Genomic DNA, 56,381 nt, shown 5'->3' with positions numbered 1-56,381 from the left:
GTTGTTGAGGGAAGGCGTCTGGTTGAGTGCTTTATCGAGGGGCCGCGGCGTATGGGTCCCGGCCTTCGCCGGGACGACATAAGAGTTTATTGCTCGACGCCTTAACTCAATCCACCTTCTCGTCGGCGTAGACGCCCCACAGCCGCTGCTGTTCGATCCAGCCGTCAAATCCGTTGCCGATCACGCGGCACCAGCCGGCGGCGCATTTCTTGACTTGGGCGACGACGCCGGCCTGCAGGCGCGCGGCGACCGCGCTGGACGGATCGGCGCGATCGTAGAGTGGCGCGAGTTCGTCCTTGGTCTTCATGGTGACGACGGCGGTGCGGCGGCCCGACAGCAGGGAGTGATAGACCCAGCCCTCGGCGCCTTCGGAATCGCGCACCCGGCGCCAGTTCTCGAATTCAGCGGTTATTTCGACCGGCAGGCCGGAGCGGGTGTAGACCCAGGCGACGTCATTGTCCTTGGTCGGACCGGCTCTGACATTCACATGATCGGATTTGAGGCTGACATAACGCGGCAGCGGGAGGCCGCTGGTGGTAGAGCCCGCTTCCTTGGCTGAAAAACCTGTGCTGACCGACGCACCCAGCATGCACCCTGCCAGCACTGCCATCGAACAGAAACGCCCCAACGCCATCAACTCGTCTCCTCCCGAAAACCTCAACTCGAATTCTTCGAGTTGAAACAATCCACTCAACGCCCGAAACCCAAGACCCTTAAGCCCAAGACCCTTAGACTTGAGTCCCCCATTGCCCGCCTTGGTCGCAACTCGGATTGTCGTTCCCGAGGGGTTCTTGTCTTGGCCCGGCCTTCTGCTAGAGAGGACGGAACGCTTGAGAACCAGAACGGCCGAATTTCCCTGATTACCTTGACCCTTCCCTTGGCAACCCCGAGGTAAGGATCGGGGAACCCAGGGGAGCGCTAAGGAAACCCAAGGAAACGACCAGGTAGCCGTTCGAACCGCGCAGCGAGTGCAGTGTCGAACAACCAGGTTAATGAGGCCTCAACGGCGAAGCTTCTGACTCGTCAAAGGTTGGGCGAGCCATTGCCTCATGAGAGCAGGACATGTCGGTTAAGAAAAAGCCTCTCGTCGTCGTCACCCGCAAACTCCCGGACTCGATCGAGACCCGGATGCGCGAACTGTTTGACGCGCGGTTAAATCTCGACGATACGCCGATGACGCCGGAACAGATCGCCGAGGCGGTCCGTACCGCCGACGTGCTGGTGCCGACCGTGACCGACCTGGTCAACGAGGAAATCCTCAAGCAGCCCGACTGCAAGCTGCGGATGATCGCCAATTTCGGCAATGGCGTCGACAATATCGACGTCACGGCGGCGCATGCGCGCGGCATCACCGTGACCAACACGCCGAAGGTTTTGACCGAAGACACCGCCGACATGACCATGGCACTGATTCTCGCGGTGCCGCGGCGGCTGATCGAGGGCGCCTCTATCCTCACCGACGGCAAGAACTGGCCGGGCTGGTCGCCGACCTGGATGCTCGGTCATCGCATCGGCGGCAAACGCCTCGGCATCATCGGCATGGGCCGCATCGGCCAGGCAGTGGCGCGCCGGGCGCGCGCCTTCGGCCTGCAGATCCACTATCACAACCGCCGCCCCGTCGCGCCCATGATCGCCGACGAATTGGGCGCGACCTATTGGGAAAGCCTCGACCAGATGCTGGCGCGGATGGACATCATCTCGGTGAACTGTCCGCACACCCCGGCGACATTCCACCTGCTGTCGGCGCGGCGCTTAAAACTGATCCGGAAAGAGGCCTATATCGTCAACACCGCGCGCGGCGAGGTGATCGACGAGGATACGCTGATCAAGCTGATCGAAGGTGGCGAGATCGGCGGCGCCGCCCTCGACGTCTATGAGCATGAGCCCGCCGTCAATCCAAAACTGGTTCGGCTGGCCAGGGCCGGCAAGGTCACGCTGCTGCCGCACATGGGCTCGGCCACGATCGAGGGCCGCGTCGAGATGGGCGAGAAGGTGATCATCAATATCAGGACCTTCCTCGACAACCACAAGCCGCCGGACCGCGTGCTGCCCAGCATGCTGTGAACCAACACAGCGAGGATGATGTGAGGGAAGCCCACGCATCCCTGCTGAACCGTCTCGCCGCCACCATCGTCGCACGGCATCCCACGCGGATTATCCGCGTCGCGATCGATGGTGTCGATGGCGCGGGCAAGACCACGCTGGCGGATGTGCTGGCGCCGCTCGTGGCAGCACAAAGCCGCCCGACGATCCGCGCCTCCGTCGACGATTTCCATCATCCCCGCGCCGTCCGTTATGCGCGGGGGCGGTACTCGCCGGATGGCTTTTATCTCGACTCATACGACTACGATTCATTTCGGACGTTGTTGCTCGATCCCTTGAGCCCCGGCGGCTCCGGTCGATACGTCGCAAGGCGTTTTGATCTCGACAACGACCGGCCGTTCGAGCCGGTCACGCAGCAAGCGTCGCCAACCGCCGCGCTGATCGTTGACGGCATCTTCCTGCACCGCCCCGAGCTTCGGGCCTATTGGGATCTCTCGATATTTCTGAAGGTCGACTTCAATGTTTCCGTGCCGCGCGGCGCGCAGCGCGGTGCGGATTTTGGCGCGTCCGATCCGGCTTCGCCGTCTAGCCAGCGCTATGTCGGCGGCCAGCAGCGATATCTGAGCGAGTGCGACCCGGAACAACGCGCCGCGATCGTAATCGGCTACAACGACCTGCGCGAGCCGCAGATATTGAAGTGGCCACCGGCTTAGCCCGTCGCCTGCTCGCCCGGACACGCCGTTTCAGCCTGTCACTTGGGGAACAGCGCTGTGGTCCGGTCTCAGGCATTCTCCAAATCACAGGAAACGAACGCGGTTGTCGCGCTCACCTGCCAAATGGAGAACTGCCATGAATACCCAGAATGCTCAGATCGATGTGCTTTCCGACGAAGAACTCACCGCCGTCTCGGGTGGCAAGGACCGGGTTCAAGTGACCAAGGAGCAGTATGAACAGATCCTCGAGGTCAAGTTCATGTTCGCCAGCCTGAAGAAGTAAGTCCGTAAGTCCGAATGCACTGAGCGGATTACCAAGACGCAGTCCTCCGCCTTGGAAAATACGAGTACGGCGGATCAGGCCTCATGGCCGGTCCGCCGGACTTGTAAAATACGTGACTCCCTCGCGCGGAAGCTACGCCGTCTTTTCTTTACGTCTCTCGCGCTTGCGCCATTCCCCGACAAACGAGACGAACGCGCCTAGCGCCGGCGGCGGCTGGCGGCGGCTCGGGTAGTACAGAAACGGTCCGGGAAACGGCGCGCACCAGTCGTCGAGCACGCTGACCAGCGCACCAGATTTGATGCCAAAGCGTACATAACCTTCAAACGTCAACCAGAAGCCGATCCCATCATGGACGGCGCGCAGCGCGAGGCCGAGATAGGTCGCGATCAGTTTTGCTGGCGGCGAAACCACCACGACACGCCCCGCCTTCTCGAATTCCCAATCCAGCATGGCGCCGCTGCCGAAGCGGGTGCGTATGCAGGCGTGATCGAGCAGGTCCTTTGGCTGCATCGGCTTGCCGTGCCGCGCCACATATTCCTTCGACGCCACCACCGCGTAGCGTTGCGGCGCCCCGAGCGAAACCGCAATCATGTCCTGCGCCAGATGCTCGCCGTAGCGCACGCCGGCGTCGAAACCGCCGGCGACGATATCGACGAATGCACTCTCGCCAACGATCTCCAGTTCAACTTGCGGATATTTTGCGAGGAACGGCGCGACCATCGGCGCCAGCACCAGATCGATCGCCGGCGGCGGCGCATTGATCCGCAAGCGCCCCGACGGCACGCCGCGCAGACCGCGCACCTGATCCAGCGCGTCGCCGACATCCGACATCGCCGGCCCGACCCGGGCCAGCAGCAGCTCGCCGGCTTCGGTTAGCGCAACACTGCGGGTGGTGCGGTTCATCAGGCGGACGCCAAGCCGCTCCTCCATGTCGCGTAGCCGCTGGCTGAGACTCGAGACGGAGACGCGCTGCTCGATCGCAGCGCGCCGGAAATTCCTGGTGCGCGCCACGGCGACGAACGCATCGAGATCGCGGAGGTCAAAATCCTGCATTGTTCGGTATACTGAACAAGCTATTAAGTATTGTCCAGCTTATCGCTGTAATCGCGATCGGCCATACCAGCCTCGTCAACCCGGCGCGGGAATCCCCGCCGCCAATACGAGGAGCACCACCATGGAACACCGCAAACTCGGCAAAACCGGCCCCGACGTCGCCACCATCGGACTCGGCTGCATGGGCATGTCGGACTTTTATGGTCCGGCCGACAGGGGCGAGAGCATCGCGACCATCCACGCCGCGCTCGACGCCGGCATCACCCTGATCGACACCGGTGATTTCTATGGCATGGGCCACAATGAAATGCTGATCCGCGAAGCGCTCGCCGGCCGCAACCGCGACGATGTGCAGATCAGCGTCAAGTTCGGCGCGCTACGCGATCCGGCGCGTGGCTTCATCGGCATCGACTGCCGCCCCGCAGCGGTGAAGAATTTCATCGCCTATTCGCTGCAGCGGCTCGGCGTCGATCACATCGACATCTACCGGCCGGCGCGGCTCGATCCGGCGGTGCCGATCGAAGACACGATCGGCGCGATCGCCGACATGATCAAGGCCGGCTATGTCAGGCATATCGGCCTGTCCGAGGTCGGCTCCGACACCATCCGCCGCGCCCATGCCGTGTATCCGATCGCCGATCTGCAGATCGAATATTCGCTGATCTCGCGCGGCATCGAGGCCGACATCCTGCCGACCTGCCGCGAACTCGGTATCGGCATCACGGCTTATGGCGTGCTGTCGCGCGGCCTGATCAGCGGACACTGGTCGAAAGATAAGTCCGGCGCGCAGGACTTCCGGCAGATGACCCCACGCTTCCAGGGCGCCAATCTCGACGCCAATCTGGCGTTGGTCGAGCCGCTGCGCGCGGTCGCCGCCGAACTCGGCGTATCGGTGGCGCAGGTCGCGATTTCCTGGGTCGCGGCGCAAGGCAATGACATCGTGCCGCTGGTCGGCGCCCGCCGCCGCGACCGCCTGACGGAGGCGCTCGGCGCGCTCGATGTGAGGCTTTCCGCGGCGCATCTGGACAAGCTCGCGAAGGCATTCCCGCCGGATGCAGCCGCCGGCACGCGTTATGCGGCGGAGCAAATGGCGCATCTGGACAGCGAGAAGAAGCGGGCCTGAACGCAACCGCACGAGTTCCTCGCGCCCCCACTCGCCGGCGCGCGAGGGTTCCGTGAGCAAAATCACGGTAACTCATCCAACCTGTCCCTAGCCTCCTGTAGCAGCCGAAGCGGATGGCCCCTTCGTCTCGCGACAGGAGAAGACAGATGAAGAAGTCCGACATTAACGCAGTCGAGCCTGCGAAGCCCGCGCTCGAAGCACCGGTTCAGCTCACCCCGGAACAGCTTGAAATCGTCGCAGCCGGTTTCAGGGCTGCGATCAACCGCGGATCGCTGGGCGATATCATCAAGGATATCACCATCTTCGGCAGATTTCCGACGCCGACGATGCCGGTACCCACAAAGACGGTTCTATTCTGAGTCGATCAAGAGACGAGATGGCGTTCGGCGCGTCGTGCGTCGGACGCCATCCCGGACGCCTTTTCATTTCAGGATAGACGCAGCTCACCCGGCACGCGCAGCGAGATAGAGGGATTCATGTCCAAGGATTTAAAGAAGCAGATCGACTGCCCGAGTTCGCAGGCGACCGACGAGGGCGCCCGAATCTTTGGCGTAATCACCGGTACGCCGGAGCAGCACCGGGTCGGATATCTCACCGAGACCGTGCCAATCTCCGAGCAGGTCCTTGCCCTTGCGGGAGATGCCAAGCCCACGGAACTGTTCCGCATCGCGGCACCCTGCGCGGGCGCCAGCGGCGGCTGCAAGCATTTCAAGGGCAACACCTGCAGTCTGGCCAAAAGGATCGTTGAAGGCGTCCCGGCTGTCGTGAACGCGCTTCCCGCCTGCGAGATTCGCCCCACCTGCCGCTGGTTCCGTCAGGAAGGCAAAGAGGCCTGCTTCCGTTGCCCGCAGGTCATGACGGACAAATCAAACGCGTCTGACTACGAGAAGCAGATTGCCGACATCGACTGACGGCGGATGCCGCCAGTCCTCACCGGTGCGCACTTAGATCAGTGATCGTGGGCGCATCACCATTGAGCGGGTTGGCCGGATCGCGCCGGTAGCGCAGGGTTTCGAACCGCATCGCGCGGGCGTCCACCATCACCAGCCGTCCGACCAGGCTGTCGCCGAAGCCGACGATCTCGCGAATCGCCTCCAGCGCCATCATCGATCCCAGCATGCCCGCGAGCGCGCCCATCACGCCGGCCTCGGCGCAGGCCGGCACCGTGCCCGGCGGCGGCGCCTCTGGAAACAGACAGCGATAGGTCGGATTGAACTCGCCGTCAGCGCCCCGTTCATGAGCCCGGATCGTGGTCAGCGACCCGTCGAACTGGCCGAGCGCCGCCGTGATCAGCGGCTTGGCCGCGAGGAAGCAGGCGTCGGAAACAAGATAGCGGGTTTCGAAATTATCTGACCCGTCGAGCACCAGATCATAACCGCCGATCAGCGACATCGCGTTGCCAGCATCGAGGCGCACCGCATGCGCCTCGAAGTTGACATGCGGGTTGAGCGCGTCGATCTGCTGCGCGGCACTATCGACCTTGCGCTTGCCGATATCGGGCGTCGTGTGGATGATCTGGCGCTGCAGGTTGGACAGCGAGACAATATCGTCGTCGACCACGCCGAGCGTGCCGATGCCGGCGGCGGCGAGATACATCAGGACCGGGGCGCCGAGACCGCCGGCGCCGATCACCAGCACGGACGCCTCCTTCAGGGCGGTCTGGCCGGGGCCGCCGACCTCGCGCAGCACGATGTGGCGGGCATAGCGTTCGAGTTCGTCGGCGGTCAGCATCGTCGATCTATTCCCATGCGCCGTTCCGTGAACCGGAGCGCGGTTGTTGCTGACCAAGCAGATGTGCTTAATTGACCCGAGGTCAATGATCGCTCCAATATTCCCTCCCGATTCCCTCAGTCTTCCTTGGGATTTGTCATGAGATCGGTGTTTTCAGCAACATTGATGGTCTCGGCCGCCATTTTCGCGAGCTTGGGATCGTCAGCTCAGGCCCAGTTGACGCCGCCGTCGACGGCCGGCGCCAAGCCGAAGCCGGTCACGACGGTGCCGATCCGGCCCGCGCTGCAAAAGCCCGAGGAGACCGCCAACGCGATGTCGCAGGCCGAACGACTGGCGCTGCAATCCGACCTCGCCTGGGTTGGCCAGTACAATGGCGCGATCACCGGCGATGTCAGCGAGCGCATGGTCAAGGCGATCAAGGAATTCCAGAAGAGCCGCGGGGCCAAGGAGACCGGCGTGCTCAATCCGCAGGAGCGCGGCAGCCTCGCCGACACCGCCAGGAAGCGACAGGAAAATGTCGGCTGGAAGATCGTCACCGATCCCCTCACCGGCGTGCGGCTCGGCATTCCCTCCAAGCTGGTGCCGCAGCAGGCCAGCGATGCCAACGGCACCAAATGGACGTCACCGACCGGAACCATTCAGATTCAACTGGCGCGGCGCAAGGAAGCGACCCCCACCACGGCCAAGCTCGCCGAGCTGGAAAAGAAGGAAGCCCAGCGCAAGATCGATTACACGGTGGTGAAGCCGGACTTCTTCGTGCTGTCCGGCCTGCAAGGCCTGAAGAAGTTCTATGTGCGCGGCACCTTCAAGGGCGATGAGGTCCGCATCCTCACCATCCTCTACGACCAGGCCACGGAAAACACCGTGGAGCCAGTGGTGATCGCGATGTCGAGCGCGTTCAACGCGTTTCCAACCGGCCCGCAGGTCGCAGCCCCCCCGCCGCGCAAGACCGTGGAATATGGCACCGGCGTCGTGGTCAGCGACGACGGCGCGATCATCGCCGACCGCCAGATCACCGACGGCTGCGTCGCGGTCACGATCGCCGGCTTCGGCAATGCCGACCGTGTGGCCGAGGACAAGGAGCACGATCTCGCTTTGCTGCGCATCTATGGCGCGCGCGGACTGAAGCCGCTCAATCTCGCCAACGCCGCCTCGAAGACGGCGCTCGACCTGACCGGCATTGCCGATCCACAGAACCAGGGCGGCGGCGGTGCCGTCAGCAGCGTCAAGGCCTCGGTCGCGCAACTTGGCGGCAGCAGCGACGTAGCGTTGTCGCCGCCGCCCGCGCTCGGCTTTTCCGGCGCGGCCGCGCTCGACGGCGACGGCAAATTCGCCGGAATCGCGCTGCTGAAGCCGGTGGTCGTCGCAGGGCCGGCGAACGGCGCCGCACAGGCGGTGCTGGTGACATCAGATGCCGTGCGCGATTTCCTCAAGGCCAATGGCGTCACCGGCGCCAGCGGATCACCGGACGCAAAAGCATCCGTGGTGCGCGTGATCTGCGTGAGGAAGTAAACCTAATTTACGCCAGCCCGAACCTCACACCGGCGCGCGCGAGGCCGCCCGCGATGCCGATCGGTGTGCCGTCGGCTCGCCAGCAGGCTGCGCCCGACATCCGGCCGTCGTCATGAAACTGGATTGCGTTCATGCCACCGGCCACCGTCGGCACCGCCTGCACTCGGTGACCCATGGCTGTGAGTTTGGCGCGAACGCTTTCCGGCACCGCCGATTCCACCTCAAGCGCATTGCCCTCGGTCCAGACCCGCGGCGCCTCGACGGCTTCCTGCAGGCTCATGCCATGGTCGATCAGATTGATCAGCGCCTGCATCGCGCTCGGAAAGATCCGCTTTCCGCCGGGCAGGCCGAGCGCATAGACCAGCTTGCCGTCGCGCAGTGCCATCATTGGCGACATCGAGGTGGTGACGCGCTTGCCCGGCGCCAGCGACAGCGCATGACCGGGCCGGGGATCGTAGAGGTTCATGTAATTGTTCGGCACGGCGCCAAGACCGGGGATCATGATCTTGGCGCCGAACAGATTGTTGATGGTCTGCGTGGTCGCGACCACGTTGCCACACGCATCCGCCGCCGTCATATGCGTGGTGTGCGCGCCTTCGAGCTGCGCGACACGGGCGCTCCATGGCTGCGCGCGGTCCGCATCGACCGCGCGGCGGCGCTCCGCGGCATAGGCCTTCGACGTCAGCCGTTCCACCGGTACGTTGACGAAATCCGGATCGCCGCTCGCCGCTGCGCGGTCGGCGAATGCGATCTTCAGCACTTCGGCGAGGTAGTGGATCGTTTCCGCCGAGCCGAACCCAAGTCGGGCGATATCGTAGCCTTCGAGAATGTTGAGCATCTGCGCGATGTGCACGCCGGAGGCCGCGGGCGGCGGTGGTCCCATAATTTGCCAGCCGCGATAGTCGGCGCGGATTGGCTGGCGCTCGACGGTCCTGTAGGTGGTGAGGTCTTCACGGCTGATGAAGCCGCCGTTCGCCTTCATGTAATCGACCAGGATATCGCCGAGCGGCCCCTGATACAGCGCCGCTGCGCCATGCTGCGAAATGTACGTCAGCGTTTCCGCATATTCCGATTGCACCACCCGCTCGCCGGGTTTCAGCGGCGTCCCCTTCGGCAGAAAAACCGCCGAAATCGCCTTGTCCTTCAGCATCTCAGCCGCGCTGTCGCTGATGCATTCGTGCAGATAGGGCGTCGCGGCATAGCCCCGCGCGGCGTGCTTGATTGCCGGCTGCATCACATCGGCAAGGCTCATGGTGCCGAATCGTTGCAGCGTCTCGCACCAGGCCTTCAGCGAGCCCGGCGTTGCGACCGCTTTCGGGCCGTTGAGGTTTTCGCTGCCGACGGTATCGAACACGTCATGCGCCGAACCCGGCTTTGATCTGTAGGTGTCGGGACGAACCGAAAGCGGCACGGAACTCTGGCCATCGATGAAGCGATGGCTGCCATCCGCAAGCCTGATATGCGCCATGCCGCCGCCGATGATGCCGACCATCATCGGCTCGACCACCGTCAGCGTGAACAGCGTCGCAATCGCCGCATCGATGGCGTTGCCGCCGGCCGCCAGCATCTCGGCTCCCGCGCTCGAGGCCAGCGGATGATTGCTCACCACCATGCCGCGGCTGGAAGTCGCCGGCTGCTTCTGACATTGAAAAGTGGTGGCCGCGCGATCCCGCCAGTTAGTCATGGTGTTTCCTGTTTCTTTGTTGTTGTACGGCAGGGGCGCGTGGCGCGTTTTACTTCTGGCATTTCGGGCACCAGAAGGTCGAGCGGCCGTTCTGGACGAAGCGCCGCACGATGCCGCCGCAGCGCGCGGTCTGGCATTTCTCGCCTTCGCGGTCATAGACCTGGAACGAGTGCTGGAAATAACCGAGCTCGCCTGAGGTCTGGCGATGGTCGCTGATCGAGGAACCACCGGCCTTGATCGCCTGGTTCAAGACATCGTGGATCGAGCCGACCAGGCGCTTGGCGTGTTCGGTCGGTTCGGCCTTCTTCGTCGCCAGGGTCGCCGCGAGCCGGCGCGGCGACAGATGGGCGCGATAGAGCGCTTCGCAGACATAGATGTTGCCAAGTCCCGCCACCACGCGCTGGTCGAGCAAAGCGGCCTTCAGGCTGGTCTTCTTGTTGTGGCAGGATTGCGCCAGCATCAACGCGTCAAATTCATTGCCGAGCGGTTCGGGACCGAGCCCTTTCAGCAGCGGCTCATCCTCCAGCGCGTTGCGGGCGATAATCTTCATGTAACCGAAGCGGCGCGGGTCGTTGAACACGACAGAGGCGCCCGATGACATGTGGAACACGACATGATCATGGGCGCGGTCTTCGCTGCGCGGGAGATGGAATTGGCCAAGTGTATTCTTGCTGCCGCCGTTTTCCAGCACGCGAAACGAGCCGGACATGCCCAGGTGCATCAGCAGCACGTCGCCCGAGGTCAGGTCCGCCATCAGATATTTGGCGCGGCGGCCAAGGCCGGTCACGGTCTGGCCCTCCAGCCGCGCGATAAAGTCTTTTTGAAAGGGAAACCGCAGATCTTTCCGCCGGGCTTCCGCCTTGACGATTTTGGCCCCCTCCATGGCGGGTTGCAGGCCGCGGCGGACGGTCTCAACTTCGGGTAATTCAGGCATGCAGGTATTCACCTTATGAAGGTGACGTGATAGCGCCATTGCGGCGGGCGCGCTATGGTCAGGCCATGGAGATAAGTTGATGGATCGGCCGGACCAAACGACGCATTTTGGCTTCAGGGACGTCCCCCTTGGGGACAAGCAGACGCTGGTGAACGACGTGTTTCACAGCGTGGCGTCGCGCTATGATTTGATGAACGATCTGATGTCGGCGGGCCTGCACCGGGCCTGGAAAGGCATCATGATCAACAAGCTCAATCCGCCGAAGGGCGATGCGCCGTTCGCGCTGCTGGATGTTGCCGGCGGCACCGGCGACATCGCGTTCCGCGCCGCCAAGGCGGCAGGCACGGGCTTCCACGCCACGGTCTGCGACATCAATACCGAGATGCTCGGCGTCGGCCGCAACCGTGCATTGGCGCGGCATCTCGACCAGCAGGTTTCGTTCGTCGAGGGCAATGCCGAGGCGCTGGAATTTCCGGATCGCACGTTCGACGCCTATACGATCGCGTTCGGCATCCGCAACGTGCCGCGGATCGATGCCGCGCTGAAGGAAGCCTATCGCGTGCTCAGACCCGGCAGCAGATTCCTGTGCCTGGAATTCTCCACCGTCGATGTGCCCGGGCTCGACCGGCTCTATGACTTTTTCTCGTTCAAGGTGATCCCGCCGCTCGGCCGCGCCGTGACCGGCGACGCCGAGTCCTACCAATACCTCGTTGAATCGATCCGGAAATTTCCGAGACCCAACGCCTTTGCCGAGATGATCAGCGCCGCCGGCTTTTCGCGGGTGAAATGGGAAAGCCTGTCCGGCGGTATCGTGGCGCTGCATTCGGGCTGGCGTTTGTGATTTCTGCGGCGACCCACATCGCGCGGCTCGTCCGCGCCGGCTTTGTGTTCGCACGCGAGGGCGTGTTCGGCGTGGTCGATCCGAGCCTGGTGCCGCCACCCGGGCAACTTGCGCTCAAACTGGCGCGGATCATCGAGCGGCCCGGCGCCAAATCCGGCCCGCGGCTGTCGCGGGCGCTGACCCGGCTTGGTCCCGCCTATCTCAAGCTCGGACAATTTCTCGCAACACGGCCCGACGTGGTCGGCGTCGCGATGGCGCGCGACCTGGAAGCCTTGCAAGACCGGCTGCCGCCGTTTTCACAGATCGAGGCCGAGGCCGTCATTGCGACATCGCTGGAACGCCCTGTGGCGCAGGCGTTTGCGAGCCTCGGGCCGTCGGTCGCCGCAGCTTCGATCGCGCAGGTGCATCGCGGCGAAGTCGCACGCGATGGCGTTCGTAAATCGGTCGCTGTCAAGGTGCTACGCCCCAATGTCGCCATGCGTTTTCGCCGCGACCTCGCTGATTTCTTCTTTGTCGCGCACAATGCCGAAGCGCATTCGGCTGAAGCGCGCCGGCTGCGGCTGATCGAGGTCATCAACACGATGTCGCGTTCGGTCGCGATGGAGATGGACTTGCGGCTGGAAGCGGCCGCGATGTCCGAGATGGCGGAAAATACGCGCGACGATCCGGATTTCCGCGTGCCGGCCGTGGATTGGGACCGCACCACCCACAACGTGCTGACGATGGAGTGGATCGACGGCATCGCGCTCAACGACCACGCGCGCCTCGCACAAGCGCAGGTCGACCTGCCCGATCTCGGGCGCAAGGTGATCCAGAGTTTCCTGCGCCACGCGCTGCGCGACGGCTTCTTCCATGCCGACATGCACCCCGGTAATCTGTTCCTGGATGACACCGGCCGGCTGGTCGCCGTCGATTTCGGCATCATGGGCCGGCTTGGCCCGAAGGAGCGGCGCTTCCTCGCCGAAATTCTTCTGGGCTTCATCACACGCGACTATCGCCGCGTCGCCGAGGTGCATTTCGAGGCCGGCTATGTGCCGGGCCATCACTCGGTGGAGAATTTCGCGCAGGCGATCCGCGCCATCGGCGAGCCGATCCACAACCGCATCGCCGAAGACATCTCGATGGCGAAGCTCCTGACCTTGCTGCTCGAGGTCACCGGGCTGTTCGACATGCAGACCCGCCCCGAACTGATCCTGCTGCAAAAGACCATGGTGGTGGTCGAAGGGGTGGCGCGCGGTTTCGATCCCAAGCTCGATATCTGGACGGTCGCCGATCCCGTGGTGCGCGAATGGATCGAGCGCAATCTCGGACCCATAGGCCGCATCCAGGGCGCGGTGTCCGGCGCGGGCGATCTTGGCCGCGTGCTGACGGGCCTGCCGGCCATCGCCACGCGCTCGGTGGCGGTGCTGGAGCAACTGGAGAAGATGACCCGGGAGGGCGTCACGCTGTCGCCGGAGACGATTGCGGCGCTGGGCAGGGCCGAGGGGCGCAAGAGCCGCTGGCGCACCGTGGCGCTCTGGATCATCGCGGCGACCTTCATCGGGATTCTAGTGGCCGTCCGGCAAATATGATTGCAATGCATGCATCCTATGCTAGCATTGACATCATGCCTGCCTGGAGCGACCCATGGCCAGCCTCACCATCCGAAAGCTCGACGACGCCGTAAAGGCCTATTTGCGGCTGCGATCCGCCGGCAACGGCCGTTCCGTGGAAGAGGAAGTCCGGGTCATCCTGGGCGAACTCATCCAGGGCCGCCCCGATTTTCCCGGCTCGCCGTCTGCCTCCATGGCGTCGCCTGCGGAAGCCTCCGCGCGCGCGCCGGCGATCGCCGATGCGGCCAATCAGGCCAGCGTCACGCTGATCATCGGTGGCGGCATCGCCGCCTTCAAATCGCTCGAACTGATCCGGCGGCTGAAGGAGCGGCGCATCGAGGTGCGCTGCGTGCTGACCAAGGCGGCGCAGCAATTCGTCACGCCGCTGTCGGCGAGCGCGCTGTCGCATGAGCGCGTCTATACCGACCTGTTCGACCCCGGCAGCGAATTCGACGCCGGTCACATCCGCCTGGCGCGTGAATGCGATCTGATCGTGGTCGCACCGGCGACGGCCGACCTGATGGCGAAGATGGCGCATGGCCATGCCGACGATCTCGCCAGCGCTATCCTGCTGGCTGCCGACAAGCCGATCCTGCTGGCGCCGGCGATGAACCCCTTGATGTGGAACAACGCCGCCACCCGCCGTAACGTGCTGCAGCTGCGGCGCGACGGGGTCACCATGATCGGCCCCAATGCCGGCGAGATGGCCGAAACCAACGAGGCCGGCGTCGGACGGATGTCCGAGGCCGTGGAAATTGCCGCTGCCGCCGTAGACATCCTGCGCCCGCCGCGCCCGCGTCCGCTATTGGGAAAACGCGTGCTGATAACAGCGGGCCCGACCCATGAGCCGATCGATCCGGTGCGCTATATCGCCAACCGCTCGTCGGGCAAGCAGGGGTTTGCGATCGCCGCCGCGGCGCAGGCCGCGGGCGCCGACGTGACGCTGGTGTCCGGCCCGGTAGACTTGCGCGATCCCGCAGGCGTGACGGTGATCCGGGTCGAATCGGCGCGCGACATGCTGCATCGGGTCGAGGCCGCATTGCCGGCGGATATCGCGATCTTCGCCGCTGCCGTGGCCGACTGGCGCGTCGCCAATGAGGGCGAGCAGAAATTGAAGAAGACATCGGCCGGCATGCCGCCGCTGCAGCTGGTCGAAAATCCCGACATCCTGGCTACGATTTCAAAAATGAAGGACAAGCGGCCGCCGCTGGTGATCGGCTTCGCCGCCGAGACCGAGCATCTGATCGAAAACGCAAAGGCCAAGATCGCGCGCAAAGGCTGCGACTGGATCGTCGCCAATGACGTGTCGCCGGCAACCGGCGTGATGGGCGGCGACCGCAACACCGTGCACCTGCTGCAGCGCGCCGGCAAAGAAATCGGCGCCGGTAACATTGCAGTGGACAATATTGAAGTGGACTCCTGGCCGGTCATGACGAAAGAACAGGTCGCGACCGAACTGGTGGCGCGGATCGCAAAATCACTGGAGAAGAATTCGTGAGCGCATCGGTCAAGGTCGACATCATGCAATTGCCGCACGCCGAGGGCCTCGCGCTGCCGGCCTATCAGAGCGCGGACGCCGCGGGGCTGGATCTGCTGGCGGCGGTGCCGGCGGAAACGCCGCTGATCCTCACCCCGGGCAAATATGCGATGGTGCCCACCGGCCTTGCCATCGCATTGCCCAGGGGATTTGAGGCGCAGGTGCGGCCGCGCTCGGGGCTGGCGGCAAAGCACGGCGTCACCGTCCTCAATACGCCCGGCACGGTGGATGCGGATTATCGCGGCGAGATCAACGTGATCCTGATCAACCATGGCGAGGCGCCGTTCCCGATCCGGCGCGGCGAACGCATCGCGCAGATGGTGATCGCGCCGGTCACGCAGGCGCAACTGGTCCAGGTCGAGACGCTATCGACCACCGACCGCGGCGCTGGCGGATTTGGATCGACCGGACGCTGAGCGCGAGCGTTATCCGCCCATTTTTGCACAGCCAGATTCACGTTCACGGTCTGGACTCTTACCCACGGAGTCACGTTGGGGATACTCTCACTCGATTCGTGCACGGCGGGGGTTAGCGCCGGGCCTGAAGTCGTGCGTTCTGGGGCAAATCATGTCGGGCGTAGTCGCGGCGATGCGTCGAAACCTGCTGTCGTGCACCTCACTGGCACGTCACGGCATGATTGCGCTCGCCTCTGCTTTATCCATCGTATCGGAACCGGCCTTGGCCGGCGATTTGCCGCTCTCCGAGGTGATTTCGGCCTGGCTCGACCTCAATCAGCAGGAATTCGCGGTACTGACCACGGCATTGTCGCTGCTCGGCTTTACCGTCGTGGCGGCGATCCTGCTGATGCGCACCCGCGTCAAGGCGACCCGCACCGAGGTCCGCCTGCGCCAGGACATCGCCGATCTGCAGGTGCAGGCCGACCGCTTGCGGGCGCTGCTGTTCGCCGAGCCGCAAGTTCTGATCTCCTGGGCCGCAGGCGACAGCCGGCCCCAGATCAGCGGTGACACCGCGCTGTTGATCTCGCAGGAAGCGTTGCAAAATTCACCGCAGCGGATCCTCGCCTTTGGAACCTGGTTGCCCCCGGAACCGGCGCTGCAGATGGACCATGCCGTCGATGCGTTGCGCGAGGCCGGGGAAGGCTTTCTGCTCAACCTCTCGACCTCGAACGGCCGCGCGATCGAGGCGATGGGCCGCGCCATCGGTGGCCAAGCCGTTGTTCGGATTCGCGAACTTGGCGGGTTGCGCCGCGAACTCGCCGAATCCAACCTGCGCTACAAGACGCTGCAGGAAGAGACCGAGCTGCTGCGTGACTTCGCCGCGGCTGCGCCCTGGCCGATCTGGGCCAAGAGCCCCGAGGGCAATCTGCGCTACGCCAATACGGCCTATGTGCGAGCGACCGAAGGAACCAGCGTCGCCGATGTCGTCCGTCGCAACCTCGAACTTTTGGAAACCGACCAGCGCACCGACATGAGCCGGACCTTGAACGACAGTTCCAGCTTCAGCGCGCGGCTGCCGATCGTCGTCAGCGGCGAACGACGGATCTATGACGTGCAGGCCTTGAAGCTTGGCGGCGGCAGCGCCGGCATCGCGATCGACGCCAGCGAGGCGACCCAGCTGCGCGCCGCGCTGCAGCGGATGGTGGAGGCGCATCGCCGTACCCTCGACCAATTGTCGTCGGGGGTTGCGGTATTCGACGCCCAGCGCCGGCTCGCCTTCTACAACGAATCCTACCGCCGGCTGTGGGGCCTCGATCAGACCTTCCTCGACGGCCAGCCCGACGATTCCAGTGTGCTCGACCGGCTGCGCGCCACGCGCAAACTCCCGGAGCAGCCGGACTTCCGGGCCTGGAAAGCCAAGCTGCACGAGGCCTATCGCGCGGTCGAGCCGGAGACCTACACCTGGTTCCTGCCCGACGGCCGCGCGGTCAGCGTCGTCACCACGCCGAACCTCGAAGGCGGCGTCACCTATTTGTTCGACAATGTCACCGAAAGCCTCGATCTGGCGCGGCGGTTCGACGGGCTGACGAGGGTGCAGCACGAGACGCTCAGCAATCTCGCCGAAGCGGTCGCGGTGTTCGGCAGCAATGGCCGGGTGGAACTGTTCAATCCCGCTTTCGCCAAGATCTGGAAGCTGTCGGAAGAGCAGCTGCGCGAGCAGCCCCACATCGAGACCGTGGAAACCTGGTGCAAGCCGCTGTTCGATGACGCCCTGACCTGGCGCGCATTGCGCGAGGCGATTACCGCGATCGGCAACCGGGCGCAGGTGGCGCTGAAGCTCGAGCGCAAGGACGGCAGCGTGCTGACCTGCATGACCATGCCGCTGCCGGACGGCGCCACCATGCTGACCTTCCAGGACATCACCGACACCGAGAATGTCGAGCGCGCGCTGCGCGAACGCAACGAGGCGCTCGAGACCGCCGACCAGATGAAGGTCGATTTCGTCCACCACGTGTCCTACGAGCTGCGCGCCCCGCTCACCACCATCATCGGCTTCGCGCACTTCCTGAGCGATCCCTCGACCGGTCCGCTGACGCCAAAGCAGGCCGAGTATCTCGACTACGTCACCAAATCCACCAACGCGCTGCTGGCGCTGACCAACAACATCCTCGATCTCGCCACCATCGACGCCGGCGCCATGAAGCTCGAGCTCGGCCCGGTCAACATCGCCAAAGCCATCGAGCAGGCCAGAGAAGGCATTCAGGACCGGCTCGCCACCGACCGCATCGAACTCAGGGTCGACATCGATCCCAGCATCGGCGACTTCACCGGCGACGAACGCCGCGTGGTGCAGGTGCTCTATAATCTGCTCGCCAATGCCGTCGGCTTCTCGCCGCATGATGCAACCGTCAGCATCAGCGCGCGGCGCAACGAGCATCGCGTCATCTTCACCGTCACAGATTCCGGTCCGGGTATCCCGCCCGACGTCAAGGACAAGGTGTTCGACTGGTTCGAGAGCCATTCCAACGGCTCGCGGCACCGCGGCGCAGGGCTTGGTCTGTCGCTGGTGCGCTCCTTTGTCGAACTGCACGGCGGCAAGGTGCGGGTCGATTCGGAGCTCGGCAAGGGCACGACGGTCACGTGCGACTTTCCGATCGACCAGAACGCCCACCGCAACGCCGCCGAATGACCGTATCAGCGACATTCTCGGTGGCGCTCGCGAACGAGACCGCGACCGCGCAACTGATGGCCGATCTTGCGTTGCTGGTTGGCCCGGGCGATGTGATCACGCTGTCGGGCGATCTCGGCGCCGGCAAGACATCCGCGGCGCGGGCGATGATCCGCTACCTCGCCAGCGACGAGACGCTGGAAGTGCCGAGCCCGACATTCACGCTGGCGCAAAGCTATGACCAGCCGTTTCCGATCGTTCATGCCGATCTCTATCGCATCAACGATGCGAGCGAGTTGGAGGAAATCGGCCTGTCGCCGCTGCCTGAGGGCGCGCTGGCGCTGATCGAATGGCCGGAGCGCGCAGCCGACGCGCTGCCGGACGACCGCATCGACATCGCCTTCAGCCATCGTCCCGCGCTCGGATCCAGCGCGCGCGCCGCCGAGTTTACCGGCTATGGCAAGGCGGCGGCGCAGGTCGAAAGGCTCAAGGCGCTGCGCCAGTTCCTCGATACCTCAGGCTTTATGGGAGCGCAGCGCGAGCGCATGCCGGGCGATGCCTCGACGCGCTCCTATGCGCGACTGCATCTGGACGGCACCGCCATCCTGATGAATTCGCCGAAGCGGCCGGACGGCCCGGCGATCTATGACGGAAAGTCCTATAGCGCCGCCGTGCATCTGGCCGAAGACGTCAAGCCGTTCGTCGCCATCGCCAACGGCTTGCGCGAACGCGGCTTCTCGGCGCCGGCTATCCGCCATCAGGACCTCGATGCCGGTTTCCTGATCACCGAGGATTTCGGCCACGCCGGCATCGTCGAAGGCGATCCGCCGCAGCCGATCGTGGAGCGCTACGAGGCCGCGACCGACATGCTGGCGGCGCTGCATCGCGAGCCGCTGCCGGACATCCTGCTGCTGACCTTGCAATCGACCCACGCCATTCCCGTATTCGACACCGAAGCGTGGCTGGTCGAGATGGGGCTGATGCTCGAATGGTACATGCCCGATCGCGGCGTCGAGCCAAGCCAGAAGCTGCGCGACGAATTCGTCGCGATGTGGCGGGACCTCTTGAAGAAACCGTCGGCCGCGCCACGAACCTGGGTGATCCGGGACTTCCATTCCCCCAACATCATCTGGCTCGATGATCGTTCCGGAATCCTGCGGGTCGGCATCATCGATTTCCAGGACGCCGTACTGGGACCTGCCGCCTATGACCTGGTGTCGCTGCTGCAGGACGCGCGGATCGACGTGCCCGAGGCGCTTGAGCTGACGCTGCTGACCCGCTACATCAAGGCGCGCCGCGCCGCCGACAGCAATTTCGATCCGGCCAGCTTCGCCGAGCTCTACGCCATCATGTCGGCGCAGCGGAATACCCGCCTGCTCGGCACGTTCGCGCGGCTCAACGGGCGCGACGGCAAGCCGCAATATCTGCGCCATCAGCCGCGGATCTGGACCTATCTTACTCGTTCATTGGCCCACCCGGCTTTGGCCGGCTTTCGCGAATGGTACGCCGCCAACGTGCCGCCGCCGGTCGCCTGATTTACCACTTGTTAGCCAACCCGGCTCTAATCTGGCGAAGCCTATGCTCCGTGCGTGCGAGCGGCTGCTTCAAATCCGGGAATACGGCGATGGCGACATCAGAACGGCGCAAGGGAGATCGCGTCACATTCGAGCGCGGTTATCCGGCGCATATGATGGGCATCGACGGCACCTGGCGGCGCGAATGCGTGATGGAAGACGTCTCCGAGACCGGCGCCAAGCTGACGGTGGAAGGCTCCGTCGAGGGTCTGCACCTGAAGGAATTCTTCCTGCTGCTGTCGTCCACGGGACTGGCCTACCGCCGCTGCGAACTGGCCTGGGTCAATGGCGACCAGATCGGCGTCAATTTCCTGAAGCAGGGCGACAAGAAGAAAAAGGCGGCCGGCAAGCGCGGCGCGGAGACCGCCGAAGCATGAGTCCCGCCGCGCCAGCGTCGTCTTACGGCCGTCATCTGCAATGACTATGGCCTCACAGTCGCTGGATCAGCCGAATCACCGTGATATGATCCGAAGCGCTGATCCGTTTCGAGAAATTCCATAAATGTCCGTCACGCCAAAGAAAGCCATGGTCCTCGCCGCCGGTCTCGGCCTGCGGATGCGCCCGTTGACCGATCACATGCCAAAGCCGCTGGTGCGCGTGATGGGCCAGCCGCTGCTCGATCACGTGCTGGACAAGCTGGCTGCCGCCGGCGTCAGCGAAGCCGTGGTCAACGTGCATTACCTGCCCGACCAGATCATCGAGCACACCGCCTCCCGGACCCGCCCCCGCATTACCATCTCCGATGAACGCGATCAGGTGCTCGGCACCGGCGGCGCCGTCGTGAAGGCCCTGCCCTTGCTCGGCAACGAGCCGTTCTTCCATCTCAACGCCGACACCATGTGGATCGACGGCGTGCGGCCCAATCTGACGCGGCTGGCCGAGACCTTCGATCCCGCGCGCATGGATATACTGCTGTTGATGGCGCCGACCACCAGCAGCATCGGTTACAGCGGCCGCGGCGATTACTCGATGCTGCCGGACGGCGCGCTGCGCAAGCGGCGTGAACATCAGGTGGTACCGTTCGTCTACGCCGGCGCCGCGATCATGTCGCCGTCGCTGTTTGCAGGTGCGCCCGCGGGCGAGTTCTCGCTGACGAAATTGTTCGACCAGGCCAATGAGCAGGAGCGGCTCTTCGGCCTGCGGCTCGACGGCGTCTGGATGCATGTCGGAACCCCCGACGCGGTGCAGGCCGCGGAAGAGGCGTATCTGGAGAGCGTGGCGTAACTCACCCTCGTCGTCCCGGCGAAGGCCGGGACCCATAACCACAAGCTTTTGTGGTTATGCGAGGCGGTCGCATCCACTTTCGGCAAATCGATAGGCCGCGGCGTATGGTCCCGGCCTTCGCCGGGACGACGTGGAGAGTTGGTCACCAGCACACCCATGACCATTGAGCCATCACTCCCTATATTGCGCTGACCTCGAATCAGGCAGCCCATGCGCGTTTTCAGCGTTCCCGTATCCGTGCCGCTTCTGCGCACCGTCATATCGGCGTTGGTCGACGGCCGGCTCGTCGATGGATTCGAGGCGCGCCACAATCCGCTGAACCTGGCGCAGGCGACGCTCTATCTGCCGACCCGGCGCGCCGGCCGGATGGCGCGGGAAATCTTCCTCGACGAGATGAAGACGGATGCTGCGATCCTGCCGCGCATCGTAGCGCTCGGCGATATCGACGAGGACGAACTAGCGTTCGCCGAAGGCTCCGAACAATTCGGCGGCGTGGCGCCGCTCGACATTCCGCCGCGGCTCGGCGAACTCGAGCGGCGGCTGACGCTGGCCCATCTGGTGGCGGCGTGGGCCAAAACGCCGGTCTCCGCGCCGCTGGTGATCGGCGGCCCGGCCTCGACGCTGGCACTGGCGGGCGATCTGGCGCGATTGATGGACGACATGGTCACCCGCGGCGTCGACTGGAATGCGCTCGACAAACTGGTGCCGGACCAGCTCGATCGATACTGGCAGCATTCGCTGGAATTCCTGCGCATCGCGCGCAAGGCGTGGCCGCAGCATTTGCACGAAATCGGACGGATCGAACCGGCGGCGCGACGCGACCTTCTGATCGACGCCGAAGCCGCGCGCCTGACTGCGCACCACAAGGGCCCGGTGATCGCGGCCGGTTCGACCGGATCGATGCCCGCGACCGCAAAATTCCTGAACGTTGTCGCCAGGCTCAAACAGGGCGCGGTGGTGCTGCCGGGGTTAGATACCGATCTCGATGACGCGGCCTGGCAGACCATCGGTGGCGTGCGCGACGCGCAGGGCAAATTCTCCACGCCGCCGGCCTCGAACCATCCGCAATTCGCCATGCAAGGGCTCTTGAACCGGTTCGGTATCAAGCGCCGCGACGTCGAGATTTTGGGCACGCCCGCGCCTGATGGCCGCGACGTGCTGGTTTCCGAGACGATGCGGCCATCGACCGCAACCGAGCAATGGCATGACCGGCTGGAGCAGCCGGATATTGCCGCAAGGATTTCGGGCGGCATGAAAAACCTCGCGGTGGTCGCCGCGCCCAATCCGGAGATGGAGGCGCTGGCGATCGCAGTGGCGATGCGCGAAGCGCGGCATCTGGGCAAATCGGCCGCGCTGGTGACGCCGGACCGTGCGCTGGCGCGGCGGGTGATGGCCGCACTCGGCCGCTGGAACCTCGAATTCGACGATTCCAGCGGCGATGCGCTGATGGACACGTCCGCCGGCATCTTTGCCCGGCTGGTGGCAGAGACGGCGGCCAAGGGGCTGGAGCCACCGACCTTGCTGGCGCTGATGAAGCATCCGCTGTTTCGGCTGGGCGACGCGCATGCGCTGAAGCATGCCATCGAGGTGCTGGAACTGGCGCTGCTGCGCGGCACACGGCCGCCAGCGGGCAGCGGCGGGCTGGCGCGGGACTTTGACCGTTTTCGCACCGAACTCAGGAAGCTCAGGGGTAGCGAGACATCCTCGCTCCACGCTTCCGAGCAACGCGCCAAATTGCGCGACGAAGATCTCGACCAGGCGCAAGCGCTCATTGCTGCTCTCCAGAAAGCGTTGTCACCGCTGGAAAGCATGGCGTCATCGAGAACGTACGATTTCGCTGAACTGGCGCATCGCCACCGTGAGGTGCTGATCGCCCTGTCTTCCGATCAGAACGGCATCGTCATCGTGTTCGAGGGCGCCCAGGGATCGGCGCTGGCCTCGGCTTTTGACGATCTCCTGGACGAGCAGAAGCCCAGCGGGCTGATGGTGCAGCTCGGCGATTATCCCGAATTGTTCCAGACCGCCTTCGCCGACCGCATGGTGCGGCGGCCGGAATCGGCGAGCGCGCATCTGCACATCTACGGCCAGCTCGAAGCCCGATTGACCGAATCCGATCGCGTCGTTCTGGGCGGGCTGGTCGAAGGCGTCTGGCCGCCGTCACCGCGGATCGATCCGTGGTTGAGCCGGCCGATGCGGCATGAACTCGGCCTCGACCTGCCGGAGCGGCGCATCGGGCTATCGGCGCATGACTTCGCGCAACTGCTCGGCCACACCGACGTGATCCTGACCCATTCGGCGAAAGTCGGCGGCGCGCCGGCGGTGGCCTCGCGCTTCCTGCACCGCCTGGAGGCCGTCGCCGGCGAACAACGCTGGAAGCAAGCCACACGAGCCGGTGAGGATTACGTCCGCTTCGCCGCCGAACTCGACCGGCCGGCCAAGATTGAGCCGATCCCGCAGCCTGCGCCAAAGCCGCCGCGTGAGACACGCCCATTGAAATTGTCAGTGACGGCGATCGAGGACTGGCTGCGCGATCCCTACACGATCTATGCAAAGTATATTTTGCGGCTCGACCCGCTCGATCCCGTCGACATGCCGCTGTCAGCGGCTGATCGCGGCTCGGCGATCCATGAGGCGCTCGGCGAATTCACCAAGACCTTCGCCGATGCGCTGCCTCCCCAACCTGCGCTCGCGCTACGCGGCATCGGCGAGAAATTCTTTGCGCCGCTGATGGAGCGCCCCGAGGCGCGGGCGCTGTGGTGGCCGCGCTTTCAGCGCATCGCCGCATGGTTCGCGGAATGGGAACTGGCGCGGCGCGATCACATCGCGAGGATCGATGCCGAGATCCGGGGAGAGATCGGGATCCCGCTCGAAAACGCGCGAACTTTCATCCTCTCCGCCCGCGCCGATCGCATCGAGCAGCGCCAGGACGGTCGCTTCGCGATCCTCGACTACAAGACCGGACAGCCGCCGACGGGAAAGCAGGTGCGCATGGGGCTGTCGCCGCAGCTCACGCTCGAAGCCGCGATCCTGCGCGAAGGCGGCTTCAAGGATATCGGTGCCGATTCGTCCGTTGCCGAACTCGCCTATGTCAGGATCAGCGGCAACAATCCGCCGGGCGAGCACCGTTCGCTGGAGCTGAAGATCAGGAACAACGACACGCCGCAGCCGCCGGACGAGGCGGCGGATTATGCGCGGCTGGAGCTGGAAAAACTGATCCGCAAATTCGAGGACGAGAACCAGGCCTACACCTCGTTGAACCTGTCGATGTGGTCGAACCGCTACGGCGCCTATGACGATCTCGCCCGGATCAAGGAATGGTCCGCAGCCGGTGGATTGGGGATCGAGGAATGGTGAAGGCTCCCCGCGCAATTCCCCCCAATGTGCGCGACACCCAGGCGCGCGCGTCCGATCCGGCGGCGTCCTCGTTCGTGTCGGCCAATGCCGGCTCGGGCAAGACGCATGTGCTGGTGCAGCGCGTGATCCGGCTGCTGCTTGGCGGCGTGGCGCCGGAGAAAATCCTCTGCATCACTTTTACAAAAGCCGCCGCCGCCAATATGGCCGAGCGGGTGTTCTCGACGCTCGGCCATTGGGTGACGCTCGACGATGCTTCGCTGGATGCCGCGATCAGGGAAGCGGGAATTGCGAATCCCAATGGAAAATTGCGAAAGTCGGCGCGGCAGCTCTTTGCTTGCGCGCTGGAGACGCCGGGCGGACTGAAAGTGCAGACCATCCACGCGCTGTGCACGCGGCTGCTGCAGCAGTTCCCGTTCGAGGCCAACGTGCCGGCGCGTTTCGCCGTGCTCGACGACCGCGACCAGAACGAGATGATGGAGCGCGCCAACCTCGCGGTGCTGCTGGAGGCCTCGCACAATCCTGAAAGCGCGACGGGGCGCGCGCTGATGACGGCGATGGCGAGCGCGGCCGACGTTACTTTCAAGGATGTCGTGCGCGAGGCGTGCCTCAGCCGCGATCATTTCATGGCGTGGACGGATCTTGCCGGCAGCGCGCAGGCCGCCGCCGCACAGGTCAACGCGGCGCTTGGCATCGTTCCTGGTGACGGGATCGATGCCGTCGAGCGCGAGATCATCGATGGCCCGAACCTGCCGCGATCGCGCTGGGAAGAGATCGCGACGATCCTGGACACCGGCAGCAAAACCGACCAGGGACAAGCGACGCAGTTTCGCGGGGCGCTGGCTTTTTCCGGCGCGGCGCAGGTGGACGAGTATCTGTCCGTATTCCTCACCGACACCGAGCGCACGCTCCGCAAATCGGTAGTGACAAAGAATTTCGTGCGAGACAATCCGGCCGTTGGCCGTCTGTTCGAATCCGAAATCGTTCGCATCACTCCACTGATCGAGCGCCGTCGCGCCATAATTGCCCGCGACCGCACCGAGGCGCTGCTGCATATCGCAACCGCGGCGGCCGCGAATTACCGCCGCGAGAAGCTGGAACGCGGCCTGCTGGATTATGACGACCTGATCGACAAGACGCTGGCGATGCTCGATCGCGTTTCCTCCGGCTGGGTACACTACAAGCTCGACCGCGGCGTCGATCATGTGCTGATCGACGAGGCGCAGGACACCAGTCCGCGGCAATGGGACATCGTCGCGCACATCATTTCCGAATTTACTTCCGGCGCCGGGGCGCGCGACGGCGTGACGCGCACCGTGTTCGCGGTCGGCGACGAAAAGCAGTCGATCTTTTCGTTCCAGGGCGCAGCTCCCCGCGAATTCGACCTGCGCCGCCGGGCATTGAAGAAGAAATTCGAGGATGCCGGGCTGAAATTCGACCCGGTCTCGTTCAACTATTCATTCCGTTCGGGACCGGCGATCCTGCACTCTGTCGACCACGTCTTTCGCGAGCAGGACATCTACCGCAGCATCCATGCGGTCGATAATGGCTACCCGATCCACTATTCGCTCGAAGACGCAGGTCCCAGCCTGATCGATCTCTGGGAGCTGGCTGTCGCCGACGACAAGCAGGACCTTGAGGGTTGGCGCGCGCCGTTCGACGGCGTCTCGGTAACCAGCCCCGAGGTGAAGCTGGCCCGCCGGATTCAGGCCGAGATCAAATCGCTGGTCGAGAGCGGCACCATGACCGGCAGCAGCGGCAGCCGCCGCCCGCTGCGCTATGGCGACATGCTGGTGCTGGTGCGGCGTCGCGGCAACGCGTTCGATGCGGTGATCCAGGCGCTGAAACACGCCAACGTTCCCGTTGCGGGCGCCGACCGGCTGAAGCTGACCGAGCACATCGCGGTCATCGACCTCATGAACCTCGCCGATGCGCTGCTGCTGCCGCAGGACGATCTGGCGTTAGCCGTGGCGCTGAAAAGCCCGCTGTTCGGCCTTAACGATGATGATCTGTTCAAGCTGGCGTGGCAGCGCAGGGGATCGCTGCGCCACGCATTGTCAGCGCAGGCGGCGGCGGACGAGCGGTTCACGAGGGCACTGAAGCGGCTCGAACAATGCGAACGCCGCTTCGTGAGCGAAACGCCGTTCGCGTTCTATGCCTGGCTGCTCGGCGGCGATGGCGGCCGTGCGCGCATCCTGCGCAGGCTCGGCCATGAAGCCAATGACGCGCTCGATGAATTTTTGGAACTGGCGGTGAACTATGAGCGCAAGGCACCGGCCTCGCTGCAGGGGTTCATGGCGTGGCTGCGCGCGGCCGATACCGAGGTGAAGCGCGACATGGAAATCTCGCGCGACGAAGTCCGCGTCATGACCGTGCATGGCGCCAAGGGACTTGAGGCCTCCGTCGTGTTCCTGGTCGACACCACGACATCGCCTGCGGATACCCAGCGGTTGAAGCTGATCCATCTGCCGCAGGGCAATGCTGGCCCGCATGCGCCCGGCATCGTGGTCTGGGCCGGACGGAAGGCCGAAGACCCTTCGGCCATCGTCAATGCGCGCGCGGCGATGATCGGCGATACCGAGGATGAATACCGCCGCCTGCTCTATGTCGCGATGACGCGCGCCGCCGACCGGTTGATCGTTGGCGGCTGCATGCCCGGCAACATGAATTCCGTGCGCAAATTCTCCTGGTACGATCTGATCACCAAGGGCCTCGCCACTTCCGAGCTGCAACTCCAGGAAATCCAGACACCGAACGGCGTCGTGAAGCGTTATGCGCGGCCCGATGATGTTGCGCCCGCGGATGGCCCGGCGGCTGAACCTTCGCGCCAAACGCCGACCGAGCTGCCATCCTGGCTGCAGCAACCGGCGCCATCAGAGGCGGCCGCCGAAAGCCTGCTGCGCCCGTCCGATCCCGCTGACGACGACAGCCATCCGGTCCGGTCAGGCGAATCGATCCTCGCCCGCGCCAGGGCGCTCAAGCGCGGCACGCTGGTGCACCGGTTGCTGCAGTCGCTGCCCGATATCGCCGCCGAGCGCCGCCGCGAGGCCGCGCTGTCGTACCTCGCCCGCAACGCCGATGGTTGGACCGAGGACGAACGGCTCACGCTGGCGGAAAAAGCGCTCGCGCTGATCGCGGATGCGCGCTTTGCGCACGCCTTTGCGCCGGGCAGCCAGGCCGAGGTCTCGATCGTGGGCCGGCTCGACCGGCCCGGGCTGCGGCCGGCGCTGGTTTCCGGTCAGATTGACCGGCTGGTGGTGACGGAACGGGAGGTCTTGATCGTCGATTACAAGACCAACCACGCCCCGCCCAAGCTGGCTGCCGAGGCTCCCCGGGGCTATGTCCGCCAGCTCGCGCTCTACCGGGCGGTGCTGGCCAAACTTTATCCCCAGCTACCGGTCCGGGCCGCGCTGCTTTGGACCGAAACGCCTGATTTGATGGAGATTTCCGCCCCCGCGCTGGACGCGGCGCTGACATCCTATCATCTCGACGTGACCGCGCTTGACCCGGCAAGATCGCGTTCATAGGTTTGCCCATATCCTGACGGGCGCGATTCTCATCCGCGCCGCTGTTTCCAACCGAACGAGGTATTCCCATGGCCGTTGGCAAGGTTTCTGACGCCGATTTCGAAGCCGAAGTGCTCAACGCGACCGGGCCGGTGGTCGTGGATTTCTGGGCAGAATGGTGCGGCCCCTGCCGCATGATCGCGCCTGCGCTCGACGAGATTTCCGGCGCGATGGGTGACAAGGTCAAGATCGTGAAGCTGAACGTCGACGAGAGCCCGAAGACGGCCTCGAAATACGGCGTGATGTCGATCCCGACCCTGATGATCTTCAAGGGCGGCGAGATGGCCTCCCGCCAGGTCGGCGCCGCGCCGAAGGCGAAGCTGCAGCAGTGGATCACTGCCGCGGTCTGATCGGTTTCGATTTAACTATTTTTCCGAAGCGGCCGGCTCATCGCCGGCCGTTTGCGTTGAGGTGATGGCATGTCTTGCGTTTGAAGGGCGCCATTGCCCTCCGCGCACCCGACCGCTACCGCCATCCCCGCGCGCCATGGTGCCCGCTGAAGCTGCTCAAATGAAGCTGGCTTCGCCCCGGCATCGAAAGATATATGCCCGAATTTCACGATATTGACGCAGCGCACGCGCGCATAGCCGACGCGATATAGGAACTCGCGCGACAAGCCTCCGTTGAAGGAACAGTTGCTACTTCAGGAGGCATTTATGACGAACCCCAAATCGACCGCCCAGATTGCAGGGCACCCTATTCATCCCATGCTCATTCCATTTCCGGTCGCCTGTTTCGTTCTGGCTTTTGTTTCGGACGTGGCGTTCTGGAGAACTTCGAACGACTTCTGGGCGTCAGCTTCGCTCTGGCTGCTCGGCGTCGGCCTGATCATGGCGGTGCTTGCCGCCATCGTCGGCGTAATCGATCTGATGGGAGACGATCGCATCCGCAATCTCAACGACGCATGGCTGCACGCCGGCGGCAACGTGGTGGCGGTATTGATCGAGCTCTACAACTGGTATTCCCGCTACGAGCAGGGCACATCGGCCATTGTCCCGACGGGGGTGGTCCTGTCCTTCATCGTCGTGTTGATTCTGCTGTTCACGGGATGGAAGGGTTGGGAAATGGTCTATCGCGAGCACGTCGGCGTGTCCGACGAAGTCGGCCCAACGCAGACGACAAGATTGACCTAACGGATCCACCCCGTCGCCAGCGCGCTGGCCAGCTCAAACTGGCCGTTCTGCCGCGCCAGCGCCGCCATTGCCTCATGGTCGTAGGGCACATGGCGAAACGTCGCGCGCCACGATCCGTCAACCAGTTCGAGGATCGCGTAGCGCGCATCCGGCGTGCCGGCTTCGATCACATGCGGGAACGGATGGGTGTCGCGATAGCCGGGCGAGCCGACGCTGCCGGGATTGACGATTCTGCGCCCATCGCCAAGCCGGACGGTGCGCGCGACATGGGTGTGGGCGCAGAGGATCAGCGGCTGCGTGATTCCTTCGGCTTGCTTCTCGATCGCATCGAGCGAGGCCATGCAAACGGTGCCGTCGGCAAGCACGGTCTCCAGCCAATAGACCTCGTCATGCACCGGCGTCGCGTGGCAGAGAAACACCTGGTCGCAATAGACGCGCGTCGGCGGCAGCGCGCGCAGCCAATCGAGATGCGACTTGTCTAGTTGCGCATGGGCCGGCCGGTCCCAGGAACCCATCTTCTCCAGCGGCCGGTCTATCAGGTATCGGTCATGATTGCCGAGCACGTGCACGGCATCGAGCGCGATCAAGGCATCCATCGTGCGCCGCGCGTCGAGCGGGCCGCTCGCCATGTCGCCGAGATTGACGATCTCTTTGATACCCTGCGCGCGGATGTCGGCGATGACAGCTTCCAGCGCGAGATAATTTCCGTGCACATCGGCAATCGCGGCAAAGCGCATGGTCTTTCCAGTCCAGTCGAGGTCTACGTGCCCCGGATCGGCCCCGGCTCTGCGGAGCGGCGTTACACGCTGCACCGCGGTCCGGGACACGAGGGGTTATGCAGGCGGCGTGCCATTACGCGCCAGCACGTGGCCCGCGAGGTAGAGCGATCCGGTGATCAGGATGCGTGGCGGCACTTCGTAAGCAAGTTTCGACAGCGCCTGAAGCGCGGCTTCGACGCTGGCGGCGTTCTCCACGCGCATGCCCAGGGCGCGGGCGGCATCCGCCAGCCGGTCCGGCGGCATCGACGCCGCCATGGCCATCGAGCTCGCATCGTCGCGACCGGGGATTGGCACCGCCATGATATGGCGCGTCAGCCCGGCGAAATTGGCGAGGAACGCGTCGGCGTCCTTGTTGGCCATCATGCCTGTTATGACGACCAGCGGACGCGACACCCTCTCCTCCAGATCGCCCAGCGCGGCTGCGGCGACGCGCCCGCCTTCGGCATTGTGCCCGCCATCGAGCCAGATCTCGCAGCCCTGCGGGCCCTGCTCGACCAGCGCACCGGAAACCAGCCGCTGCATCCGCGCCGGCCATTCGGCGTTGACGATGCCGGCCTCGAAATGGGGCATGCCGATCTTGAAGGCGTCGAGCGCACGCAAGGTCGCGATCGCAAGCCCGGCATTGTCGAACTGATGCCGGCCGAACAGTTTTGGCGCCACCAGATCCATCAGGCCGCGATCGTCCTGATAGACCAGCCGGCCGCGCTCGACGCTGACATGCCATTGCTGGCCGGCCGCATGCAGCGGCGCGCGCATGCGGCGCGCCTGCGCCTCGATCACATCAAGCGCTTCCGGCGCCTGCTCGGCACAAATCACCGGCGCATTGCGCTTGATGATGGCGGCTTTCTCACCGGCAATCTCGGTCAGCGAATTACCGAGGAATTCCGTATGATCCATGCTGACCGGCGCTATCACGCACGCGAGCGGCGCGTCGATCACATTGGTGGCGTCCAGCCGTCCGCCGAGGCCGACTTCCAGCAGCACGACATCGGCCGGATGCTGTGCAAACAGACAAAACGCCGTCGCGGTCTCGATCTCGAAAATCGTGATCGGATCGCCCGCGTTGGCGCGCTCGCAATGCCCGAGCACGGCGCACAATTCATCGTCATCGACCAGCACGCCACCACCGCTGCGGCCAAGACGAAAACATTCGTTGAGCCGCACCAGATAGGGCGAGGTATAGACGTGGACGCGCAGGCCGGCGGCTTCCAGGATCGCGCGCAGATAGGCAATGGTGGAACCCTTGCCGTTGGTGCCGGCGACGTGGATCACCGGTGGCAGCTTGCTTTCAGGGTGGTCGAGCCGCGCCAGCAGGGCCTGCATGCGATCGAGGCTGAGATCGATGCGGCTGGGATGGAGCGCCGACAGCTGCGCGATCAATTCGTCGAGCGAGGGCTGCGGTCTGGCGGCGGGTGCGTTCACGCGTGCGGTGCGGCCGGCACCGCTTCGGGCGCCGAGACGATCTGGGCCGGGTCGGTGACCTGCGGCACAGCTTTCGACGCAACATCAGGCGCCGGCGACTTCGTCAGCAACCGGCACAGCCGCGCCAGGGTGGGGCGCATTTCGTGGCGGTGCACCACCATGTCGACCATGCCATGGTCGCGCAGATATTCGGCGCGCTGGAAACCTTCCGGCAGTTTCTCGCGGATGGTCTGTTCGATGACGCGCGCGCCGGCGAATCCGATCAGCGCGCCGGGCTCGGCGATCTGCACGTCGCCCAGCATGGCGTAGGACGCGGTGACACCGCCGGTGGTCGGGTTGGTCAGCACGACGATGTAGGGCAGTTTTGCTTCGCGCAGCATCTGCACGCCGACGGTGGTGCGCGGCATCTGCATCAGCGACAAAATACCTTCCTGCATCCGCGCGCCGCCGGAGGCCGCGAACACGATGAACGGCGATTTCTTTTCGACCGCGAGCTCGAGCCCACGCACGATCGCTTCGCCTGCGGCCATGCCGAGCGAACCGCCCATGAAATCGAAATCCTGCACGGCCACGACGACGCCGGCGCCTTCGAGCTTGCCGTAGCCGACCTTGATGGCGTCGTTCAATCCGGTCTTGGCGCGGGCATCCTTGATGCGGTCGGCATATTTACGCTCGTCGCGAAACTTCAGCGGATCGGCGGTCACGTCAGGCAGCGCGATGTCGTACCAGGTCTCGTTGTCGAAGATCGACTTCAGCCGCGCCACCGCGCCCATGCGCATGTGATAGTTCGAGCCGGGAATGACGAACTGGTTGGCCTCGACGTCCTTGTAGAACACGAGCTGCCCGGAATCCGGGCACTTGATCCACAGATTCTCCGGCGTCTCGCGGCGCAGGATGCTGCGGATCTTCGGCCGGACGACGTTGGTGAGCCAATTCATGTTTCGCTCCGAAATGCGGTTGGACGCATCGACTTTATATTCTGACGCGTTTTCTTCACGCGAACCGGAAGTCCACTTCGCTCGAAAACGCTACGCTCGAATATATGGCGGCCCGGGTTCAGCCCGGCAAGCCGCATATAACGCCTAGTTGCACGCAATTATGGCTTATTCCGCAGCCTGTTTGGCTCCCCGGACGCCCTGCGCCAGGGCGGTAACGAGATCGGCAACGGCGGCGACCGATTTACCGGTTGCCCGCCCCTCGGCGTCGAGAGTGCCGCGCAAAGCATCGACCAGCGCGGTGCCGACCACCGCTCCGTTGGCCCGCTCGGCGATTGCACGTGCGGCATCCGGGGTGCGAATGCCGAAGCCGACGCAAACCGGCAGCCTGGTGTGCCGCTTGATCCGGGCCACCGCTTCCCCCACCACGTTGGAATCCGCACTCGCGCTGCCGGTGATGCCCGTGATCGAGACGTAATAGACGAAGCCGGAGGTGTTCGCGAGCACCGCCGGCAGCCGTTTGTCGTCGGTGGTCGGCGTCGCGAGACGAATGAAATTAAGACCGGCCTTCATCGCCGGCAGGCATAGCTCGTCGTCTTCTTCCGGCGGCAGGTCGACAATGATCAGACCATCGACGCCGGCGGTCTTTGCGTCGGCGAGAAACTTGTCGACGCCATAGACGTAGATCGGATTGTAGTATCCCATCAGCACCAGCGGCGTGACGTCATCGTCCTTACGAAAGTCACGCACCATCCCCAGCGTCTTCTTCAGGGTCATGCCGGCCTTCAGCGCGCGCAGTCCCGCCGCCTGGATCGACGGCCCATCTGCCATCGGATCGGTAAAGGGCACGCCGAGCTCGATGATGTCAGCGCCCGCCTTCGGCAGCGCCTTGATGATCTCGAGCGAGGTCGTCGGATCGGGATCGCCCGCCATCACGTAGGTAACGAAGGCCGAGCGGCCTTGCTTGGCGAGCTCGGTAAACCGCGCGTCGATACGGGTACTCACTTCTTCTCACCCTTCAAGATTTCGGCGACCTGCGGGATGTCCTTGTCGCCGCGGCCCGAGAGATTGACGACCATCAAGTGATCCCTCGACCGCTTCGGCGCGAGTTCCACGACCTTGGCGATGGCGTGTGCCGATTCCAGCGCGGGGATGATGCCTTCCAGCCGCGACAGCAATTGGAACGCGGCGAGCGCCTCGTCGTCGGTGGCGCTGAGATAGGTGACCCGGCCGTTTTCATAGAGCCAGGAATGCTCCGGCCCGATGCCGGGATAATCCAGTCCCGCCGAGATCGAATGCGCGTCCTGGATCTGGCCGTCATCGTCCATCAACAAATAGGTGCGGTTGCCATGCAGCACGCCGGCCCGGCCGCCGGCGATCGAGGCCGCATGCAGCTGGGTCAGGCCATGGCCCGCGGCCTCGACGCCGAAAATCTCGACCGAGGGATCGTCGAGGAACGGATGAAACAGCCCCATCGCATTGGAGCCGCCGCCGATGCAGGCGACCAGCGAATCCGGCAGCCGGCCCTCGGCCTCCTGCATCTGCTCGCGGGTTTCGTCGCCGATCACGCACTGGAAATCGCGCACCATCATCGGATAGGGATGCGGCCCCGCGATCGTGCCGATGCAGTAGAACGTGTTGTGCACGTTGGTGACCCAGTCGCGCAGCGCCTCGTTCATCGCGTCCTTCAACGTGCGCGTCCCTGATTGGACCGGGATCACCTTGGCGCCGAGCATTTCCATGCGGAACACGTTGGGCGCCTGACGCGCGACGTCGACCGCGCCCATATAGACGATGCATTCCAGCCCGAACCGCGCACACAGCGTCGCAGTAGCGACGCCGTGCTGGCCCGCGCCAGTCTCGGCGATGATGCGCTTCTTGCCCATCCGGCGCGCGACCATGATCTGGCCGAGCACGTTGTTGACCTTGTGCGAGCCGGTGTGGTTGAGCTCCTCGCGCTTGAAATAGACTTTTGCGCCGCCGAGATGCTCGGTTAGGCGCTCGGCGAAGTACAGCGGCGACGGCCGGCCGACATAGTGCTTGAGAAAGCCCTTCATTTCCGCAGCGAACGACGGATCGGCCTTGGCCGCGGCGTAGGCCTTCTCCAGATCCAGGATCAGCGGCATCAGCGTTTCGGCGACAAAACGTCCGCCGAAGTTGCCGAAATGCCCGCGCTCGTCGGGGCCGGTGCGGAAGGAGTTTGGCAGGGAGTTTGGCTGACCTGGATTCATCGGACCATCAATTCTTCGGTGGCGCGCGCGGCGCGGATAAAATCGCGGATCAAGTCGGGATCCTTGACGCCGGGCGAACGCTCAACACCCGAGGACACATCGACGCCGCCCGCGCGCGTGACGCGAACGGCTTCGGCAATGTTGGCGGCGTGAAGCCCGCCCGAGACCATGAACGGCAGTTCGAGATCGAGCTTCTCAAGCAGGTGCCAGTCGAACACGGCCCCTAACCCGCCAGGGCGGGTGGCTTCCTTCGGCGCACGGGCATCAAACAGGATGCGGTCGGCGACCGCAGCATAGCCCGCGAGCGGCACCAGATCGGCCGTGGTCTCGACCGGTAGCGCCTTCATCAGCGGCAGACCGAATTTCGCCTTGATGTCGCGCAGCCGCGCGGTGGTTTCCTTGCCGTGCAATTGCAACATGTCCGGCCGGAGAGTCTCGACGATATTCTCGAGCGTCGCGTCGTCGGCATCGACCGTGAGCGCCACCTTGACGGCGCGGCCCTTGGCCTGCTTGCCGAGTTCCCGTGCGCTCTCAAGGCCGAGGTGGCGCGGCGACGGGGGGAAGAACACGAACCCGACCATATCAGCGCCGGCCCCGAGCGCGACGTCGAGCGTCTCGCGCGTGGACAGGCCGCAAATTTTGACGAGCAGGGACATGGTCTCTCGGGCGCGGCTTTCAAGCCGCCAAGCGCGGGTTGGAACGGGGCTGTTTGGGCGGGTTCTACAACGTCGCGCCCTGCTTGTCTCGCCCGGCGGCCCCGTAAATGCCGCGCGGCGCCGGTGCGGCAAGCTGCGGCACGCCGCCCCGGGAGACCGCCGCCGCGGCGCGCAGATCGGCTATTTCCGACCGCGCCCGCCGGGCCTCGGCCTCGTGCTGGCGTGCGGCGCGGCGCCAGCGGCGCTGGCGGAACCAGGTCGCCATGCCGCCCGCCGCGACCCCCAAGATTGCTACCACAATGATCACGACGAACAGCGGCATCGACACCGCGACCGCCGGATTGACGGAATCGAACGGATCGAACGATACCGTCACCGAATGACGGTTGGCGACCGCAAAGACGATGAAGATGACACCTAGGGGAATGACGACCAGCGCCGAGAAGAATTTTCGCATGACCATCTCTCGCAGTGCGGACTCTCGAAGCAGCTGATATCGGCGGGCACGTGTCCCGCAACGCGGCACCCGATCGTCAGAACCCGGTGGGGTCCTTTACGTGACGCGCTTCTTCACGCGAACCGGGGTCCACTTCGCCTGAAAACGCTATGGTTACGCGCCGGCCTCGGGCGAACCGCCCTCGCGGTTCAGCCGCTCACGCATTTCCTTGCCCGTCTTGAAAAACGGGACGCTCTTCTGATCGACCGGCACATGCGCGCCGGTGCGCGGATTGCGTCCTGCGCGGGCTGGACGATGCTTGACCGAGAACGCGCCGAAACCGCGGAGCTCGACACGGTCGCCGCGCGCCAGGGCAGCGACGATCTCATCGAGAATCGCGTTCACAATGTTCTCCACATCCCGCTGATAAAGATGCGGGTTGTGCTCGGCGATGCGCTGAACAAGTTCGGATTTGATCATCGAGACTGGGGTCCACTGTCGTGCGGACTTCCATTTCCGTGAAAATGCCTTGAACTGTCAAGACGCTAAATCGATTTAGAGCGACGCGAAATGACGTGACAAATGGCCCGGAAAGGGATTGTCGCAACACCCGCAATGCGGGAGGACCGCGCCAAACCTCGCCTGCGCGGCTTCAATTAGAGGCCGCGGGCCGCCACAGTGCCAGCATACCGTCCAGTGCCAGCTGGTCGACAGCTCCTGTGACACCAGCCTGCTCGACCTGACGCGCGATCACGCTCAGGCCGAGTGCATCGAAGCTGACGGACGCGACTGCGCGCAGGAAAGTCATGTCGCCGAACCGCGGGGTCAGCTTGAAATCGCGCACCGGCAGATCGCTCTTGATCTTCTTCTCGGCGACCAGCCATGCCACCGCGGTTTTCTCGTCGCCGAGCTGATCGACCAGCTTCAGCTCGACCGCCTGGCGGCCGGTGAACACGCGTCCGTCCGCGACTTTTTCGAGCAACGCCTCGTCCATGCCGCGCCGCGCCTTCACGAGACCGCGGAACCAGGCGTAAGAGTCCTTCACCAGCGCGTCGAGCGCCGCCCGCGCCTCGGGGCTGGTTGGCTCAAAGCCGTTCGGTGCCGCCTTGAGCGGCGAGGATTTCACTTCCTCGACCTTGACGCCGACGGTCTTCATCAACTCGGTGAAATTCGGAAATTGAAACAGTACGCCGATCGAGCCGACCAATGAACTCTGCTGGGCGATGATGTGATCGGCCGCAAGCGCCCCGATGTAACCGCCCGAGGCGGCCAACCCTTCGACCACCACGACCAGCGGCTTCTTGGCCTTCAGCCGCGTCAGCGCATCGTAAAGCTGCTCGGAGCCGGCGGTGGTGCCACCCGGCGAATTGATGTGCACGATGACGGCGGCGGCCGACGATTTCTCCAGCCGCTCCAGCGCCTCGACGCGTTGCTGATCACTGCGAATGAGGCCCTCGATATTGACGCGGGCAATCGAGCCGGACACCGCCAGCTGGGAGCGGCCGGCGGGTGTCGCGAGCACACCGACGACAACGACCGCGGCAAGCACGACCACGGCCGCCACCAGGCGCCAGAAAGTCAGCTTGCGGCGTATCCTGCGGCGATCGACGATCACGTCCGAATCGAGCGACATCGAAATTCTCCTGAGGTCAGCAGCGCGTTTTGCCTTCGCAGCGTCACCAGCACGTTATCCAATTACATCAATTGCGATGCAATATGAAGAAAACAAGGCCCGGTTTGTCGTCCCGGCGAAGGCCGGGACCCATAACCACCGATCTCGATTGTCGCACCTGGCTGGAGCTCCAGCTTTCGTACCACACCATCCTTTGGCTATGGGTCCCGGCTCAAGGCCGGGACGACAGCGGTGAGACAAAAAAGGCCCCGGTCGAAACCGGGGCCTTGGTCTTTGCGAACAGGGAAGCTGTGCTTACTTGTCGCGGTTCTTGAGCGCGGTGCCGAGAATGTCGCCCAGCGTCGCTCCCGAATCGGAGGAACCGTACTGCGCGATGGCTTCCTTCTCTTCGGCAACTTCCAGCGCCTTGATCGAGACCTGCACCTTGCGGGCCTTCTTGTCGAACTGGATCACGCGGGCATCGACCTTCTCGCCGACGGCGAAACGCTCGGCGCGCTGATCGTTGCGGTCGCGGGCGAGTTCCGACCGCTTGATGAAGGTGGAGAAATCGGTCCCCGAGATCTTCACCTCGATGCCGGCTTCCTTCACTTCGAGCACTTCGCAGGTCACGACCGCGCCCTTCTTGACGTCGCCAGGCTCTGCGAAGGGGTCGCCTTCGAGCTGCTTGACGCCGAGCGAGATGCGCTCCTTTTCGACATCGACGTCGAGCACCACGGCCTTGACCATGTCGCCCTTCTTGAAGTTGTCGATCACCTGCTCGCCCGGAAGCTTCCAGTCGAGGTCGGAGAGATGGACCATGCCATCGACGTCGCCGTCGAGACCGAGGAACAGACCGAACTCGGTCTTGTTCTTGACCTCGCCTTCGACGGTCGCACCGACCGGGAACTTCTCGACGAAGACCTCCCAGGGGTTGCGCATGGTCTGCTTGAGGCCGAGCGAGATGCGGCGCTTGACCGAATCCACCTCGAGAACCTGCACTTCGACCTCCTGCGAGGTCGAAACGATCTTGCCGGGGTGCATGTTCTTCTTGGTCCACGACATCTCCGAGACGTGGATCAGGCCTTCGATGCCCGGCTCCAGTTCGACGAACGCGCCGTAGTCGGTGATGTTGGTGACACGGCCGGTGAAGCGCGCGTTCAGCGGGTACTTCGCCTCGATGCCCTGCCACGGATCGTCCAGCAGCTGCTTCATGCCGAGCGAGATACGGTGGGTCTCGTGGTTGATCTTGATGATCTTGACCTTCACCGTTTGACCGATGGTGAGCACCTCGGTCGGGTGATTGACCCGGCGCCAGGCGATATCGGTGACGTGCAAGAGGCCGTCGATGCCGCCGAGATCAACGAACGCACCGTAATCGGTGATGTTCTTGACCACGCCGTCGATCACCTGGCCCTCTTCGAGGTTCTGCACCAGCTCCTGGCGCTGCTCGGCGCGGGTCTCTTCGAGAACCGTGCGGCGCGACACCACGATGTTGCCGCGGCGGCGATCCATCTTGAGGATCTGGAACGGCTGCGAATTGTTCATCAGCGGCGCGACGTCGCGGATCGGGCGGATGTCGACCTGCGAACGCGGCAGGAAGGCCACCGCGCCGTCGAGATCGACGGTGAAGCCGCCCTTGACCTGGTTGAAGATGACGCCGTGAACCTTCTCGTTGTTGTTGAAGGCCTTCTCGAGCTTGCCCCAGCTCTCCTCGCGGCGCGCCTTGTCGCGCGACAGCACGGCTTCGCCGAGCGCATTCTCGATCCGGTCGAGGAACACCTCGACTTCGTCGCCAACCTTGAGTTCGCTGTCGCGGCCGGGTCCTGCGAACTCACGCAGCGCCACGCGGCCTTCGGTCTTCAGGCCGACGTCGATGACGGCCATGTCCTTTTCAATTGCAACTACCTTGCCCTTGATGACGGAGCTTTCCTGCAAATTGCCGCCGGCGAAGGACTCGTCCAGCATCGCAGCGAAATCGTCGCGGGTAGGATTATAAGAAGCAGCAGTCGAAGCCATTTGTTCTCCAGATGCGGGTATCGCCGGCCATTCGGGTTAAGGGGCGTATCGCGCGTGAAGTGTCAGGGGTCCGCAAACCCTAACGACCGCCGTTTGCGGGAAATCGCAAATAGCGGGCCGGCAGCATGCCTGCACGTTCGGTACGTTGATTTATCCGGAGCCTCGAAGCGTATCGACTTCAAGAACCTGGAGCGGGCTTTCCTCCAATGACGGCAGGGGCTCAAACCGCCTGCCGGCCCGCTCGGACAGCCCTGATCTTATCGATGGCGGCCCGGATGGCCGGTGATATAGCCCCAAGGGGTCTTTTCGGCAAGCGGAAATGCCCCGATTTGCGGGGCTTTAAGGCTGGCGGAGGCTCGCCATGGGCCCATGTTTTCAACGCCTTGTTCACCGCATGACGCAAAAAGCCCGCAGTGTCCGGCGCAATGGAACCCGGCCTTAAGCGCCGCCCCCAACGGTGGCACGGTTCAAAACAGGGGGAGTGCCACCATGAAGAGCCTGATCGCGATGACCGCCATCGCCGTCTTTACCGTCGCTATGGCTGTTGCCGGCAAGCCGGCCTATTTTGCGACCGACACGGCGATGGCCGCGGCCAAATCGAAGCCCGTGCTGATGGCCGAACAGCGATTGCCGTTCGACCGCGACCGCTCGAAGAACTGAACCGAAGACTTCACCGCCTGGCGCGGACCGCCTCGACGATCGCGATCGCGGCGCGAACGCCGCCTTCGATATCGAGATTGGAGTTGTCCAGGATATGGGCATCGGGGGCCGCCTTCAGCGGGGCTGCGGCGCGATTGCGGTCCCGCTCGTCACGCTTGAGAATATCGGCCAGCACCAGCGCTTCATCCGCCGCTTCACCCCGCGCGAGCGCTTCCAGCGTGCGGCGGTGCGCCCGCACCTTCGGGTCGGCGACGACGAAAATTTTCACGTCCGCATGCGGGCAGATCACGGTGCCGATGTCGCGCCCGTCGAGCACCGCGCCAGGCGGATCGGCCGCGAACTGGCGCTGAAAGCTGACCAACGCTTCACGCACCGTGGCAATGGCTGACACCACCGAAGCGGCATCGCCGATCCGCTGCGACTTCAGCTCGGGATGGCCGAATTTTTCCGGATCGAGCGCCATCGCGGCGGCGACGGCGCGGGCTTCATCGGTGAGATCAAAGCCCTGGTCCAGCAGCATTTTGGCCACGGCGCGATAGATCACGCCGGTGTCGAGGTGGCGATAGCCGTAGTGCTGCGCGAGCCGCTTGCCCAGCGTGCCCTTGCCCGAGGCGGCGGGTCCGTCGATGGCGATGATCATGAGAGCCTGTGTCTAAGGTGATTGGAGACCGCGCGCCCGCCGCAGAGGCCGTTCCTCGGTAAAAATGTTGCGGGACGCGAATTCAGCTAACGCTGCGTCTCGCGAAGCCCCCATTCTAATTCTTTCGATGGCCTCGGCTAGCGTGTTTGGGCGCACCACGTCCCTCCACTCAATCGCGTTCAACTGGAAAACTCCGCCCCGAGCCCGCGCATCATTGGAATGAAATCCGGAAAGCTGGTGGCAATGAAGCTGGTGTCGTCGATCTTGACCGGCTTGTCGGCGGCAAGCCCCATCACCAGCGCCGACATCGCGATGCGATGATCCATGTGGGTAGCGACGAGGCCGCCGCCGGGCACGTGCCCCCGGCCTTCGACGATCAGATCGTCGCCGGCGACCTCGACCTTGACGCCGTTGACGCGCAGCATCTCGGCGGTCGCCTCCAGCCGGTCGGATTCCTTGACGCGCAGCTCCTGCAGGCCGCGCATGATGGTGGTGCCTTCGGCAAACGCGGCCGCCACCGCAAGCACCAGATATTCGTCGATCATCGAGGGCGCGCGCTCCGGCGGCACTTCGACACCGCGCAGTTTTGAGGCCCGCACGCGCAAGGTGGCCATCGGCTCGCCGGCGTCGCCGCGCACGTCGCTCTCCTCGATCGAGGCGCCCATCTCGCGCAAAGTCGTGAACAGGCCGGTGCGCAGCGGATTGGTCATGACGTCGGAGAAGACGATGTCGGAGCCCTCGACGATCAGCGCCGCGACGATCGGGAACGCTGCGGACGAGGGATCGGCGGGCACCACGACATCGGCGCCGTGCAGTTCGGGCTGGCCGGTGAGCGCGATCTTGCGGCCATGGCTGCCTTCGTTGGTCGAGACGATCTGCGCGCCAAAATGCTTCAGCATCAGTTCGGTATGGTCGCGACTCGCCTCCTGCTCGATCACGGTCGTGACACCCGGCGCAGCGAGGCCCGCCAGCAGTACCGCCGATTTGATCTGGGCGGAGGCCACCGGCGTCCGGTAAAGGATCGGCACGGGGTCGCGGGCGCCATACAGCGTCAGCGGCAGGCGGCCGCCTTCCTTGGCCTCGCCGGTCCGGGCGCCCATCAATTCCAGGGGATCGAGGATCCGCCGCATCGGCCGCGAACGCAGCGAGGCGTCGCCGTCGAAGACCGCCGAAATCGGGCAGCCGGCCACCGCCCCCATCACCAGCCGGCAACCGGTGCCGGAATTGCCGAAATCGAGCGGGCCCGCGGGTTGGGCGAATCCTGCCACCCCGACGCCCCTCACCTGCCAGGCAAACGGCCCGGTTCGTTCGATCTTGGCGCCCAGCGCCTGCATCGATTTCGCCGTATTGAGCACGTCCTCGCCCTCAAGCAGGCCGGAAATCGTGGTCTGGCCGACCGAAAGCGCCCCCAGAATCAGGGCCCGGTGCGATATCGACTTGTCGCCGGGAACCCGTACTTTACCGGTCAGGGAGCCGCGGGAACGGGATTCCAGCGGGGTCGGATGGGCTGCAAGCCGGTCTGAATGGGTCAAGATTGTGTCCTCTCGCGCAGGGCGGCAGGTATCACATAGGCAAGCCAGCGTCACGTGGCCGTCTCATGCGCGCAAACCGCTATTGACAGCGGCCTAGCAACTAGCCAAGTGAAGCACCGTTTTTCAGAAATTCCCAGGACTCCACACGTGGCCAAATCCGATCTCGGAACCAAACGCATTTGCCCGACGACGGGTAAGAAGTTCTATGACCTGAACAAGTCGCCGGTGATCTCACCCTATACCGGTGAGGTCGTGCCGATTGCGCCGATTGCGCCGCCGCGGGCCGCCCGCGGTGATGCCGCACGCGCTGCCGCCGCAGCGAGCGCCGCCGCCGATGCGCCGGAACCGGCCGAGGCCGAGGAATTGGTCTCGCTCGAAGAGGCCGATGCCGAGGAGAACACCGGCAAGGTCAAGGCCGTCGTTCCCGAATCGGAAGACGACATCGAAATCGATGAGACCATCGAGGGCGACGAAGACGACGATTCGACCTTCATTCCCGACGAGGAAGAAGGCGATGAGGACGTCACCGACATCATTGGTGACGTCGGCGGCGACGAAGAGACTTGAGATCGGCCCTGAACTGTGGTTCAGGGTCATGCCCGCACGTCGCCCAAGGCGCGCGGATCGGTTAAGGGGCCATAGCTCAGCTGGGAGAGCGCTTGCATGGCATGCAAGAGGTCGGCGGTTCGATCCCGCCTGGCTCCACCAGCCTTCGCTTGCTTCGCGAGCTACGGCTCGGCAAGCCACCCCGTGGCCTATCGTAGCGAAGCTAGCGAAGGCTGCCGCGCCGTAGCCCGCAGGGCGAAGGCGGGCTAAGGCAGGCCAAATGGCGCAACGTGCTTTCCGCGACATGCCGAGGGTCCCCCATGAAGTACGTCTACATCCTGGAAAGCCTTGATTCCGAGCACTTCTACGTCGGCATTACCGACGACCTGCGGGCCCGATTGGCAAAGCACAACGCTGGCGGGTCCCACACACTTCAAAATACGGACCTTGGCGAATCAAGACTTACGTGGCGTTCAGCAACGAAGCGCAGGCCATCGCATTCGAAAAGTATTTGAAGTCTCCTTCCGGCCGGGCCTTCGCCAAGAAGCGGCTCTAACCGCCCGCCCCCTACTCCCCCAACGCCGCATTCAACTTATCACGCAGCGCGAGCAATTCGTTCTTCATCGCCACCAGTTCCCCCACCGAGCACGCCGAGCTCGCCAGAATACCCTGCGGTACCGCCCTGGCGTTTTCCCGCAGCGCCTGGCCTTTCGGCGTCAGTGCGATCAGGACCTGGCGCTCGTCCTCGGTGCTGCGTGTTCGCCGGATCAATTCGGCGGCCTCCATCCGCTTCAGGAGCGGGGTCAGCGTGCCGGAATCGAGGAACAGCTTCTCGCCGATGTCCTTGACGGGCACGCCGTCACGTTCCCACAGCACCATCATCACGAGATATTGCGGATAGGTCAGCCCCAGTTTTTCGAGCAGGGGCTTGTAGACGCGATTGAACGCGTGCGCCGTGGAATACACCGCAAAACAGATCTGATTGCCGAGCAGCAGCGGGTCGACCGCCGGTTTCCTAGCCATTTGCACCTCGCCAAGTGGGGACGCCCGTGATCATTTAGGGCCGCGGACGAGCCTAATCAATTGCATACAATTAAATTGCGGACCCCTTCATTTTTTCTATTGTGCACAATCTAATTGTGTGCAATACGACAACCATCGAGAACCAAACCCAAGGGAGACCAACATGTCCGTGAAAGTCCTCTACAAGACCACCGCAACGGCCACCGGCGGGCGCGACGGTACCGCCTCGACGGCTGACGGCGCCTTCAGCGTCAAGCTTGCGACCCCGAAGGAGCTCGGCGGCGGCGGTGGCGCCGGCAACAATCCCGAACAGCTGTTTGCGGCCGGCTATGCCGCCTGTTTCATCGGCGCGATGAAGGCGGTTGCGGCTCAGGGCGGCGGCGTGAAGGTGCCCGCGGACGCCTCCGTGACCTCCACCGTCGGCATCGGCCCGCGCTCGGAAGGCGGCTTCGGCCTTGATATCGACCTCGCCGTTTCCCTGCCCGGCCTCGCCCGCGCCGACGCCGAAGCACTGGTCCAGAAGGCCCACCAGGTTTGCCCGTATTCCAACGCCACCCGCGGCAATGTGGATGTGCGTCTGACCGTGGTGTAACGACCGCGTCGAACGGCCCGCTGCAACAAGCCGCGGGCCGTTTTCGCGCGCCTTCTGTCTCCGCATGCGCCTGTGCGCGCGCGGGCATTGCCGCCGCGCCCGAAGACCGCTAGCTCAGGAATTCCATTACATGAGCGAAGGTTCTTTCCATGAGTTCTCCGGCTCCCGGCGCGATGACCGGCCTGCGCGTGATCGATCTCACGCGCGTGCTCGGCGGCCCCTATTGCACGCAAATCCTCGCCGACCATGGCGCCGACGTGATCAAGGTCGAACCGCCCGCCGGCGACGAGGTGCGCGACTGGGGCCCTCCGTTCCATGAGGAGGACGCGGCCTATTTCGTCGGCATCAACCGCAACAAGCGTTCGATCGGGCTCGACCTCGCCTCCGAGGGCGGCCGCGCCGTGCTGCTCAAGATGCTGGAGACCGCCGACGTCCTGATCGAGAATTTCAAGCCGGGCACGCTCGACAAATGGGGCATCGGCAACGACGTGCTGCGCGCGAAATTCCCAAAGCTCGTGCATTGCCGGATTTCCGGCTTTGGCGGCGACGGCCCGCGCGGCGGCAATCCGGGCTATGACGCGATCATCCAGGCCATGACCGGCATGATCGCCGCAACCGGTTCGCCGCAAAGCGGCCCGATGCGGATCGGCGTTCCGCTCGTCGACATCACCACCGGGCTTTATGCCGCGATCGGCATCCTGATGGCGCTGTCGGAGCGGCAGCGCTCGGGCCTCGGCCAGTTCCTCGAGACCACGCTGTATGAAACCGGCCTTGCGATCATGCATCCGCACACCGCGAACTACTTCATGCATGGCAAGCCGCCGAGTCTCACCGGCAACGAGCATCCCAACCTCGTGCCTTACGCAATCTTTCCGACCCGCACCGACAACATCTTCATCGGCGTCGGCAATGACGGCACCTTCCGCAAGCTCGCCAAGGAAATCGGCAAGCCCGAACTCGGCACCGATCCGCGCTTTGCCCGCAACAAGGACCGCATCGCCAACCGCGATGCGCTGCGCGCCGAACTCGCCGCGGTGTTCAGCCAGCACGATGCCGCGCCGCTGTGCGACCGCCTGCTCGCGGCTGGCCTGCCGGCCGGCCCGGTCCAGTCGATCGACCAGGCGCTGACCGCCGCCCACACGCTTCACCGCGGCGATGTCATCGAGAAGGACTGGTACAAGGGCGTCGCCTCGCCGATCCGCCTGGAGCGAACCAAACCGAGCCTGCGCCGGACACCACCGAAATTCAGCCAGCACTCCGCCGAGGTGCTGGGCGAGTTCGGCTACTCCAAAAGCGAGGTCGAGGCGATGGTCGCCAAGGGCGTGGTGTGCGGCTCGGAGCGGAAGCGCTGAGCCGCTGTCGTCCCTGCGAACACGTTCGCAGGGACGACGGGACAGATCGGATCCGTCAGCCTTGGCCTATTTTCCGGCTTCCCTTGGCGCCCGCTTCCCCCATACGCTGCTTTCGCTTATACGGTCATTTGTACGTCATCCGGCGCTGCTATCGCGCGAAACGAAGATGACGACCCAACCTGGAGGAATTACATGGCTTTTAGACAATTCGGCGCGGCTGCGACAGTGACCGTCGCGCTTGCGCTCGCCTCGCCTGCCCACGCCGTGACCGAGCTGCAGTGGTGGCACGCCATGACCGGCGCCAACAACGACGTCGTCAACAAGCTCGCCGCGGACTTCAACGCCAGCCAATCGGACTATAAGGTGACGCCGTCCTTCAAGGGCAGCTATGCCGACACCATGAACGCCGGCATTGCCGCGTTCCGCGCCGGCACCGCACCGCATATCATGCAGGTGTTCGAGGTCGGCACCGCGACCATGATGAGCGCCACCGGCGCCATCAAGCCGGTCTATCAGCTGATGAAGGACGCGGGAGAACCGTTCGATCCCAAGGCCTACCTGCCAACCATCACGGGCTACTACTCGACCTCCAAGGGAGACATGCTGTCGTTTCCCTTCAACTCGTCATCGACGGTGATGTGGATCAACAATGATGAGCTGAAGAAGGCCGGTATCGCCGAGATCCCGAAAACCTGGCCGGAAGTATTCGCCGCCGCCAAGAAACTGAAGGCGGCCGGTCATGAGACCTGCGGCTTTTCCAATGCCTGGGCGTCATGGGTCCATATCGAGCAATTTTCCGCCTGGCATAACGTGCCGATCGGCACCAAGGCAAACGGGCTCGACGGTTTCGACACCGAGCTGAAGTTCAACTCGCCGCTGCACGTCAAGCACCTGCAGAACCTGATCGACCTGCAGAAAGACAAAACCTACGATTATGCCGGCCGTGCCAACGGCGGCGAAGCCCGGTTCGCTTCGGGCGAGTGCGCGATTTTCCTGACGTCTTCGGGCTATTACGGGACCGCGAAAAGCACCGCCAAATTCGACTTCACCTCGGCGCCGATGCCCTATTATCCCGACGCCGCGGGCGCTCCGCAGAACTCGATCATCGGCGGCGCTTCGCTGTGGGTGATGGGCGGCAAGAAGCCTGAAGAATACAAGGGGGTCGCCAAGTTCTTCACCTTCCTGTCCGACACCAACCGTCAGGCCGACCTGCATCAGAAGTCCGGCTACCTGCCGATCACCAAGGCCGCCTACGAAAAAACCAAGGCGGATGGCTTCTACGAGAAAAACCCCGTTCTGCAGACGCCGCTGAAAGAACTCACCAACAAAGAGCCGACCGAGAACTCGCGCGGCCTGCGCTTCGGCAACATGGTGCAGATGCGCGAACTTTGGTCCGAGGAGATCGAGGCAGCCCTCGCGGGCAAGAAGACCGCGCAGGAAGCACTCGACGCGGCCGTGGCGCGCGGCAATGCCATGTTGCGGACGTTTGAAAAGACGGCCAAATAACGTGTAAATGGTATCGACGAAGACTCCCTCTCCGCTATCCGGAGAGGGAGCACCTCTGGCATCACAGCGTCCTGAATGGAAAAGTCCGTCGTCTTCAACAACAAGCTGTTGCCATACCTGCTGCTGGTGCCGCAGCTCATCATTACAGTCGTATTCTTCTACTGGCCGGCGAGCCAGGCGGTTTTTCAATCGTTCAAGCGCGAGGACGCGTTTGGCCTGACATCCGAATTCGTCGGACTGGAAAATTACCAGGCGCTGTTCGCCCAGCCTGAATATTACAAGTCGATGCTGACGACGCTGATCTTCTCGTCGCTAGTCGCTGCGTTGTCGCTTTCCATTGCGCTGTTGTTCGCAACCCAGGCCGACAAGAACCTCAAGGCCGCGGGCACCTACAAGACGCTGATGATCTGGCCCTATGCGGTGGCGCCCGCGGTCGCCGGCGTGCTGTGGATTTTCATGTTCCATCCTTCGCTCGGCACGCTGGCGCGGCCGCTGCGCTGGATGAATTTCGACTGGAATCCGCTGCTCAACGGCAACCACGCCATGACCCTGGTGGTGATGGCCGCGGTGTGGAAGCAGATCTCCTATAATTTCCTGTTCTTCCTGGCCGGTCTGCAATCGATCCCCAAGAGCGTGCTGGAAGCCGGCGCGATCGATGGCGCGGGTCCGATGCGGCGGTTCTGGACCATCGTCTTCCCGCTGCTGTCGCCGACCACGTTCTTCCTTCTGGTCGTCAACGTCGTCTACGTCTTCTTCGATACCTTCGGCATCATCGATGCCGTCACCGGCGGCGGCCCGGCCGGCGCCACCACCACGATGGTCTACAAGGTCTATGCCGACGGACGGCTCGGCGGCGATCTCGGCGGCTCGGCCGCGCAGTCGGTGGTGCTGATGGTGATCGTGATCGCGCTCACCGCGGTCCAGTTCAAATATGTCGAGCGCAAGGTGCAGTACTGATGGTCGAGCACCGCCCGCTCAACGACATCATCGCCTACGCGATCCTGACGCTCGGCGTCTTCATCGTCGCCTTTCCAGTCTATCTGGCGCTGATCGCATCCACCCACGACGCCGCGACCGTGGTCGGCGGCAGCATGCCGCTGACGCCCGGCAGCCAGGCGCTGGAAAACTACTACCGCGCGATATTCGTCGGCGGATCGCGGACCAGCCGCGAGCCGGTCGCGCACATGCTGATCAACTCCTTCATCTCGGCGATTGGCATTGCCGTCGGCAAGATCTTCATCTCGATCCTGTCGGCCTACGCCGTGGTGTATTTCCGCTTCCCGTTCCGCAAGACCGCATTCTGGATCATCTTCGTCACGCTGATGCTGCCGGTCGAGGTGCGCATCTATCCGACCTACAAGGTGGTCGCCGATCTCAAGATGCTCGACACCTATGCGGGACTGATCATGCCGCTGATCGCTTCTGCCACCGGAACGCTGCTGTTCCGGCAGTTCTTCATGACGGTTCCTGAGGAATTGCTGGAAGCATCGCGGATCGACGGTGCGGGTCCGTTCCGCTTCTTCTGGGATACGCTGCTGCCGCTGTCGGTAACGACGATCGCGGCGCTGTTCGTGATCCAGTTCATCTATGGCTGGAACCAGTATCTGTGGCCGCTGCTGATCACCACGCAGGATTCGATGCAGACCATCGTCACCGGCATCAAGAAGATGCTGTACACGACCGACGAGCTGGCCGAATGGCAGCTTGCGATGGCGACCGCCATCCTCGCGATGCTGCCGCCGGTCGCGGTGGTCGTGTTCATGCAGCGCCTGTTCGTGCGCGGACTGGTGGAAACAGAAAAGTGAAGAGGCGGGTGGCGAATCGCGCGTGGCGAATGGCGAATGGAACGTCAGGCTATGAGCGCGTAACTTTGCGCTTCCCTATTCGCTACTCGCCATTCGCCACTCGCCCCCAACAAAGGTAACTCAATGGCCGGCGTCACCCTCCGCAACGTCCGCAAGACCTATGCCGGTGGCTTTGAAGCCATCAAGGGCATCGAATTTGACGTCGGCGACGGCCAGTTCTGCGTGCTGGTCGGCCCTTCCGGCTGCGGCAAGTCCACGCTGCTGCGGATGGTCGCGGGGCTCGAGACGATAACCGGCGGCGAGATCGATATCGGCGGCCGTATCGTCAACCAGATCGAGCCGGCCGACCGCGACATCGCGATGGTGTTCCAGAACTACGCGCTCTACCCGCATATGAGCGTCTACAACAACATGGCCTACGGCCTGCGCAACCGCGGCATGCCCGAGCCCGAGATCAAGACTCGCGTCGAGGAAGCCGCGCGCATCCTCGAACTCGGCGCCATGCTCGACCGCAAGCCGCGGCAATTGTCCGGCGGCCAGCGCCAGCGTGTGGCGATGGGGCGCGCGATCGTGCGGCAACCGAAAGTGTTTCTGTTTGACGAGCCGCTGTCGAACCTCGACGCCAAGCTGCGCATCGCGATGCGCGTCGAAATCCGCAAACTGCAGCGCCGGCTCTCCACGACGGCGATTTACGTCACCCACGACCAGCTCGAGGCGATGACGCTGGCCGACATCCTGGTGGTGATGAATGCCGGCGAGGTCGAGCAGATCGGCAATCCGCTCGACATCTATCAGAAGCCCGCGACCACCTTCGTCGCCTCCTTCATCGGCGCGCCACCGATGAACCTGATGCCGCTGCGGTCCGATGAACTCAAATCGCAACTGGCAGGCGACAGCCGCCTCAACGAGGCCAGCATCCTCGGAATCCGTCCCGAAGACTTCGTCATCTCAAATGAGGCCGTCGGCGGCGGTGTGGCACTTGGCCTCACCGTCGAGGCGATCGAGCACGTGGGGGCGGAAACCTTTATCTACGGCGCCCGACAACACGAGACGCAGGCGGTGGCTGCCAACCCCGGCGAACTGCCGCCCGGCGAGGTGATCGTTCGGATTCCCGGGGCCATCGGCCCCGCCATCGGCGAGCGAATCAGGGCGGTGGCGCCACCAGACAAACTGCATCTGTTTACCGCCGATGGCCGCAAGCGCGTGGGTGATTGATCCCGTCATTCCGGGATGGTGCGCTAGCACCAGACCCGGAATCTCGAGACTCCGGGTTCGGTCCTTTGGACCGCCCCGGAATGACGTGAAAACAGGGCGGCGCGGCCGATTTACGCAGCGCCTGGAGCGGCTTGAACCCTCCCCAAATCACCCCCATATTGCTGTTTGACCGGTCAGCAAACCCGCCGGCCGGTCGAATGGGGTGCCGCAAGGGCCCCTCAAAGTCGCTTCGAGAGGACTTTGTAATGTCTCGTGTTCCATCGTTATCCAGTCCGTTCCTGCTTGGGTTCGACGAAATTGAGCGTGCGCTCGATCGCGTCGTCAAAGGCGCCGACGGCTATCCTCCCTACAACATCGAGCGCTGCGACCGCAGCAATGGGCAACCCGAACGCTTGCGCATCACGCTGGCGGTCGCCGGGTTTACCCGTGACCAACTCGATGTGACCATTGAGGAAAACCAGCTGGTGATCCGGGGCCGTCAGCAGGACGACAAGGCCCGGCAATACATCCATCGCGGCATCGCCGCGCGCCACTTCCAGCGCACCTTCGTGCTGGCGGAGGGGATGCAGGTGCTGGGCGCGGATCTGAAAAACGGGCTGTTGTCGATCGACCTTGCCAGGCCGGAACCTGAAAGGGTCATTAAGACAATTGCTATCAATGAGCACGAATAATGGAACGAGGAGCGGACTCGACCGCTTAGTCTCATAGAGGAGTCGAGACCATGAGTGATGTGAGTGTGACGTTCGAAACTGAAAAGGTTTCCGTTGAGGCGCTGGCCCATCTTGGTGAGGGCCATATCGCCTACGTAAAGCAAGTCCGTTCCGAGGACGTGCCCGGGCTGTTTCCGCAGGCGCCGAAGATCGCGCCAGGACTGAAACTGTTCGCGCTGCATGCCGCCGACGGTACCCCGATCATGCTGACCGACAGCCGCGAGGCCGCGGTCGCCAATGCATGGAGCAACGAATTGCAGGCCGTCAGCGTGCACTGACCCCGGCTGACCGGCGTCAGCTGATCCGACGCTTGTCGGTATCAACTGACGCAGCGTTGCTGCTGTCGCTGACGCAGGCTTGGTAGCGGTCGCGTAGACCGCGATGAGAGTTCGCAATACGCGGGCATGTTCCTCGGATCGGGGAACGGCCCGCGTATTTTTTTGGCCGGCGCAATTCGCCAGCGTCAGTTCGGGAATGAGTGGGTTACGCCGCGCTCGCCGGCGGCAGCGCCAGCACCGAGTAGATCGCCTGGGCGTCGCGCGAGGCGCGCAGTTTCTTGGCGACGTCCTGATCGCGCAGCAGGCGGGCAATCCGCGCCAGCGCCTTCAAATGATCGGCGCCGGCCCCTTCCGGCGCCAGCAGCAGGAATACCAGGTCGACCGGCTGGCCATCCATCGCTTCGAAATCGATCGGGCGTTCAAGCCGGGCGAAAAACCCGAACAGCTTTTCGAGCTTGGGCAGCTTGCCGTGCGGTATAGCAACGCCGTAGCCGACGGCGGTGGTCCCCAGTTTTTCGCGCTGCAGCAGCACTTCGAAGACCGCGCGCTCGTTTTGCCCGGTCAGGGTCGCCGCCCGCGCCGCAAGTTCCTGCAGCGCCTGCTTCTTGCTGATGACTTTCAACGCGGGGAGTATCGCCTCGGGTGCGACCAGATCGGTAATCGTCATGGGGCGTTCCGAGGTGAATTAAGCCGTCAGGGTGCGAAATAGGTTCGAGAACTTCAGCTTCAAGAATTGGGCGTCGAGAAGATGAGGTGGGAGGCGGGCTTAGGCCCGGGTCCCGATTGGTCGGCTTCTACTCCAACGCATGACCGGTGCCAACTCCCACGGGCGAGTTCCCGCGCGCTATCCTTAAAGGGCGGCGGACCATAGGGAGGGGCGCTTTGGGCGTCAATGCTGTCAGCCATAGTTGTCAGGGGGTAACCGCCGGGGGATCGACCCACCCGACATTGCCGTCCGTGCGCCGGTAAATGATGTTCACCCGGCCGCTCGAGCCGTGCTGAAACACGATGCAGGCCGCCCCGGTCAGATCAAGCTCCATGACAGCTTCGCTGACCGACAGCCGCTTCAGCGACTTGGTCGCCTCCGCGATGATGACGGGGCTGTATTCAGAGACCTCGTCGTCGCCCTCCGGGGCCTCGATGATGTAGCTCGGCGCGTCGAGACCCCCGCCGTTCAACTCCGCGAGCGCCGCTGAAGCCGCGTAGGTCTTGCGGGCCGAACGGTCCTTCAGCCGGCTCTTGTAGCGACGCAGGCGTTTCTCGATCATCACCAACGCCTGGTCGGCGCTGGCATAGGCGTCGGTGGCGTTCGAATCGGCTTCCAACGTAATGCCGGAATCGAGGTGCAGCGAACAATCGGTACGGAAGCCGAAGCCATCCTTGCTCAGCGTGATGTGGCCGGAATAATTGCCGTCGAAATATTTTCGCAGGACCTCATCGGTGCGCTCGCTGACGCGCGAACGAAGCGCTTCGCCGACGCTGATGCTTTTCCCGGAGATTCGAAGGGTCATTTGATGCCTCGCTTGATGCCTCGTTCACTCTGTCGGGAAACCGACACTATCGCGATTTGACGCGAACGCAATCAGGCCGGCGCCGTATCACGGGACCGGTCGGAGGAAGTGGCCGGGGCTGAAAGTGCGTTACCGAGCATGCTTTGTTTGTCACGGCGGCGCTGCACCGAGGAAGGGATTCGCATCGCTTCGCGGTACTTCGCGACGGTGCGGCGGGCAATATCAATGCCCGACTCGCGCAATCGTTCCACGATCGTATCGTCGGAGAGGATCGCGGCCGGGGCTTCCGCGTCGATCAATTGCTTGATGTGGTGGCGGACCGCTTCGGCCGAATGGGCCTCGCCGCCGTCGGCCGAAGCGATCGAGGCGGTGAAGAAATACTTTAGTTCAAAGCTGCCGCGATTGGTCGCCATGTATTTGTTGGCGGTAACCCGTGACACTGTCGATTCATGCATCTGGATCGCGTCCGCCACCGCCTTGAGGTTCAGCGGCCGAAGATGCGCCACGCCATGGGTGAAGAAACCGTCCTGCTGGCGCACGATTTCGGTCGCGACCTTCAGGATGGTGCGGGCGCGCTGATCGAGCGCGCGGACCAGCCACGTCGCATTCTGCAGGCAGTCGGTGAAGTAGGATTTGTCGCCGTCCTTGCGGATCGTCTTCGACAGCTCGGTGTAATAGACCTGATTGACCAGCACACGCGGCAACGTGTCGCTGTTGAGTTCGACATGCCAGCCGCCGTCCGGGCCCGGCCGCACATAGACATCCGGCACCATGGTCTGGGTGCGCGCCGAGCCGAACTTCAGGCCGGGCTTGGGATCGAGCCGGCGGATCTCGCCGATCATGTCGGTGATGTCCTCGTCGTCGACACCGCACAATTTTCGCAAAGACGCGATGTCGCGCTTGGCCAGCAAATCCAGGTGTTCGACCAGCGCCTGCATCGCGGGGTCGTAGCGGTCGAGTTCGCGGAGCTGGATCGCGAGGCATTCGCTCAAATTGCGCGCGCAAACGCCGGGCGGATCGAACTTCTGCAGCACCGCAAGAACCGCATCGACATCGGCTTGCGCGGCGCCGAGCCGTTCGGCGGCCTGCCCGAGGTCCTGCGGCAGGTAACCGGCATCGTCGACCAGATCGATCAGATATTGTCCGATCATGCGCTGCACCGGACCGGGGAAAGCCACCGCCAGTTGTTCGGCAAGATGGCTGCCGAGGGTGATTTCGGCGGCGACAAAGGCTTCCAGATTGTAGTCGTCGTCGTTCGACGCACCGCCGCCCCACTCGGTGTAGGCGGTGGGCGCGGCATCCTGCGCCGCCCGGGCGGCCGCTTCGGCGGGCTCCTCGGAGAAGACGTTGTCGAGCGGCGTATCCAGCGTCTGCTCAATTTCTGTGCGGCTGCCGAGGTCGCGGTTCAGCCAGTCTTCCTGGCCGGCTTCGAACTGGCCGGGCTCAAAATTGTCGCCGGCCGAACCGGCCATCTCGCCCGGCTCGGCGCCGCCCTCGTCGCCATAGCTCTGGGAATCACCGGAATTGGAGAATTCAGCCTGTTCCGGGGCCGGCTCGCCCCTGACCGGCGCTTCGGGACCGTCGCTGGCTCGTTCGAGCAGCGGATTACGCTCCAGTTCCTCCTCGACGAAGGCCGAGAGGTCGAGGTTCGACAGTTGCAGCAGCTTGATCGCCTGCATCAGCTGCGGCGTCATGACCAGCGACTGCGACTGGCGGAATTCTAGTCTCTGCGTCAGGGCCATGGAGGCGAGAACCGATCCACTGAAAGTTGGTCCGATTCTTGCTTATCCTAGTCCAAAGCTGATGTACACGGCTTGACGTCTGCTAAAAAAGGGCTAGAGGCGGAATTCCTCGCCAAGGTAAAGACGGCGTACATCCGGATCGTTGACGATGTCGTCCGGACTGCCCTCCGTCAAGATTTCCCCGGCATAGACGATGTAGGCGCGGTCGGTCAGGCCGAGCGTTTCACGCACATTGTGGTCGGTGATCAAGACGCCGATGCCGCGATTGGTGAGGTGGCGCACCAGATCCTGAATGTCGCCGACGGCGATCGGATCGATGCCGGCGAACGGCTCGTCGAGCAGCATGTAGTTCGGACGCGTTGCCAGCGCGCGCGCGATCTCGACGCGGCGACGCTCGCCGCCGGACAGCGCGATCGACGGCGATTTGCGCAGGCGCGCGATGTTGAATTCATCGAGCAGCGCATCGAGCTCGGCCTCGCGCTTTTTCCGCGAAGGTTCGACCACCTCGAGCACCGCGCGAATATTCTGTTCCACCGTGAGGCCGCGGAAGATCGACGCTTCCTGCGGCAGATAGCCGATGCCGAGCCGCGCGCGCTGATACATCGGCAGTTTGGTCACGTCGTGGCCGTCGAGTTCGATGGTGCCGCGGTCGGCCTTGATCAGCCCGGTGATCATGTAGAACACCGTGGTCTTGCCGGCGCCGTTCGGCCCGAGCAAACCCACCGCCTCACCGCGGCGAACATAGATGCTGACGCCGCGCACGACCTTGCGGGTGCCAAAGCTTTTTTCCACGCTATGCACGGCCAGGTAGCCCGGCCGCTGGATCAGACGGGGCGCAGCCGCGCCATTGGTCCTGGATTGGTTCTTGGGGGCCTGGGTTCTAGGGGCCTGCGCGCGCGGGGGCGGTTCCTCGTATGGCGGCTCCACCGCATGCTCCGGCGGCTGGGGCAATTCCAGTCCGGTCAGCGGGACGGCACGTGCCATCGGCGGCGCATCGCGCACCGGGTTCGTCAGCATGTCGCCAAAGGAATCGCCGAGCGCGGTGATGTCCTCGCGCGAACGCGCAAATCCTGCCGGCCCGCGTTTTGCGGGGCGTCGACGGAACATGCCGAGTAAATCCACCATCCCGCTTCGCATAGCCTTTCACGGTGATCCCGCGACACCCGCCGGCGAATCGATCCGCCCGCAAAGCATGAATGAATGGATGTTCCGTGCCCAGTGGAACACCTTGCCGCGCCCGCCCAATAGATACAGCCTCGGAACCCCGGCTTCAACCACGAGCGCCCAAAATAATAGTTAAGACTTTGATTTGTCTTATTTTTTCCCAGGAAGCAGCATAGGCAGGCCCGGCTTCGCGCCGCCCGGTGCCGGCGCCGGCGCCGATCCGCAGCCTTGGGACCCCTGGTCGAACAGGCCCCGCACCTGGCCGCTGTCGGATTCGACCCGCGACACGCCGGTGGTCATGTCCACCTTCAGGCGGTCGCCCTGGAGCACGTTTTTGCACTGGGTGAGCACCACGCCGCCCGTCATGGTGATGAGGTTAGCCCTGGTGTCGAAGATAGCGGTCTCGCCGGTCACCACCTGGTCTTTCTGCGTGACGACGACTTTGCCCTTGGCTTCCAGCCGGCGGATCGAGGAGCTGCCGCCGGGCCCCGGGCTTGCCGCCTGCATCGGGGCGGATTTCGATCCCTTGGCGGCAGCAGGCGCCGGCGCGGCCGGACCCGAATCGTAAAACACCACCAGTGTCTTCGAGGTCATGGTGGTGTCGCCCTGCACGACCTTCACATTGCCCGCGAAGGTCGCTTCCTTTTGCTTGTCGCGCATCTCCAGCGACGCCGCCTCGATCTGAATCGGCTGATCGCGATTCTGCGAGAAGCCCTGCATCGCATTGGGCACACCCGACACCGCGCCTTGCGCCAAAGCCGCGCCGGGGCCGATCAGCGCGAGCGCGAACGCCGCCGTGGCCAGACTGCGCGAGAAAACCATCTTCATGAAAATCATTTCGCGTTGGAAGATTTGCCGGAGACGGATCGCGTCTTCGGCGCTGGAGCAACGGGTTCGGGCGCCGGCGCAGGCTCAACGTCGTCACCCAGTTTGTCCAGATTCATCACGACATTGCCTTCGAACCGCACCACCTCGCCGCTGTTGAGGATTTTGAGCCTGTCGGCGACGAGCGTTCCGTTCAGCAGCTTGACATCGACATGTTCATCCGAGGTTACCGT

Annotated in this window: 53 protein-coding genes, 1 tRNA gene and 1 pseudogene (1 of these 55 only partly in view); 31 read left to right on the top strand and 24 right to left on the bottom strand. The window is 63.9% G+C overall.

Annotation, left to right across the window (positions count from 1 at the left end):
• Positions 1–106: 106 nt before the first annotated feature.
• The gene (locus JQ558_RS10765; RefSeq protein WP_212210007.1) at positions 107–634 is read right to left on the bottom strand and encodes an SH3 domain-containing protein; all 528 of its coding nucleotides are present in this window, start codon (positions 632–634) and stop codon (positions 107–109) included.
• Between the two features lie 428 nt (positions 635–1,062).
• On the opposite strand from JQ558_RS10765, the gene JQ558_RS10760 reads away from it, so the two are divergent.
• The 3 genes from JQ558_RS10760 to JQ558_RS10750 all read left to right on the top strand — a co-directional run bounded on the left by JQ558_RS10760 (position 1,063) and on the right by JQ558_RS10750 (position 3,039).
• Positions 1,063–2,064 (top strand): D-glycerate dehydrogenase, encoded by a 1,002-nt coding sequence (locus JQ558_RS10760; protein ID WP_212293614.1) that lies wholly within the window; start codon positions 1,063–1,065, stop codon positions 2,062–2,064.
• Positions 2,065–2,084: 20 nt separating this feature from the next.
• The gene (locus JQ558_RS10755) at positions 2,085–2,756 is read left to right on the top strand and encodes a uridine kinase (protein ID WP_212276793.1); all 672 of its coding nucleotides are present in this window, start codon (positions 2,085–2,087) and stop codon (positions 2,754–2,756) included.
• Positions 2,757–2,892: 136 nt separating this feature from the next.
• Positions 2,893–3,039 carry a bacteriocin gene (locus JQ558_RS10750; RefSeq protein ID WP_212210010.1) on the top strand — a complete coding sequence of 49 codons (147 nt, stop codon included), beginning with the start codon at positions 2,893–2,895 and terminating at the stop codon, positions 3,037–3,039.
• 132 nt (positions 3,040–3,171) lie between these two features.
• On the opposite strand, the gene JQ558_RS10745 is transcribed toward JQ558_RS10750, so the two are convergent.
• On the bottom strand, positions 3,172–4,092 hold the full coding sequence (locus JQ558_RS10745) for a LysR family transcriptional regulator (RefSeq protein ID WP_212293613.1): 921 nt from the start codon (positions 4,090–4,092) through the stop codon (positions 3,172–3,174).
• A 121-nt stretch (positions 4,093–4,213) separates the two neighbouring features.
• Here JQ558_RS10745 and JQ558_RS10740 point away from each other — a divergent pair, with 121 nt between their 5' ends.
• The 3 genes from JQ558_RS10740 to JQ558_RS10730 all read left to right on the top strand — a co-directional run bounded on the left by JQ558_RS10740 (position 4,214) and on the right by JQ558_RS10730 (position 6,126).
• Positions 4,214–5,215 (top strand): aldo/keto reductase, encoded by a 1,002-nt coding sequence (locus tag JQ558_RS10740; RefSeq protein ID WP_212293612.1) that lies wholly within the window; start codon positions 4,214–4,216, stop codon positions 5,213–5,215.
• Positions 5,216–5,361: 146 nt separating this feature from the next.
• The gene (locus JQ558_RS10735; protein ID WP_192736254.1) at positions 5,362–5,574 is read left to right on the top strand and encodes a hypothetical protein; all 213 of its coding nucleotides are present in this window, start codon (positions 5,362–5,364) and stop codon (positions 5,572–5,574) included.
• A 117-nt stretch (positions 5,575–5,691) separates the two neighbouring features.
• A complete protein-coding gene (locus tag JQ558_RS10730) occupies positions 5,692–6,126 on the top strand; it encodes a hypothetical protein (RefSeq protein WP_192736253.1) in 435 nt (144 codons plus the stop codon).
• A gap of 19 nt (positions 6,127–6,145) precedes the next feature.
• Here the strand turns inward: JQ558_RS10730 and JQ558_RS10725 are convergent, their stop codons facing one another.
• Positions 6,146–6,946 (bottom strand): molybdopterin-synthase adenylyltransferase MoeB, encoded by an 801-nt coding sequence (locus JQ558_RS10725; protein ID WP_212276797.1) that lies wholly within the window; start codon positions 6,944–6,946, stop codon positions 6,146–6,148.
• A 138-nt stretch (positions 6,947–7,084) separates the two neighbouring features.
• Here JQ558_RS10725 and JQ558_RS10720 point away from each other — a divergent pair, with 138 nt between their 5' ends.
• Entirely contained in the window at positions 7,085–8,458 is a 1,374-nt protein-coding gene (locus JQ558_RS10720) for a serine protease (protein ID WP_212293611.1), read from the top strand.
• 7 nt (positions 8,459–8,465) lie between these two features.
• On the opposite strand, the gene ggt is transcribed toward JQ558_RS10720, so the two are convergent.
• Entirely contained in the window at positions 8,466–10,142 is a 1,677-nt protein-coding gene (ggt, locus tag JQ558_RS10715; protein ID WP_212210014.1) for a gamma-glutamyltransferase, read from the bottom strand.
• Positions 10,143–10,191: 49 nt separating this feature from the next.
• Positions 10,192–11,076 carry a bifunctional DNA-formamidopyrimidine glycosylase/DNA-(apurinic or apyrimidinic site) lyase gene (mutM, locus tag JQ558_RS10710; protein WP_212293610.1) on the bottom strand — a complete coding sequence of 295 codons (885 nt, stop codon included), beginning with the start codon at positions 11,074–11,076 and terminating at the stop codon, positions 10,192–10,194.
• Positions 11,077–11,155: 79 nt separating this feature from the next.
• On the opposite strand from mutM, the gene ubiE reads away from it, so the two are divergent.
• The 12 genes from ubiE to JQ558_RS10650 all read left to right on the top strand — a co-directional run bounded on the left by ubiE (position 11,156) and on the right by JQ558_RS10650 (position 28,960).
• Positions 11,156–11,917: a bifunctional demethylmenaquinone methyltransferase/2-methoxy-6-polyprenyl-1,4-benzoquinol methylase UbiE gene (gene ubiE / locus JQ558_RS10705; protein ID WP_212293609.1), complete on the top strand. Its 762-nt coding sequence runs from the start codon at positions 11,156–11,158 to the stop codon at positions 11,915–11,917.
• Positions 11,914–13,488 carry a 2-polyprenylphenol 6-hydroxylase gene (ubiB, locus tag JQ558_RS10700; RefSeq protein ID WP_212210037.1) on the top strand — a complete coding sequence of 525 codons (1,575 nt, stop codon included), beginning with the start codon at positions 11,914–11,916 and terminating at the stop codon, positions 13,486–13,488. Before ubiE ends, ubiB begins: the two co-directional genes overlap by 4 nt.
• Positions 13,489–13,543: 55 nt before the next feature.
• Entirely contained in the window at positions 13,544–15,007 is a 1,464-nt protein-coding gene (coaBC, locus tag JQ558_RS10695; RefSeq protein ID WP_212210017.1) for a bifunctional phosphopantothenoylcysteine decarboxylase/phosphopantothenate--cysteine ligase CoaBC, read from the top strand.
• The gene (dut, locus tag JQ558_RS10690) at positions 15,004–15,462 is read left to right on the top strand and encodes a dUTP diphosphatase (protein ID WP_212293608.1); all 459 of its coding nucleotides are present in this window, start codon (positions 15,004–15,006) and stop codon (positions 15,460–15,462) included. Before coaBC ends, dut begins: the two co-directional genes overlap by 4 nt.
• Before the next feature lie 151 nt (positions 15,463–15,613).
• Complete coding sequence (locus tag JQ558_RS10685) at positions 15,614–18,133, top strand: PAS domain-containing sensor histidine kinase (RefSeq protein WP_212276802.1); 2,520 nt, start codon at positions 15,614–15,616, stop codon at positions 18,131–18,133.
• The gene (gene tsaE / locus JQ558_RS10680; protein ID WP_212293607.1) at positions 18,130–19,647 is read left to right on the top strand and encodes a tRNA (adenosine(37)-N6)-threonylcarbamoyltransferase complex ATPase subunit type 1 TsaE; all 1,518 of its coding nucleotides are present in this window, start codon (positions 18,130–18,132) and stop codon (positions 19,645–19,647) included. The genes JQ558_RS10685 and tsaE overlap by 4 nt, the downstream gene beginning before the upstream one ends.
• An 89-nt stretch (positions 19,648–19,736) precedes the next feature.
• Positions 19,737–20,063, top strand: a complete 327-nt coding sequence (locus JQ558_RS10675) for a PilZ domain-containing protein (RefSeq protein WP_212032028.1) — start codon at positions 19,737–19,739, stop codon at positions 20,061–20,063.
• 124 nt (positions 20,064–20,187) lie between these two features.
• A complete protein-coding gene (locus JQ558_RS10670; RefSeq protein ID WP_212210022.1) occupies positions 20,188–20,910 on the top strand; it encodes a nucleotidyltransferase family protein in 723 nt (240 codons plus the stop codon).
• Between the two features lie 210 nt (positions 20,911–21,120).
• Positions 21,121–24,264, top strand: coding sequence for a double-strand break repair protein AddB (addB, locus tag JQ558_RS10665; protein WP_212293606.1), 3,144 nt, complete (start codon positions 21,121–21,123; stop codon positions 24,262–24,264).
• Positions 24,258–27,788, top strand: a complete 3,531-nt coding sequence (gene addA, locus JQ558_RS10660; RefSeq protein WP_212293605.1) for a double-strand break repair helicase AddA — start codon at positions 24,258–24,260, stop codon at positions 27,786–27,788. Before addB ends, addA begins: the two co-directional genes overlap by 7 nt.
• Before the next feature lie 68 nt (positions 27,789–27,856).
• Positions 27,857–28,177, top strand: a complete 321-nt coding sequence (trxA, locus tag JQ558_RS10655) for a thioredoxin (RefSeq protein WP_192736238.1) — start codon at positions 27,857–27,859, stop codon at positions 28,175–28,177.
• 306 nt (positions 28,178–28,483) lie between these two features.
• On the top strand, positions 28,484–28,960 hold the full coding sequence (locus tag JQ558_RS10650; protein WP_212293724.1) for a DUF2231 domain-containing protein: 477 nt from the start codon (positions 28,484–28,486) through the stop codon (positions 28,958–28,960).
• On the opposite strand, the gene JQ558_RS10645 is transcribed toward JQ558_RS10650, so the two are convergent.
• The 10 genes from JQ558_RS10645 to rpsA all read right to left on the bottom strand — a co-directional run bounded on the left by JQ558_RS10645 (position 28,957) and on the right by rpsA (position 39,047).
• Positions 28,957–29,697: a metallophosphoesterase gene (locus JQ558_RS10645; protein WP_212210025.1), complete on the bottom strand. Its 741-nt coding sequence runs from the start codon at positions 29,695–29,697 to the stop codon at positions 28,957–28,959. The genes JQ558_RS10650 and JQ558_RS10645 overlap by 4 nt on opposite strands.
• Before the next feature lie 96 nt (positions 29,698–29,793).
• Positions 29,794–31,161, bottom strand: coding sequence for a folylpolyglutamate synthase/dihydrofolate synthase family protein (locus tag JQ558_RS10640; protein WP_212293604.1), 1,368 nt, complete (start codon positions 31,159–31,161; stop codon positions 29,794–29,796).
• Positions 31,158–32,099, bottom strand: coding sequence for an acetyl-CoA carboxylase, carboxyltransferase subunit beta (gene accD, locus JQ558_RS10635; protein WP_192736235.1), 942 nt, complete (start codon positions 32,097–32,099; stop codon positions 31,158–31,160). Before accD ends, JQ558_RS10640 begins: the two co-directional genes overlap by 4 nt.
• A 165-nt stretch (positions 32,100–32,264) precedes the next feature.
• Positions 32,265–33,101: a tryptophan synthase subunit alpha gene (gene trpA, locus JQ558_RS10630; protein WP_212277042.1), complete on the bottom strand. Its 837-nt coding sequence runs from the start codon at positions 33,099–33,101 to the stop codon at positions 32,265–32,267.
• Positions 33,098–34,327 carry a tryptophan synthase subunit beta gene (gene trpB / locus JQ558_RS10625; RefSeq protein WP_212277040.1) on the bottom strand — a complete coding sequence of 410 codons (1,230 nt, stop codon included), beginning with the start codon at positions 34,325–34,327 and terminating at the stop codon, positions 33,098–33,100. The genes trpA and trpB overlap by 4 nt, the downstream gene beginning before the upstream one ends.
• Entirely contained in the window at positions 34,324–34,983 is a 660-nt protein-coding gene (locus tag JQ558_RS10620; protein WP_212277038.1) for a phosphoribosylanthranilate isomerase, read from the bottom strand. Before JQ558_RS10620 ends, trpB begins: the two co-directional genes overlap by 4 nt.
• A 64-nt stretch (positions 34,984–35,047) precedes the next feature.
• On the bottom strand, positions 35,048–35,440 hold the full coding sequence (locus JQ558_RS10615) for a lipopolysaccharide assembly protein LapA domain-containing protein (RefSeq protein ID WP_212210030.1): 393 nt from the start codon (positions 35,438–35,440) through the stop codon (positions 35,048–35,050).
• 153 nt (positions 35,441–35,593) lie between these two features.
• Positions 35,594–35,899: an integration host factor subunit beta gene (locus JQ558_RS10610; protein WP_192736230.1), complete on the bottom strand. Its 306-nt coding sequence runs from the start codon at positions 35,897–35,899 to the stop codon at positions 35,594–35,596.
• A 172-nt stretch (positions 35,900–36,071) separates the two neighbouring features.
• Positions 36,072–37,052 (bottom strand): signal peptide peptidase SppA, encoded by a 981-nt coding sequence (sppA, locus tag JQ558_RS10605; RefSeq protein ID WP_212210031.1) that lies wholly within the window; start codon positions 37,050–37,052, stop codon positions 36,072–36,074.
• A 294-nt stretch (positions 37,053–37,346) separates the two neighbouring features.
• Entirely contained in the window at positions 37,347–39,047 is a 1,701-nt protein-coding gene (gene rpsA / locus JQ558_RS10600; protein WP_192736228.1) for a 30S ribosomal protein S1, read from the bottom strand.
• Between the two features lie 489 nt (positions 39,048–39,536).
• On the opposite strand from rpsA, the gene JQ558_RS10595 reads away from it, so the two are divergent.
• Positions 39,537–39,707, top strand: a complete 171-nt coding sequence (locus JQ558_RS10595; RefSeq protein ID WP_212293603.1) for a hypothetical protein — start codon at positions 39,537–39,539, stop codon at positions 39,705–39,707.
• 10 nt (positions 39,708–39,717) lie between these two features.
• Here the strand turns inward: JQ558_RS10595 and cmk are convergent, their stop codons facing one another.
• Together cmk and aroA are read right to left on the bottom strand one after the other, a co-directional pair.
• Entirely contained in the window at positions 39,718–40,347 is a 630-nt protein-coding gene (gene cmk, locus JQ558_RS10590) for a (d)CMP kinase (protein ID WP_212274535.1), read from the bottom strand.
• 179 nt (positions 40,348–40,526) lie between these two features.
• Entirely contained in the window at positions 40,527–41,879 is a 1,353-nt protein-coding gene (aroA, locus tag JQ558_RS10585; protein ID WP_212293602.1) for a 3-phosphoshikimate 1-carboxyvinyltransferase, read from the bottom strand.
• Positions 41,880–42,026: 147 nt separating this feature from the next.
• Here aroA and JQ558_RS10580 point away from each other — a divergent pair, with 147 nt between their 5' ends.
• From JQ558_RS10580 to JQ558_RS10570, 3 genes and pseudogenes are all read left to right on the top strand, one after another.
• Positions 42,027–42,446, top strand: coding sequence for a TIGR02300 family protein (locus tag JQ558_RS10580; protein ID WP_192736224.1), 420 nt, complete (start codon positions 42,027–42,029; stop codon positions 42,444–42,446).
• A gap of 65 nt (positions 42,447–42,511) precedes the next feature.
• Positions 42,512–42,587: transfer RNA gene (locus JQ558_RS10575), tRNA-Ala, on the top strand.
• Positions 42,588–42,745: 158 nt separating this feature from the next.
• Positions 42,746–42,981 (top strand): annotated as a pseudogene (locus tag JQ558_RS10570) (GIY-YIG nuclease family protein).
• A gap of 11 nt (positions 42,982–42,992) precedes the next feature.
• Here JQ558_RS10570 and JQ558_RS10565 read toward each other — a convergent pair.
• Entirely contained in the window at positions 42,993–43,448 is a 456-nt protein-coding gene (locus JQ558_RS10565; protein WP_212293601.1) for a MarR family winged helix-turn-helix transcriptional regulator, read from the bottom strand.
• A 163-nt stretch (positions 43,449–43,611) separates the two neighbouring features.
• Here JQ558_RS10565 and JQ558_RS10560 point away from each other — a divergent pair, with 163 nt between their 5' ends.
• The 8 genes from JQ558_RS10560 to JQ558_RS10525 all read left to right on the top strand — a co-directional run bounded on the left by JQ558_RS10560 (position 43,612) and on the right by JQ558_RS10525 (position 50,906).
• Entirely contained in the window at positions 43,612–44,040 is a 429-nt protein-coding gene (locus JQ558_RS10560) for an organic hydroperoxide resistance protein (protein WP_212032001.1), read from the top strand.
• Between the two features lie 149 nt (positions 44,041–44,189).
• Positions 44,190–45,392 (top strand): CaiB/BaiF CoA-transferase family protein, encoded by a 1,203-nt coding sequence (locus JQ558_RS10555; RefSeq protein ID WP_212207436.1) that lies wholly within the window; start codon positions 44,190–44,192, stop codon positions 45,390–45,392.
• Positions 45,393–45,584: 192 nt separating this feature from the next.
• Complete coding sequence (gene ugpB, locus JQ558_RS10550; RefSeq protein WP_212207437.1) at positions 45,585–46,898, top strand: sn-glycerol-3-phosphate ABC transporter substrate-binding protein UgpB; 1,314 nt, start codon at positions 45,585–45,587, stop codon at positions 46,896–46,898.
• Positions 46,899–46,973: 75 nt separating this feature from the next.
• A complete protein-coding gene (gene ugpA / locus JQ558_RS10545; RefSeq protein WP_212293600.1) occupies positions 46,974–47,855 on the top strand; it encodes a sn-glycerol-3-phosphate ABC transporter permease UgpA in 882 nt (293 codons plus the stop codon).
• Positions 47,855–48,703, top strand: a complete 849-nt coding sequence (gene ugpE, locus JQ558_RS10540; RefSeq protein WP_212207439.1) for a sn-glycerol-3-phosphate ABC transporter permease UgpE — start codon at positions 47,855–47,857, stop codon at positions 48,701–48,703. The genes ugpA and ugpE overlap by 1 nt, the downstream gene beginning before the upstream one ends.
• A 123-nt stretch (positions 48,704–48,826) precedes the next feature.
• A complete protein-coding gene (locus JQ558_RS10535; protein ID WP_212207440.1) occupies positions 48,827–49,918 on the top strand; it encodes a sn-glycerol-3-phosphate import ATP-binding protein UgpC in 1,092 nt (363 codons plus the stop codon).
• Positions 49,919–50,163: 245 nt separating this feature from the next.
• Entirely contained in the window at positions 50,164–50,589 is a 426-nt protein-coding gene (locus JQ558_RS10530) for an Hsp20 family protein (RefSeq protein WP_024584318.1), read from the top strand.
• Positions 50,590–50,639: 50 nt separating this feature from the next.
• Positions 50,640–50,906 (top strand): DUF1150 domain-containing protein, encoded by a 267-nt coding sequence (locus tag JQ558_RS10525; RefSeq protein ID WP_192736215.1) that lies wholly within the window; start codon positions 50,640–50,642, stop codon positions 50,904–50,906.
• 205 nt (positions 50,907–51,111) lie between these two features.
• On the opposite strand, the gene ptsN is transcribed toward JQ558_RS10525, so the two are convergent.
• The 6 genes from ptsN to lptC form a co-directional block, all read right to left on the bottom strand.
• Positions 51,112–51,573, bottom strand: coding sequence for a PTS IIA-like nitrogen regulatory protein PtsN (gene ptsN, locus JQ558_RS10520; RefSeq protein ID WP_192736214.1), 462 nt, complete (start codon positions 51,571–51,573; stop codon positions 51,112–51,114).
• 244 nt (positions 51,574–51,817) lie between these two features.
• Positions 51,818–52,417, bottom strand: coding sequence for a ribosome hibernation-promoting factor, HPF/YfiA family (gene hpf, locus JQ558_RS10515; RefSeq protein ID WP_192736213.1), 600 nt, complete (start codon positions 52,415–52,417; stop codon positions 51,818–51,820).
• Positions 52,418–52,488: 71 nt separating this feature from the next.
• On the bottom strand, positions 52,489–54,159 hold the full coding sequence (gene rpoN, locus JQ558_RS10510; RefSeq protein WP_212293599.1) for an RNA polymerase factor sigma-54: 1,671 nt from the start codon (positions 54,157–54,159) through the stop codon (positions 52,489–52,491).
• Positions 54,160–54,252: 93 nt separating this feature from the next.
• A complete protein-coding gene (gene lptB / locus JQ558_RS10505) occupies positions 54,253–55,284 on the bottom strand; it encodes an LPS export ABC transporter ATP-binding protein (RefSeq protein WP_212293598.1) in 1,032 nt (343 codons plus the stop codon).
• Between the two features lie 189 nt (positions 55,285–55,473).
• On the bottom strand, positions 55,474–56,160 hold the full coding sequence (locus JQ558_RS10500) for an LptA/OstA family protein (protein ID WP_212293597.1): 687 nt from the start codon (positions 56,158–56,160) through the stop codon (positions 55,474–55,476).
• Positions 56,157–56,381, bottom strand: partial view of an LPS export ABC transporter periplasmic protein LptC gene (lptC, locus tag JQ558_RS10495; protein WP_212293596.1) — the end only. Its footprint extends 510 nt past the window's final position; the window shows 225 of its 735 coding nt (coding positions 511–735); its start codon lies off the right edge, out of view; its stop codon occupies positions 56,157–56,159. Before lptC ends, JQ558_RS10500 begins: the two co-directional genes overlap by 4 nt.

Source organism: Bradyrhizobium sp. AUGA SZCCT0160 (genome assembly GCF_018130105.1).
Lineage (GTDB): Bacteria > Pseudomonadota > Alphaproteobacteria > Rhizobiales > Xanthobacteraceae > Bradyrhizobium.
Note: the sequence above shows the minus strand (reverse complement) of the source record. Positions and strands in the feature narration are given on the sequence as shown.

What these genes read in the sequence shown, in the direction of transcription:
- JQ558_RS10745 (WP_212293613.1), bottom strand. Translation starts at nt 4,092, where the DNA reads ATGCAGGATTTTGACCTCCGCGATCTCGATGCGTTCGTCGCCGTGGCG.
- ubiE (WP_212293609.1), top strand. Translation starts at nt 11,156, where the DNA reads ATGGATCGGCCGGACCAAACGACGCATTTTGGCTTCAGGGACGTCCCC.
- JQ558_RS10530 (WP_024584318.1), top strand. Translation starts at nt 50,164, where the DNA reads ATGTCTCGTGTTCCATCGTTATCCAGTCCGTTCCTGCTTGGGTTCGAC.
- addB (WP_212293606.1), top strand. Translation starts at nt 21,121, where the DNA reads ATGCGCGTTTTCAGCGTTCCCGTATCCGTGCCGCTTCTGCGCACCGTC.
- lptB (WP_212293598.1), bottom strand. Translation starts at nt 55,284, where the DNA reads ATGGTGGATTTACTCGGCATGTTCCGTCGACGCCCCGCAAAACGCGGG.
- JQ558_RS10615 (WP_212210030.1), bottom strand. Translation starts at nt 35,440, where the DNA reads ATGCGAAAATTCTTCTCGGCGCTGGTCGTCATTCCCCTAGGTGTCATC.
- rpsA (WP_192736228.1), bottom strand. Translation starts at nt 39,047, where the DNA reads ATGGCTTCGACTGCTGCTTCTTATAATCCTACCCGCGACGATTTCGCT.
- trxA (WP_192736238.1), top strand. Translation starts at nt 27,857, where the DNA reads ATGGCCGTTGGCAAGGTTTCTGACGCCGATTTCGAAGCCGAAGTGCTC.
- tsaE (WP_212293607.1), top strand. Translation starts at nt 18,130, where the DNA reads ATGACCGTATCAGCGACATTCTCGGTGGCGCTCGCGAACGAGACCGCG.
- JQ558_RS10595 (WP_212293603.1), top strand. Translation starts at nt 39,537, where the DNA reads ATGAAGAGCCTGATCGCGATGACCGCCATCGCCGTCTTTACCGTCGCT.
- JQ558_RS10760 (WP_212293614.1), top strand. Translation starts at nt 1,063, where the DNA reads ATGTCGGTTAAGAAAAAGCCTCTCGTCGTCGTCACCCGCAAACTCCCG.
- JQ558_RS10675 (WP_212032028.1), top strand. Translation starts at nt 19,737, where the DNA reads ATGGCGACATCAGAACGGCGCAAGGGAGATCGCGTCACATTCGAGCGC.
- JQ558_RS10620 (WP_212277038.1), bottom strand. Translation starts at nt 34,983, where the DNA reads ATGTCCCTGCTCGTCAAAATTTGCGGCCTGTCCACGCGCGAGACGCTC.
- JQ558_RS10750 (WP_212210010.1), top strand. Translation starts at nt 2,893, where the DNA reads ATGAATACCCAGAATGCTCAGATCGATGTGCTTTCCGACGAAGAACTC.
- JQ558_RS10720 (WP_212293611.1), top strand. Translation starts at nt 7,085, where the DNA reads ATGAGATCGGTGTTTTCAGCAACATTGATGGTCTCGGCCGCCATTTTC.
- JQ558_RS10740 (WP_212293612.1), top strand. Translation starts at nt 4,214, where the DNA reads ATGGAACACCGCAAACTCGGCAAAACCGGCCCCGACGTCGCCACCATC.
- JQ558_RS10735 (WP_192736254.1), top strand. Translation starts at nt 5,362, where the DNA reads ATGAAGAAGTCCGACATTAACGCAGTCGAGCCTGCGAAGCCCGCGCTC.
- JQ558_RS10730 (WP_192736253.1), top strand. Translation starts at nt 5,692, where the DNA reads ATGTCCAAGGATTTAAAGAAGCAGATCGACTGCCCGAGTTCGCAGGCG.
- addA (WP_212293605.1), top strand. Translation starts at nt 24,258, where the DNA reads ATGGTGAAGGCTCCCCGCGCAATTCCCCCCAATGTGCGCGACACCCAG.
- trpB (WP_212277040.1), bottom strand. Translation starts at nt 34,327, where the DNA reads ATGAATCCAGGTCAGCCAAACTCCCTGCCAAACTCCTTCCGCACCGGC.
- ggt (WP_212210014.1), bottom strand. Translation starts at nt 10,142, where the DNA reads ATGACTAACTGGCGGGATCGCGCGGCCACCACTTTTCAATGTCAGAAG.
- JQ558_RS10555 (WP_212207436.1), top strand. Translation starts at nt 44,190, where the DNA reads ATGAGTTCTCCGGCTCCCGGCGCGATGACCGGCCTGCGCGTGATCGAT.
- JQ558_RS10565 (WP_212293601.1), bottom strand. Translation starts at nt 43,448, where the DNA reads ATGGCTAGGAAACCGGCGGTCGACCCGCTGCTGCTCGGCAATCAGATC.
- JQ558_RS10650 (WP_212293724.1), top strand. Translation starts at nt 28,484, where the DNA reads ATGACGAACCCCAAATCGACCGCCCAGATTGCAGGGCACCCTATTCAT.
- JQ558_RS10535 (WP_212207440.1), top strand. Translation starts at nt 48,827, where the DNA reads ATGGCCGGCGTCACCCTCCGCAACGTCCGCAAGACCTATGCCGGTGGC.
- ugpE (WP_212207439.1), top strand. Translation starts at nt 47,855, where the DNA reads ATGGTCGAGCACCGCCCGCTCAACGACATCATCGCCTACGCGATCCTG.
- JQ558_RS10670 (WP_212210022.1), top strand. Translation starts at nt 20,188, where the DNA reads ATGTCCGTCACGCCAAAGAAAGCCATGGTCCTCGCCGCCGGTCTCGGC.
- ugpB (WP_212207437.1), top strand. Translation starts at nt 45,585, where the DNA reads ATGGCTTTTAGACAATTCGGCGCGGCTGCGACAGTGACCGTCGCGCTT.
- JQ558_RS10765 (WP_212210007.1), bottom strand. Translation starts at nt 634, where the DNA reads ATGGCGTTGGGGCGTTTCTGTTCGATGGCAGTGCTGGCAGGGTGCATG.
- mutM (WP_212293610.1), bottom strand. Translation starts at nt 11,076, where the DNA reads ATGCCTGAATTACCCGAAGTTGAGACCGTCCGCCGCGGCCTGCAACCC.
- JQ558_RS10560 (WP_212032001.1), top strand. Translation starts at nt 43,612, where the DNA reads ATGTCCGTGAAAGTCCTCTACAAGACCACCGCAACGGCCACCGGCGGG.
- JQ558_RS10500 (WP_212293597.1), bottom strand. Translation starts at nt 56,160, where the DNA reads ATGATTTTCATGAAGATGGTTTTCTCGCGCAGTCTGGCCACGGCGGCG.
- cmk (WP_212274535.1), bottom strand. Translation starts at nt 40,347, where the DNA reads ATGATCATCGCCATCGACGGACCCGCCGCCTCGGGCAAGGGCACGCTG.
- JQ558_RS10685 (WP_212276802.1), top strand. Translation starts at nt 15,614, where the DNA reads ATGTCGGGCGTAGTCGCGGCGATGCGTCGAAACCTGCTGTCGTGCACC.
- ptsN (WP_192736214.1), bottom strand. Translation starts at nt 51,573, where the DNA reads ATGACGATTACCGATCTGGTCGCACCCGAGGCGATACTCCCCGCGTTG.
- hpf (WP_192736213.1), bottom strand. Translation starts at nt 52,417, where the DNA reads ATGACCCTTCGAATCTCCGGGAAAAGCATCAGCGTCGGCGAAGCGCTT.
- JQ558_RS10725 (WP_212276797.1), bottom strand. Translation starts at nt 6,946, where the DNA reads ATGCTGACCGCCGACGAACTCGAACGCTATGCCCGCCACATCGTGCTG.
- JQ558_RS10525 (WP_192736215.1), top strand. Translation starts at nt 50,640, where the DNA reads ATGAGTGATGTGAGTGTGACGTTCGAAACTGAAAAGGTTTCCGTTGAG.
- accD (WP_192736235.1), bottom strand. Translation starts at nt 32,099, where the DNA reads ATGAATTGGCTCACCAACGTCGTCCGGCCGAAGATCCGCAGCATCCTG.
- coaBC (WP_212210017.1), top strand. Translation starts at nt 13,544, where the DNA reads ATGGCCAGCCTCACCATCCGAAAGCTCGACGACGCCGTAAAGGCCTAT.
- rpoN (WP_212293599.1), bottom strand. Translation starts at nt 54,159, where the DNA reads ATGGCCCTGACGCAGAGACTAGAATTCCGCCAGTCGCAGTCGCTGGTC.
- ugpA (WP_212293600.1), top strand. Translation starts at nt 46,974, where the DNA reads ATGGAAAAGTCCGTCGTCTTCAACAACAAGCTGTTGCCATACCTGCTG.
- JQ558_RS10645 (WP_212210025.1), bottom strand. Translation starts at nt 29,697, where the DNA reads ATGCGCTTTGCCGCGATTGCCGATGTGCACGGAAATTATCTCGCGCTG.
- sppA (WP_212210031.1), bottom strand. Translation starts at nt 37,052, where the DNA reads ATGTCGCTCGATTCGGACGTGATCGTCGATCGCCGCAGGATACGCCGC.
- JQ558_RS10610 (WP_192736230.1), bottom strand. Translation starts at nt 35,899, where the DNA reads ATGATCAAATCCGAACTTGTTCAGCGCATCGCCGAGCACAACCCGCAT.